Origin of the sequence: Enorma phocaeensis (assembly GCF_016901575.1) — a bacterium.
Classification (GTDB): domain Bacteria; phylum Actinomycetota; class Coriobacteriia; order Coriobacteriales; family Coriobacteriaceae; genus Limicola; species Limicola phocaeensis_A.
In genome coordinates, this window is record NZ_JACJKQ010000008.1 from 1 (window position 1) to 57,671 (window position 57,671).

Annotated in this window: 49 protein-coding genes, 2 tRNA genes and 1 riboswitch (1 of these 52 running past the window's edge); of the genes, 40 read left to right on the forward strand and 11 right to left on the reverse strand. The window is 65.2% G+C overall.

The genetic code is table 11. The features are described 5' to 3' along the window. Positions 1–197: 197 nt before the first annotated feature. The 7 genes from acpS (at position 198) to H6A15_RS05910 (ending at position 9,474) form a co-directional block, all read left to right on the forward strand. Positions 198–761, forward strand: coding sequence for a holo-ACP synthase (acpS, locus tag H6A15_RS05880; protein WP_204672828.1), 564 nt, complete (start codon positions 198–200; stop codon positions 759–761). Beyond that, positions 739–2,352, forward strand: a complete 1,614-nt coding sequence (locus tag H6A15_RS05885; protein ID WP_204672829.1) for an NAD(P)H-hydrate dehydratase — start codon at positions 739–741, stop codon at positions 2,350–2,352. The genes acpS and H6A15_RS05885 overlap by 23 nt, the downstream gene beginning before the upstream one ends. Before the next feature lie 4 nt (positions 2,353–2,356). Next, positions 2,357–3,511: an alanine racemase gene (gene alr / locus H6A15_RS05890; protein WP_204672830.1), complete on the forward strand. Its 1,155-nt coding sequence runs from the start codon at positions 2,357–2,359 to the stop codon at positions 3,509–3,511. A 9-nt stretch (positions 3,512–3,520) separates the two neighbouring features. Next, complete coding sequence (locus H6A15_RS05895; RefSeq protein ID WP_239462402.1) at positions 3,521–4,207, forward strand: uracil-DNA glycosylase; 687 nt, start codon at positions 3,521–3,523, stop codon at positions 4,205–4,207. 2 nt (positions 4,208–4,209) lie between these two features. After that, a complete protein-coding gene (gene tsaE, locus H6A15_RS05900; RefSeq protein WP_204672831.1) occupies positions 4,210–4,731 on the forward strand; it encodes a tRNA (adenosine(37)-N6)-threonylcarbamoyltransferase complex ATPase subunit type 1 TsaE in 522 nt (173 codons plus the stop codon). Positions 4,732–4,779: 48 nt separating this feature from the next. Then, positions 4,780–7,200, forward strand: a complete 2,421-nt coding sequence (gene tsaD, locus H6A15_RS05905; RefSeq protein ID WP_204672832.1) for a tRNA (adenosine(37)-N6)-threonylcarbamoyltransferase complex transferase subunit TsaD — start codon at positions 4,780–4,782, stop codon at positions 7,198–7,200. A gap of 426 nt (positions 7,201–7,626) precedes the next feature. Next, positions 7,627–9,474 carry a carbon starvation CstA family protein gene (locus tag H6A15_RS05910; protein WP_204672833.1) on the forward strand — a complete coding sequence of 616 codons (1,848 nt, stop codon included), beginning with the start codon at positions 7,627–7,629 and terminating at the stop codon, positions 9,472–9,474. 369 nt (positions 9,475–9,843) lie between these two features. On the opposite strand, the gene H6A15_RS05915 is transcribed toward H6A15_RS05910, so the two are convergent. Continuing rightward, positions 9,844–11,817 carry a BglG family transcription antiterminator gene (locus H6A15_RS05915; protein ID WP_204672834.1) on the reverse strand — a complete coding sequence of 658 codons (1,974 nt, stop codon included), beginning with the start codon at positions 11,815–11,817 and terminating at the stop codon, positions 9,844–9,846. Positions 11,818–12,147: 330 nt separating this feature from the next. On the opposite strand from H6A15_RS05915, the gene H6A15_RS05920 reads away from it, so the two are divergent. The 13 genes from H6A15_RS05920 (at position 12,148) to H6A15_RS05980 (ending at position 26,543) form a co-directional block, all read left to right on the forward strand. Continuing rightward, positions 12,148–12,600, forward strand: a complete 453-nt coding sequence (locus H6A15_RS05920; RefSeq protein WP_204672835.1) for a PTS sugar transporter subunit IIA — start codon at positions 12,148–12,150, stop codon at positions 12,598–12,600. Between the two features lie 53 nt (positions 12,601–12,653). Further along, on the forward strand, positions 12,654–12,962 hold the full coding sequence (locus tag H6A15_RS05925; RefSeq protein ID WP_204672836.1) for a PTS fructose transporter subunit IIB: 309 nt from the start codon (positions 12,654–12,656) through the stop codon (positions 12,960–12,962). 38 nt (positions 12,963–13,000) lie between these two features. Then, positions 13,001–14,047, forward strand: coding sequence for a fructose-specific PTS transporter subunit EIIC (locus tag H6A15_RS05930; protein ID WP_204672837.1), 1,047 nt, complete (start codon positions 13,001–13,003; stop codon positions 14,045–14,047). A gap of 78 nt (positions 14,048–14,125) precedes the next feature. After that, complete coding sequence (locus H6A15_RS05935; protein ID WP_204672838.1) at positions 14,126–16,735, forward strand: alpha-mannosidase; 2,610 nt, start codon at positions 14,126–14,128, stop codon at positions 16,733–16,735. 8 nt (positions 16,736–16,743) lie between these two features. Then, on the forward strand, positions 16,744–18,231 hold the full coding sequence (locus H6A15_RS05940) for a rhamnulokinase (protein WP_204672839.1): 1,488 nt from the start codon (positions 16,744–16,746) through the stop codon (positions 18,229–18,231). After that, positions 18,225–18,650 carry an RbsD/FucU family protein gene (locus H6A15_RS05945; RefSeq protein ID WP_204672840.1) on the forward strand — a complete coding sequence of 142 codons (426 nt, stop codon included), beginning with the start codon at positions 18,225–18,227 and terminating at the stop codon, positions 18,648–18,650. The genes H6A15_RS05940 and H6A15_RS05945 overlap by 7 nt, the downstream gene beginning before the upstream one ends. A gap of 36 nt (positions 18,651–18,686) precedes the next feature. Then, a complete protein-coding gene (locus tag H6A15_RS05950) occupies positions 18,687–20,474 on the forward strand; it encodes an L-fucose isomerase (protein ID WP_204672841.1) in 1,788 nt (595 codons plus the stop codon). A 68-nt stretch (positions 20,475–20,542) separates the two neighbouring features. Then, positions 20,543–21,187 (forward strand): L-fuculose-phosphate aldolase, encoded by a 645-nt coding sequence (locus H6A15_RS05955; RefSeq protein ID WP_204672842.1) that lies wholly within the window; start codon positions 20,543–20,545, stop codon positions 21,185–21,187. A gap of 215 nt (positions 21,188–21,402) precedes the next feature. Further along, positions 21,403–22,305 (forward strand): peptidoglycan-binding domain-containing protein, encoded by a 903-nt coding sequence (locus tag H6A15_RS05960; RefSeq protein WP_204672843.1) that lies wholly within the window; start codon positions 21,403–21,405, stop codon positions 22,303–22,305. A 54-nt stretch (positions 22,306–22,359) separates the two neighbouring features. Next, a tRNA-Gln gene (locus H6A15_RS05965) sits at positions 22,360–22,433 on the forward strand. A 575-nt stretch (positions 22,434–23,008) separates the two neighbouring features. Further along, positions 23,009–23,746: a response regulator transcription factor gene (locus H6A15_RS05970; RefSeq protein WP_239462403.1), complete on the forward strand. Its 738-nt coding sequence runs from the start codon at positions 23,009–23,011 to the stop codon at positions 23,744–23,746. 44 nt (positions 23,747–23,790) lie between these two features. Then, positions 23,791–25,416 (forward strand): sensor histidine kinase, encoded by a 1,626-nt coding sequence (locus H6A15_RS05975; protein ID WP_204672844.1) that lies wholly within the window; start codon positions 23,791–23,793, stop codon positions 25,414–25,416. Positions 25,417–25,778: 362 nt separating this feature from the next. Then, positions 25,779–26,543 carry a TVP38/TMEM64 family protein gene (locus H6A15_RS05980; RefSeq protein ID WP_239462404.1) on the forward strand — a complete coding sequence of 255 codons (765 nt, stop codon included), beginning with the start codon at positions 25,779–25,781 and terminating at the stop codon, positions 26,541–26,543. Positions 26,544–26,692: 149 nt separating this feature from the next. Here the strand turns inward: H6A15_RS05980 and H6A15_RS05985 are convergent, their stop codons facing one another. Both H6A15_RS05985 and galE read right to left on the reverse strand, forming a co-directional pair. Beyond that, positions 26,693–27,700 (reverse strand): polyprenyl synthetase family protein, encoded by a 1,008-nt coding sequence (locus tag H6A15_RS05985; protein WP_204672845.1) that lies wholly within the window; start codon positions 27,698–27,700, stop codon positions 26,693–26,695. Between the two features lie 164 nt (positions 27,701–27,864). Next, entirely contained in the window at positions 27,865–28,923 is a 1,059-nt protein-coding gene (gene galE / locus H6A15_RS05990) for a UDP-glucose 4-epimerase GalE (RefSeq protein ID WP_204672846.1), read from the reverse strand. Between the two features lie 267 nt (positions 28,924–29,190). On the opposite strand from galE, the gene H6A15_RS05995 reads away from it, so the two are divergent. Further along, on the forward strand, positions 29,191–30,474 hold the full coding sequence (locus H6A15_RS05995) for a PcsB-like coiled-coil domain-containing protein (RefSeq protein WP_204672847.1): 1,284 nt from the start codon (positions 29,191–29,193) through the stop codon (positions 30,472–30,474). A gap of 146 nt (positions 30,475–30,620) precedes the next feature. Here the strand turns inward: H6A15_RS05995 and H6A15_RS06000 are convergent, their stop codons facing one another. The 3 genes from H6A15_RS06000 to H6A15_RS06010 are packed head-to-tail and all read right to left on the reverse strand — an operon-like array spanning position 30,621 to position 33,913. Further along, complete coding sequence (locus tag H6A15_RS06000) at positions 30,621–31,427, reverse strand: energy-coupling factor transporter transmembrane component T family protein (RefSeq protein ID WP_204672848.1); 807 nt, start codon at positions 31,425–31,427, stop codon at positions 30,621–30,623. Beyond that, positions 31,411–33,366 carry an ABC transporter ATP-binding protein gene (locus H6A15_RS06005; protein WP_239462405.1) on the reverse strand — a complete coding sequence of 652 codons (1,956 nt, stop codon included), beginning with the start codon at positions 33,364–33,366 and terminating at the stop codon, positions 31,411–31,413. The genes H6A15_RS06000 and H6A15_RS06005 overlap by 17 nt, the downstream gene beginning before the upstream one ends. Before the next feature lie 4 nt (positions 33,367–33,370). After that, positions 33,371–33,913: an ECF transporter S component gene (locus H6A15_RS06010; protein WP_204672849.1), complete on the reverse strand. Its 543-nt coding sequence runs from the start codon at positions 33,911–33,913 to the stop codon at positions 33,371–33,373. Positions 33,914–33,922: 9 nt separating this feature from the next. Beyond that, a riboswitch (FMN riboswitch) is annotated at positions 33,923–34,103 on the reverse strand. A gap of 267 nt (positions 34,104–34,370) precedes the next feature. Here H6A15_RS06010 and murB point away from each other — a divergent pair. Continuing rightward, entirely contained in the window at positions 34,371–35,330 is a 960-nt protein-coding gene (gene murB / locus H6A15_RS06015) for a UDP-N-acetylmuramate dehydrogenase (RefSeq protein ID WP_204672850.1), read from the forward strand. Positions 35,331–35,789: 459 nt separating this feature from the next. On the opposite strand, the gene H6A15_RS06020 is transcribed toward murB, so the two are convergent. Both H6A15_RS06020 and H6A15_RS06025 read right to left on the reverse strand, forming a co-directional pair. Then, entirely contained in the window at positions 35,790–36,854 is a 1,065-nt protein-coding gene (locus tag H6A15_RS06020) for an FAD:protein FMN transferase (protein WP_342635823.1), read from the reverse strand. Further along, positions 36,847–37,377, reverse strand: a complete 531-nt coding sequence (locus H6A15_RS06025; protein WP_204672851.1) for a Gx transporter family protein — start codon at positions 37,375–37,377, stop codon at positions 36,847–36,849. The genes H6A15_RS06020 and H6A15_RS06025 overlap by 8 nt, the downstream gene beginning before the upstream one ends. Before the next feature lie 400 nt (positions 37,378–37,777). On the opposite strand from H6A15_RS06025, the gene hisG reads away from it, so the two are divergent. From hisG to H6A15_RS06080, 11 genes are all read left to right on the forward strand, one after another. Next, on the forward strand, positions 37,778–39,565 hold the full coding sequence (hisG, locus tag H6A15_RS06030; protein WP_204672852.1) for an ATP phosphoribosyltransferase: 1,788 nt from the start codon (positions 37,778–37,780) through the stop codon (positions 39,563–39,565). 227 nt (positions 39,566–39,792) lie between these two features. Next, positions 39,793–41,295: a histidinol dehydrogenase gene (hisD, locus tag H6A15_RS06035; RefSeq protein ID WP_204672853.1), complete on the forward strand. Its 1,503-nt coding sequence runs from the start codon at positions 39,793–39,795 to the stop codon at positions 41,293–41,295. Between the two features lies 1 nt (position 41,296). After that, a complete protein-coding gene (gene hisC, locus H6A15_RS06040) occupies positions 41,297–42,421 on the forward strand; it encodes a histidinol-phosphate transaminase (RefSeq protein WP_204672854.1) in 1,125 nt (374 codons plus the stop codon). Beyond that, entirely contained in the window at positions 42,418–43,080 is a 663-nt protein-coding gene (gene hisB / locus H6A15_RS06045; RefSeq protein WP_204672855.1) for an imidazoleglycerol-phosphate dehydratase HisB, read from the forward strand. Before hisC ends, hisB begins: the two co-directional genes overlap by 4 nt. A gap of 149 nt (positions 43,081–43,229) precedes the next feature. Continuing rightward, entirely contained in the window at positions 43,230–44,045 is an 816-nt protein-coding gene (locus H6A15_RS06050) for a glutamine amidotransferase-related protein (RefSeq protein ID WP_204672856.1), read from the forward strand. Further along, the gene (locus tag H6A15_RS06055; RefSeq protein ID WP_204672857.1) at positions 44,042–44,788 is read left to right on the forward strand and encodes a HisA/HisF-related TIM barrel protein; all 747 of its coding nucleotides are present in this window, start codon (positions 44,042–44,044) and stop codon (positions 44,786–44,788) included. The genes H6A15_RS06050 and H6A15_RS06055 overlap by 4 nt, the downstream gene beginning before the upstream one ends. A gap of 155 nt (positions 44,789–44,943) precedes the next feature. Continuing rightward, positions 44,944–45,726 carry an imidazole glycerol phosphate synthase subunit HisF gene (gene hisF, locus H6A15_RS06060; protein ID WP_204672858.1) on the forward strand — a complete coding sequence of 261 codons (783 nt, stop codon included), beginning with the start codon at positions 44,944–44,946 and terminating at the stop codon, positions 45,724–45,726. Positions 45,727–45,896: 170 nt separating this feature from the next. Then, entirely contained in the window at positions 45,897–46,214 is a 318-nt protein-coding gene (gene hisI / locus H6A15_RS06065) for a phosphoribosyl-AMP cyclohydrolase (protein ID WP_204672859.1), read from the forward strand. Between the two features lie 33 nt (positions 46,215–46,247). Continuing rightward, on the forward strand, positions 46,248–46,571 hold the full coding sequence (hisE, locus tag H6A15_RS06070; RefSeq protein ID WP_239462406.1) for a phosphoribosyl-ATP diphosphatase: 324 nt from the start codon (positions 46,248–46,250) through the stop codon (positions 46,569–46,571). Between the two features lie 181 nt (positions 46,572–46,752). Next, on the forward strand, positions 46,753–47,208 hold the full coding sequence (locus tag H6A15_RS06075) for a response regulator transcription factor (RefSeq protein ID WP_204672860.1): 456 nt from the start codon (positions 46,753–46,755) through the stop codon (positions 47,206–47,208). 168 nt (positions 47,209–47,376) lie between these two features. Then, complete coding sequence (locus H6A15_RS06080; RefSeq protein WP_204672861.1) at positions 47,377–47,748, forward strand: arsenate reductase family protein; 372 nt, start codon at positions 47,377–47,379, stop codon at positions 47,746–47,748. A gap of 129 nt (positions 47,749–47,877) precedes the next feature. On the opposite strand, the gene H6A15_RS06085 is transcribed toward H6A15_RS06080, so the two are convergent. Further along, the gene (locus tag H6A15_RS06085; protein ID WP_204672862.1) at positions 47,878–48,204 is read right to left on the reverse strand and encodes a hypothetical protein; all 327 of its coding nucleotides are present in this window, start codon (positions 48,202–48,204) and stop codon (positions 47,878–47,880) included. A gap of 170 nt (positions 48,205–48,374) precedes the next feature. On the opposite strand from H6A15_RS06085, the gene larB reads away from it, so the two are divergent. The 7 genes from larB to H6A15_RS06120 all read left to right on the forward strand — a co-directional run bounded on the left by larB (position 48,375) and on the right by H6A15_RS06120 (position 56,719). Next, positions 48,375–49,169: a nickel pincer cofactor biosynthesis protein LarB gene (gene larB, locus H6A15_RS06090; protein WP_204672863.1), complete on the forward strand. Its 795-nt coding sequence runs from the start codon at positions 48,375–48,377 to the stop codon at positions 49,167–49,169. 60 nt (positions 49,170–49,229) lie between these two features. After that, positions 49,230–50,690: a LarC family nickel insertion protein gene (locus H6A15_RS06095; protein WP_204672864.1), complete on the forward strand. Its 1,461-nt coding sequence runs from the start codon at positions 49,230–49,232 to the stop codon at positions 50,688–50,690. 227 nt (positions 50,691–50,917) lie between these two features. Continuing rightward, complete coding sequence (yfcE, locus tag H6A15_RS06100; protein ID WP_204672865.1) at positions 50,918–51,487, forward strand: phosphodiesterase; 570 nt, start codon at positions 50,918–50,920, stop codon at positions 51,485–51,487. A 5-nt stretch (positions 51,488–51,492) separates the two neighbouring features. Beyond that, positions 51,493–52,365 carry a nucleoside triphosphate pyrophosphohydrolase gene (gene mazG, locus H6A15_RS06105; protein ID WP_204672866.1) on the forward strand — a complete coding sequence of 291 codons (873 nt, stop codon included), beginning with the start codon at positions 51,493–51,495 and terminating at the stop codon, positions 52,363–52,365. Between the two features lie 539 nt (positions 52,366–52,904). Further along, on the forward strand, positions 52,905–54,194 hold the full coding sequence (gene eno, locus H6A15_RS06110) for a phosphopyruvate hydratase (protein ID WP_204672867.1): 1,290 nt from the start codon (positions 52,905–52,907) through the stop codon (positions 54,192–54,194). Between the two features lie 804 nt (positions 54,195–54,998). Further along, positions 54,999–55,676, forward strand: a complete 678-nt coding sequence (locus H6A15_RS06115; protein WP_204672868.1) for an FtsB family cell division protein — start codon at positions 54,999–55,001, stop codon at positions 55,674–55,676. Between the two features lie 32 nt (positions 55,677–55,708). Continuing rightward, positions 55,709–56,719 carry a hypothetical protein gene (locus H6A15_RS06120; RefSeq protein WP_239462407.1) on the forward strand — a complete coding sequence of 337 codons (1,011 nt, stop codon included), beginning with the start codon at positions 55,709–55,711 and terminating at the stop codon, positions 56,717–56,719. A 196-nt stretch (positions 56,720–56,915) separates the two neighbouring features. Here the strand turns inward: H6A15_RS06120 and H6A15_RS06125 are convergent. Both H6A15_RS06125 and H6A15_RS06130 read right to left on the reverse strand, forming a co-directional pair. Beyond that, positions 56,916–57,000: transfer RNA gene (locus H6A15_RS06125), tRNA-Leu, on the reverse strand. Positions 57,001–57,073: 73 nt separating this feature from the next. Beyond that, positions 57,074–57,671, reverse strand: partial view of a hypothetical protein gene (locus H6A15_RS06130; protein ID WP_204672869.1) — the 3' portion only. It continues 41 nt past the right edge of the window; 598 of the gene's 639 nt are visible here — the last part of the coding sequence; its start codon lies beyond the right edge, outside the window — the gene reads right to left on this strand; its stop codon occupies positions 57,074–57,076.

Consider the following 57,671-nt stretch of genomic DNA (forward strand, 5'->3'; position numbering starts at 1 on the left):
GGAGGGCAGGGCGCCGCTGGCCGGTGGGCGGCACCGGGCCGGGAGGCCCCCGAGGGGGCCGTCGGAGGGGCCCCGGGCCCCTTTTTTCATGCCGGGGCGGGGCGCCCCGGGGTTTTGAATGCTTTTATTCGTCTTGACGCTACAATAGATTTCGTTTGAGTCTCTTTCCCGTGCGTTAGACGTCTGGAGGTGTTCGTATGGCGCAGGCTGGCATCGGCGTTGATATCGTTGAAATTCCTCGCATGGAGGCCATTCTCGAGCGTACCCCTTCGTTTGCTTCTCGCATGTTCACCGAAGAGGAGCGTGCGTATTGTGATGCCTCATCTCGTCCTGCCGCTCATTATGCTGCCCGTTTTGCTGCCCGTGAGGCTGTGCTCAAGGCGCTTGGCATAGGGTTTGGACCAGGCGTTGGACGAAAAGATGTCTCTGTCACTCGTGATTCTCGTGGTCGTCCGCAAGCTGTCTTAGCTGGTGGCGCCCTTAAGGCGGCTCAGGAGGCAGGCATAGTCGAGGTCGCCCTTTCACTCTCTTTGACGAGTGGGCTCGCTGTTGCCAATGCAATGGCCATGACCAGCGACACGCGTCCAAAGCCAAAGGAGTCTCCGCTTGACGAGCGGGCTCGTATCGCCCTATCTTTTCGCGAGGCGCGCACGGTGCTCGATGAGCTTGAACGTGCCCAAGATAACGGTCTGGTTGCAGATGCGGCGTCGGATGATGGCCGCACAGTGAGGGGTGACGATGAAACCGGTTCTCAGCACTGATGAAGTCGTTCGGCTTGAGGACATCATCGAAAAAGAAGGTACCTCGAAAGCTGAGTTGATGGAGCTCGCCGGCGAGTTTGTCGCGCAAGAGGTCGAACGCCTCAAGCCGCGTCATGTCTTGATTCTCACCGGTTTTGGCAACAACGGCGGTGATGGCTGGGTGGCGGCCGACGTGCTCTCGCAGAAGGGCATTTCGGTTGATGTCGTCACTCCGGTCGAGCCTGACGAGATTCCTGCCGTTCTTGCGCGCCATGTGGCCCGCAGGACGGCGGCTCGTGACGTCAGCCTGTATGTGGGCCCCTCGCGCGATGAGCTTTCCGCCCTCCTGGAAAAGGCCGATGTCGTCGTCGACGCCATTTTGGGAACGGGGTTCCACGGCAGCTTGCGCTCCCCGTTCTCCATATGGATTCGCACTGTGAACGACGCCTCGCCTGTCGTAGTCTCGGTCGATGTGCCCTCGGGCCTGGATGCTCGGACGGGGCATGTAGAAGACGACTGCATTCGCGCGGATCGCACCGTGACCATGCTCGCACCGAAGATCGGCCTCTACAGCGGCGATGGCCCTGAGTATGTGGGAGAGCTCGTCTGTGGCGAGCTCTATGAGAAAATGGACGAGGTTATCGGCGACGTCGAGCATGCCGCTGAGATTGTCGAGCCTGCAGACATCGTTGATTATCTCCAGCACCTCCCGGCAAATGTGGACAAGTATTCCCGCGGTTCCGTATTGGTTGTGGCGGGCTCTACGCAGTATCCGGGCGCGGCCATCATGGCCGCCAAGTCGGCGGCGCGTGCCGGTGCGGGATATGTCTGCGTTGCGGCTCCCGAGCCTTGTGCCAACATCATTCGACTCGCACTCCCCTCAATTCCTGTTGTCGGCATCCCGTACGATTCGCGAGGGTCGTTCGGAGCTGCCGCGCGAAGTGCGGTGTGCGACCTTGCTAAGAAATATAGCTGCGTTCTCTGCGGTCCTGGCATGACGGTGTCCGCCGGCGGCATGGATGTCGCGCTCGGGCTGCTCGAGCTCGACGTGCCCCTCATCCTCGATGCCGATGCCCTGAACTGTTTGGCAAAGGCCTCGATCGGGGGAATCGACCAGACGCCCGAGATGTATCGTCGCGAGGCGCCCCTTATCATGACGCCGCACTATCGTGAGCTGTCTCGACTGGTGGGTGGCGACGAGGTGAGCGACCTGGTGTCCGCCATCGATGCCGCGCAGAAGATTGTCTGGGCCGCCGGTTCGGACAACCTCGTGGTCGTTGCAAAGGGCCCCACTACGGCCGTCGTGGGGGTGGAGAAAGTGCTTCTACCCATGTCTGGACCAGCGTCCCTTGCGACCGCCGGCTCGGGAGATGTGCTTGCTGGCATTCTGGCGGGGTCTATGGCCTTGTGGGCAGATCAGGTCGATATCTGGGAGCTGCTGGTCTCGTACGCCGTGGCGATTCATTCTTATACGGGTTTTGCCGCGGCCGAGGAATACGGCGAGAAGAGCGTCATCGCTACCGATCTCATCGACCTCATCGGTCCCGCGATGCACCTTGCTGGTGACGAGGCCCTGCGTAGCTTGGGCCTCCTTGATGGCGAGGGGGCGTGATCGCATGGCAGGAAGCAGCCGCCGGCCATTGACCAGGTGGGCATGGGTCGAGATTGATCGCGGCGCCCTGAGGCGAAATACCCGAGCGTTTAAGAACTTGCTCGGACCGCGGCAGAAGCTTTGCTGCGTGGTCAAAGCCGACGCCTACGGGCACGGTGCGATTGAGTGCGCAAAAGTTATGCAGTCCACGGGCGCCGACATGTTTGCCGTCGCCACGGTCGACGAGGGCGTGCATCTGCGCGAGGGCGGCATCAACGCGCCGATCCTGGTGCTATCCGAGCCCCCGCTCGAGACGATTCCCATGCTGCTTGAGCATCGCATCATGCCGTCTGTCTATACGTCCGATTTCGCGCTGGCGTATGGTGAATACGCCGTGCAGGCGGGTACGGTGGGCAGGTACCACCTTGCCATCGAAACGGGCATGAACCGCATCGGCGTCCACTATACCGAGGTGCTGGATTTTCGTCGCAGCATCGATTTTCATCGCGGAATTGTGTGCGACGGCGTGTTCACGCATTTCGCGACCGCCGACGACATCGACGGCTGGGACTATAAGCTTCAGCGTCGACGCTTTGACGAGGCCGTGGCGGCACTTCGAGATGCGGGGATGGAGTGCGGCGTGGTCCACTGCGACAACACGCCCGCATCGATCCTCGATCCGGAGTCGCATCACGACATGATTCGTGCAGGCATTGGCCTATATGGCTTGCAGCCCTGTGACGCGACGCGCTCGCGTCTTGCGCTCGAGCCGGTCATGAGTGTCAAGGCCCGCGTCACCCGCACGACGCATCCTGCCATGGGGGAGGGCGTGGGATATGGATTTACCTATCGTGTCCCGCGCACGACGGTGCAGATCTGCACCCTGCCCATCGGCTATGCCGACGGCCTTTCTCGTACGCTCTCGAACCGCATGGACGTGCTGTATCGTGGCGAGCGCATGCGGCAGGTGGGCAATATCTGCATGGATCAGTGCATGGTCGCCGTCCAGCAGACCCCCATCCATCAGATTCGCGAGGCCGAATACGGCGACGAGATGACGATCGTGGGCCGTGACGGCGATGAAGAGATCACCATGGACGAAATGGCACAGCTGCGCGGAACCATCAACTACGAAGTCGCCTGCGGGTTTGGCATGCGGCTTGAAAAGGTCTATCGATAAGGAGCCGCCATGGGTGTCATGCATATTCCGGGACATACGCATCAGGCCCCACGTGAGGTGAGCCTCGAGGAGATTCGTGCCGTATTGGGCGACTGCCGCCTATGCGAGCTCTGCCAGACGCGTACAAACATCGTATTCGGCGTCGGCAACCCCCATGCGCGGGTGATGTTTGTGGGCGAGGCACCCGGTAGAAACGAAGACCTGCAGGGAGAGCCGTTTGTGGGGCGCGCCGGAGAGAATTTGAACGGCGTGCTGTCTTTGGCGGGACTCACGCGGCAGGAGATCTATATCGCCAACGTACTGAAGTGTCGCCCGCCGGGAAATCGCGATCCAAAGGCGGACGAGGTGCTTGCCTGCGCCCCGTTCTTGCGCGAGCAGATTCGGAGCATCTGGCCCGACGTGATCGTCACGATGGGCAATCCTGCGACGCACTTCGTGCTCAAGACCGAGACGGGCATCACCAGGCTGCGCGGCAGGTTTCACCAGATGGGCCACTTCGTGGTCATGCCCACCTTCCATCCGGCGGCTGCGCTGCGCAATCCGGCGTGGCAGCAGCTGCTTGAAGAGGATTTCCGCATGCTGGGGGACTATCTGGCGCGTCATCCCGCCGCGGAGCCTGCGGGCGCGCTCGGCGTAACGGGGGCTCCCGCGGCATCGGCGGGGTCGTCAGAGGCGCTTCCCACCGTTGGTGAGTAGCCATGGCGCTGACGAGGGAAGGATGCTGCCGCTACCATAGCCAGGGACAGCAGGATACAGAATATCTGGGCGAAGTCATGTCGACGGCGCTCGTAGACGGAGACGTGCTCGTGCTCACCGGCGGGCTCGGGGTGGGGAAGACTCACCTTACCAAGGGCGTCGCGCGCGGACTTGGCGATGGGCATCCGGTGACGAGTCCCACCTTTGCTCTCATGGCGGTCCATGACGGAGGGCGAATCCCGCTGTTTCACTTCGACCTCTACCGTCTGGAGCATGCGTACGAGCTTGAAGATACCGGCATTTTTGATGTGCTGGGCTACGAAGGCGCCTGTCTGCTTGAATGGGGAGAGCAGTTCCAAGACGAGCTGACCGACGAATATCTGTCGGTGACGATATCGCGCATCGAGGGCGAGCCGGACGAGCGCGCAATCGAGCTCGTCGCACATGGCGCGCGCCCCGCAGAGCTTGCGCGGGCCATAGATGGCGCCGTGTGCGACGCGCTCGGCATCGCCTGCGAGGGCTGAGCCCGCACAATCGCATCAGACAGGCAGGGTAAGGGAGAGGAACAAGCGATGGCAGAACGGCGCGACAGCATGGTTGTTGTGGCGGTCGACACCTCGACGGATATGTTGGCGTGCGGCGTGGGCCGCGTGACGGGCGCTCCAGAGGGGGGTCTGGAGATGCTGTCGTCAGGAGACCATCTGTGTCGGCGCCATGCAAACGTTGAGCTTGTAAACACGGTCGATGCCGCGCTGAAAGGTGCAGCTCTCACGATCGATGACGTCGACGCCCTCTTGGTGGGGCGTGGGCCCGGGTCGTTCACGGGCGTTCGAATTGGCATTTCGACGGCAAAGGGCATGGCGCGAGGCGCAGACCTTCCGCTATTTGGCGTTTCAACCTTGGATGCCACGGCGTGGACGGCATGGCGCGCAGGGACGCGGGGTCTGCTCGGGGTGGCCGCAGATGCCATGCGCGGCGAGGTCTACCCGGCTGTCTATCGCCTGGACGATGCGGGGGCGCACCGCCTCTTCGACCGCGAGCGAGTTGTCAAGGCTGCCGTCGCCGTTGCTGGGTGGGGCGAGCGTCCCGACGCGGCAGAGCTGCAGCTGACCGGAGACGGGCTCGTGCGTCATGGAGCCCTCTTCGAGGGCGCCGGGCTCATGGGGCGGGCGCTCGACCGCGAGTTGTGGTGGCCGACGGGCGAGGGCTTGCTTCTAGCGTGGGCGGCGTCTCATGGGAGGACGGGCGGCGCGGGCGAAGACGGCGACCCGGCGCTCGTGCTCCCCATCTATACGCGCCTCTCTGATGCCGAGGAGAACGAGCGCAAGCGGCTTGGACTCGAGCAGAGCCCCGCGAGCGAAGTGACCGGCGTCGCCGACGAGCTCGCCGGGCGACACCTTCAGCTGCGTCCCATGGGGCCTGCCGATGCCGAGGCGGCGTCAGCGCTCGAGCAGACGTGCTTCGAAGGGTCCGGCCATACGGCATGGACGCCTTCGCAGTTCCTTTCAGAATTTGCCGCCGATGTCGCGGTGCCGCGCTCCTGGTGGGTCGCCCACGACGACGGCGAGCTTGTCGGCGTGGCGGGCGGCATGATGGTCGAGCACGACCTGCAGGTGCTCGACGTCGCGGTGGCGCCCTCGCGCCGTCGCGAGGGAATCGCGCGCAAGCTGCTCTCGCATGTGAGCTATGATGCGCAGATGCTGGGATGCACCACGGCTTCTCTTGAGGTCGAGGCTGAAAACGAGCCTGCGCGCCTGCTCTATGAGGCGCTTGGATTTGCCCGGGTGGGCGTGCGCCGCGGCTATTATGGCGCCGGTCGCGACGCCCTGATCATGTCGGCCCAGCTGCCCCTCGTCCTGCCCCTCGACGCCTCCTCGCCCGAGCCCACCGCCGCGTCGCGTCGCGCATGGCCTCTTCCTGCGCCTCGGCGTACGGATGAGGAGCGATCCGAGATCGCCTCCCGTAGGCTTGTGCTTGCCATCGAGAGCTCGTGCGATGAGACGGCGGTCGCCATCATCGATGCCGAGGGCAATCTGTTGGCGAACCAAGTGTCGACCCAGATCGATTTCCATGCGCGCTTTGGCGGCGTGGTTCCCGAAATCGCATCGCGCAAACATGTCGAGGTCATCGTGGGCGTGGTCGATGCCGCGCTTGAGGAGGCGACGTCGGCGTTGGGGCTCGGCGGTGGCGCGCTCGCGCCCGGAGAGCTCGCGGCGGTCGGCGTGACCCAGGGCCCCGGCTTGGTTGGCGCGCTCGTGGTGGGCGTCGCCTTTGCCAAGGGCCTGGCCTGGGCGGCTGGGGTCCCGCTTATCGCGGTCAACCATCTCGAGGGCCACCTCTATGCGAATCTGCTTACAACGCCCGACCTCAAGCCTCCGTTCATCTTTACGCTCGTGTCCGGCGGTCACACCATGCTCGTGCACGTGAAGGCCTGGGGCGCCTACGAGGTGCTGGGCGAGACGCTGGACGACGCGGTGGGCGAGGCGTTTGACAAGGTCGCGAAGGCGCTGGGGCTCGGCTATCCCGGCGGCCCGATTATCTCTCGCCTGGCAGAGACCGGAAACCCCCACGCCATCGAATTCCCCCGTGCGCTCAACCGCAAGGGTGACTACCGCTTCTCGCTGTCAGGTTTGAAGACGGCGGTGGTCACCTATATCGAGCAGGAGACTGCTGCCGGCAGAGCCATCCATCTTCCCGATCTTGCGGCGTCCTTTGAGGCGGCGGTGTTTGACGTGCAGTACAAGAAGGCGCGCAACGCCCTGCGAGAGACGGGTGCTCGCGAGTACTGCATCGGGGGCGGCGTGGCGGCAAATCCCCACCTGCGAGCGATGATGGTCAAGAAGCTCGGGCGCCAGGGCATTCGGGTGACAGTTCCTCCTCAAAATGCGTGTACCGACAACGCCGCCATGATTGCCGAGGTCGCGCGCCGCAAGCTCGCCGAAGGCGACTTTGCCCGCTTCGACATCGACGCCGATCCCAATATGACGCTGTAGGAGCCGCTCCGTCTCGGACACGGACAAGTATTGAGGGGCGAGCCGTATGCATATGGGTGGCCTCCGAGCATGGGGGCGGCCCATACCGCATCGCAGGTTTGCGGGCATCTTGCTGAAGCCTGGCAACAGAGACGTAACAAAGTTGACTCCACTACGATAAAGTCGCACAATGCCCCTTGGCCTTACAGGGGATGCGGCGCGTCCGCATCGCAACGTGAATGACAGAGGAGCCAACACATGAGCCTGCTATCGATTATCGCGATTGAGATTATTACCAAGCGCGGGTAGCGGGAGCGCCGCCCGCGCTGATGGCGGGCGGCCCATGACGTTGCTTTTGTAGAGGGCCGTCGACGGTGAGCGACGGTCCTCGTTTTATATCTGGCCGTCTCGCCTGGCCTGCTCCCTGTGGTTCGGAAAGGGATGAGTATGAACGGAATGGTGATCGTTGTAGTCGCGGCGGCGGTGCTCGCCGTCGGCTACGTGGCGTACGGTCGGTGGCTCGCCAAGACATGGGGCATCGATCGCGAGGCGCTCACGCCTGCAAAGCGCATGATGGACGGGAAGAACTTCTCGCCTGCATCCTGCTTCACGGCGTTTTCGCATCAGTTCTCTTCCATCTGCGGCGCTGGCCCCGTGACGGGCACCATCGCCGCGATGATGTTCGGCTGGCTGCCGGTGCTGCTGTGGGTGCTCGTGGGCGGCATCTTCTTCGGCGCCGTGCACGACTTCGGGGCGCTGTATGCAAGCGTGAAGAACAACGGCAAGTCGCTCGCCCAGCTCATCGAGAAGTACATCGGGCGCACCGGCCGCAGGCTGTTCCTGCTCTTTAGCTGGCTTTTCACCATCATCGTGATCGCGGCCTTCGTGGACATGGTGGCAGGGACGTTCCGCGTGATTCCCGACGCGGCGGGCGCGGCCGACTACGCCGCCTCCTATGCCGGCGGCACGGCGGGAACCATCTCGATCCTCTTCACCTTCGTCGCCATCGCATTCGGCTGGATCTGCCGCCGCTTCAAGCTTTCGGGCGTGCGCGAGCTGGCGCTTGCAGTGGTGCTGTTCGTGCTCATGTTCGCCGTCGGCATGCAGTTCCCGGTATACCTGGATAAGAACGGCTGGTTTGCCGTCATCGTGGTCTACCTCCTGTTTGCGGCCGCCATGCCCATCCAGACGCTCAAGCAGCCGCGCGACTATCTGACGAGCATCATGATGATCGTCATGATCGTGTGCGCCGTCGTGGGAATCTTCGTGCTCGGCACCGCCGGCGAGGCCCAGATGACCGCTCCCATGGTTGCCGACATCTCCGCGCTTGCGGAGGGCGGAAGCTATCTGTTCCCGCTCCTGTTTGTGTCGGTCGCGTGCGGCGCCCTTTCTGGATTCCATAGCCTTGTGTCCACCAACACCTCGTCCAAGCAGGTCGAGAAGGAGCAGGACATGCTTCCGGTGGGCTACGGAGCCATGGTGCTCGAGTCCTTTGTGGGCGTGCTTGCCATCGTTGTCGCGGCAATCATGTTCTCGGACCTCAACACCGCCGGCACGGGAGCCTTGAACAACGGCGTCGCGGCGACCCCGTTCTCCATCTTCTCGCAGGGCGTCGCACGCGGCATGACCGCCTTCGGAGTCGATTCCACGCTTGCCACGGTATTCATGACCATGTGTGTGTCGGCTCTGGCGCTCACCTCGGTAGACGCCGTTGCGCGCATCGGCCGCCTGTCCTTCCAGGAGTTCTTTGCCACCACGAACGACGCCGCTGAGGAGGCCGGTGCCGGTGCGACCGGTGCGGTCAAGGTGCTTTCCAATACCTGGGTCGCCACGGTGCTCACCCTGGCCCTTGGCCTGGCGCTTGCCTTTGGCGGGTACAACAATATCTGGCCGCTCTTTGGAGCCTCAAACCAGCTGCTCGGCGGCATGACGATGATCACGCTCGCCGTGTTCTGCAAGTGCACTGGTCGCCGCGGCTTTATGCTGTACGTTCCGGTCGTGTTCCTGCTGGTGTGCACGTTTACCTCGCTCGTTCAAAGCACGTTGGGATGCATCGCGGCCCTTCAGGCATCTGGCGCCGCGGTTATCGCCACCTCGGGCCTGCAGCTCGTCTTTGCCATCCTGCTCATGGTGCTCGGCGTGATCGTGGCCTATAGCTGCCTGAAGGAGTTCTTTACCAAAGAGTCCGGCTCGCTTCCTGACGAAGAGCCCGAGTGGTCGCAGGAGGGTCGTGCCCGCTACGGGCACGGAGACCCCGTCGAGGCCCCTTCTGATGGTGTGAAGGTTCGCGGGTAAGCTTCCGTCTTTCCGATTCATGCGTCGGGCTGCAAGGAGGTGCCGAAGGCGGCCGCGCCGCAGCCGACTTCGGCACCTCGCGGCAAGGGGCATGCGTCTCTTATGGGTTTGGCCGCCCCGGCCGGCAGCACGCCGGTCGGGGCGGCAGCCATATCTGGGCATCGGGCGGCCGACGTGCCCGCAACATCGGGGCGCGCTCTTCACTCATTTCGGTTTTATGCAGATTGTTTCTAACATTCCGAGTAGACTCCGTATTTAGGCTCTTGCGACCTGCGGTTTTATTCTCAAAAAAGCGGGTCTACTCACGGGGTCCGGAAAAATCTGCATAAAACCGAAGCGAATGGATTTCGGGCCCGTGACAGGCGTCTCCTAGCGGTATGTGGCGGCGTTCAGCGAGGCGTTGTCGAGCGCGGCGAGGAGCTCCTCAAAGGTGCGGCAGCGAACGATTTCGTGCTGCAGGTCCTCGTTGTTGGCGATCTTGACGATGAGGTCGTAGAGAAGCTCGATCTGGTCGGACATCTGCGGCTTCATGGAAAGCAGGAAGACGATCCTCACGTCCTCATCGGAATCCCCTTCCGGCCCCTCGCCGCTCCAGGTGATGCCCTGGCCAAGGACCGCCACGGCGACATGGGTCTCCGTGGAGCAGAGGCGGATGGGGTGGGGGATGGCGACGCACTTGCCGATGGCGGTGGTGGAGAGCGCCTCGCGCTCCAGCACCAGGTCGAAGAGGTGCTCGTCGACCGTGTGAGTGGCCACGATAGACGAGCACATGCGTCGAAGCAGCTCGTCGCGCGAGACGGGCTGCTTTTCAAAGAAAAACATCTCCTTGTCGAAGATGCCTTCCAAGCGACGGGAGATGCCGACCGCCTTCTCCTCGAGCCAGTGGGTGATGAGTTTCACATCGTCCTCGAGCAGGCGGAAGTCGACGGTGATCGACGGGATGCGGGAATCCTTGATCGATGAGGTGGTGAGGATGAGGTCGGTGCCGTCGAGGGCGCTGTCCTCAAGCAGGATGAGCTCCTGGCGGGAGAGGCAGCGCTTGACGCTCAGCTTGTTGTTGAAGAGCAGCTCGACGCGGGTCTGCATGACCTGCTGGGCGGCCTTGCCGGCATCGCAGCAGATGAGCACGTTGAGACGGGTGTCGTAGGCGGACTTGCGGCGCTCGATGGCCGCTCCGATGTGCAGCGCGATATAGCTGATGTCGTCTTCGTTGAGCGCATAGATCGGGTCGCACAGGACCTCGTTGCATACCGACAGCGCCACCTCAAAGGCCAGCGGGAAGCTCTCCTTGACGGTCTTGAGCAGGGGATTGTTCTGACCGGGCTGGTTGCCGCTGCGCGACTCATAGATGGACTTCAGGTGCTCATAGATGCCGTGGCGCAACACGTTGTCGTAGGAGAGGTCAAAGCCGTAGCCGCGGCGGATAGCCTCGATGATGCCGTCGGTGAGCGCCTGCAGGCGCTTGGGATCCACCGAGCGGGTGGCGATGTTGGAGTATGAGATGAGCAGCGGGTGCAGCCAGCATTTCTCGGCGGCGGGCACCGTGACGCCGAGCAGGCTCTGGATGCCCGAGATGATGGCGTCCGCGGTCTCGCAGATCTCTGCGGGCGGCTCGGCGAGCACGCTCGCCTCGATGATGTTGCCGCTCTTCACGCGCTTCGCCATGAGCAGCACGTTGAGCAGCAGCGAAGTGAAGCCGTAGTCGCTCGCGGTGACGCCGGAGCTCGAGAGGGCCTCGGCGAGCATCTTTTCGACCGGCTTGACGTCGATGCCGGCGAAGATCCGCAGCGCGTCGCGCCCGATGCGCCGTCCCCGCTCCTCCTGCGATTTCATGATGATCTCGTTCATGTAGCACAGGCGCTTGTCGTGCTCGGAGCCAAAGACGCGGACGCCCTTCATGCGGTTGGTGACGCACTCGAGTCCATAGCGCTCGAAGACGATGCGCACGTCGCGGATGTAGCCCTGGGCGGTGCTCTCGCTCACGAGGGCGGCGTTGGCGATGTCGGTCGAGGAGACGTGGCCGTTGGCGTCAAGCAGGATGGACATGACGGCGCGCAGGCGGTCGGTCGAGGACGACAGGTCGTAGGTCTCTCGGCTGCTCTCGCTCTTGTTGGAGACAAAGGCCTGGTAGGCGTCCTCGTCGAGGACCTCCACGTGGTAGCCCACGCCGCGCTTCAGCAGCACGCGGGCGCCGTGGCGCTCGAGGACGGCATTGATGGACGAGATGTCGTTGCGGATGGTGCGGTCGGTTACGCCAAAGGTCGTGGCGAGCTTGCTCACGGGCGTGTACGGGACGTTCCTGATCAGCGAAAACTCCCGGTCCAGCCTGTCAAACCCAAACATGTCCGCCCCTTTATCCGCCTGCGGCCGCGCGGCGCAAGCGCCGATGTGTCCATAATAAGTATTTCAGCATAGTAACGTAGATTTCCCTATCGCTCCGATTTTCTTTTAGAAGCGGAAAACCTTGCGTCATGGGTTTCCGGCATTTCCGGATAAAGCGGAAGCGCGCCGGCGCCGCATCTTCTGCCGCTTCCGATTCAAATCGGAAGTGCGGTTTCCGGAAGCCGTCCGGATTTCTTTTCCAACCGGAAGACGCCCCCGGCGGGTTTGCCCGCGGCCGCCCGTAGAATCTTTGGGCGAACAGGAGGCGAACCCACGAGGGGAGGAAGAAACATGGAAAACCTGCTCACCAACGACCAGATCATGCTCAACACCGTGTGCTCCACGAAAGATGAGCTGTTCGACATCGTTTCCCAGCGAGCGTTCGAGCTTGGGATCTGCGATTCTGCCGACGGCGTGAAGGCCGACCTGCTGGCTCGCGAGAGCGAGATGGCGACGGGCATCAACTGCGGCTTCGCGATTCCTCACACCAAAAGCGCGCACGTGCAGCATCCTGCGGTCATGTTCGTCCGCACGACTGCTCCGCTGGAATGGGAGACCCTGGACGGCAGCGAGGTCACGCGCGTCATCGCGCTGCTCGTGCCCGAGAGCGGTCAGAACACCCACCTGAGGATGATCGCGCATCTCGCATCGAGCCTCATGGACCCTGAGTTTATCGAGTTCCTCTCCGCGGAGGAGGACGTCGACGCCCTGAGAGAGAAGATCTCCGAGCGTCTTTCCGAGTAACGACAGGCTAGAGCGGCGCCCGCGGGGCGCCAGGAGACAAAGGAGCAAGAAAGATGAAGGTTGTTGCTGTAACCGCTTGCATCTCGGGCATCGCCCACACCTACATGGCCAAGTCCGGCATCGAGAACGCCTGCAAGGCCATCGGCGCTTCCTGCCACGTTGAGACCCAGGGCGCCATGGGCATCGAGGACCGCATCCCGCAGGACGAGATCGATGCTGCCGACGTGGTCATCTTCGCCGTCGACACCACCGTCACCGAGCGCGACCGCTTCGAGGGCAAGAAGGTCCTCGAGGTCGGCACGAGCGAATGCGTGAAGGACGCTGCCGGCGTCGTCGCGCGCGCCATCGAGCTCGTCGGCTAATTCTGCCTTTTGTTAGCTGCAAGGAAAGGAGAAACGCAGTGAATGCCAAGCAGCTAGGAAAGGACATCATGAGGCACTTCAGCACTGGTGTGTCCTACATGGTTCCTGTTGTCGTTGCGGGAGGTATCATCACCTCCGTGGCCACCATCATCGGCGGCCAGGGCGTCTGGACGGAGACCGAGACGTTCTGGGGCGTCATGCGCATGATTGGTCAGACGGGCCTGAACTTCGTCGTCCCGATGATTTCCGCGTACGTCGCCTACTCCATTGCCGACCGTCCCGGCCTCGCGCCCGGATTCATCACCGGCCTCATCGCCTTCACGATGGGCACCGGCTTCCTCGGCGGCATGGTGACCGGTCTGTGCTCCGGCTACCTCGCCAAGGCCCTCAAGGGAATCAACCTGCCTGCGCGCGTGCAGTCCCTCAAGGTCATGTTCATTATCCCCATTGTGACCACGCTTTGCATCGGTTTGTTGCTGTGGTATGTCGTCGGCACTCCGATCGCCTGGCTCACCACCTCCCTTGATGCCTGGCTGAACAGCCTCCAGGGTGCCGCTGCCGGCGCCATGGGCGCGATCCTCGGCGCCATGATGGCCTTCGACATGGGCGGCCCGGTCAACAAGATCGCCAACACCTTCGGCAACGCCGCGTTCGTCGAGGGCGCCTATCAGTCCTCCACCCTGGTGCTAATGGCCATCTCCATCCCGCCCACCATCGTGTTCCTCGCCACCCTGCTCGACCGCAAGAAGAAGCTCTACTCTGACGCCGAGCGCGAGACCAGCGTGACCGCCATGATCATGGGCCTGTGCGGCATCACCGAGGGCACCATCCCGTTCGCCCTGGGCGACCCCCTGCGCGTCATTCCCTCCATCGTTGTGGGTACGTCGCTGTCCTGCGCCCTTGCCGGCATCTTCGGCATCGTCTACCCGGTCCTGCTGACCACCTACATGGCTATCCCCTTCGCAAACAACATCCCTGTGTACCTGGTTTGCGTCGCGGTTGGTAGCTTGGTCGGCGCCTTGATGCTCAATGCCCTCAGAACCCTCAAGCTCAAGAAGCAAGAGGCTGCCGAGGCCACTGAGTAACATCGGCAAGCTCGAAGGGCGTCTGCACCGCATGCAGGCGCCCTTCATTTTTAAGAAATGCGACGCGAAAGGCTAAAGATGGCTAACACGCATTTGGTTCAGAACACGCACTGGGACCACGAGTGGTACTTCACGGCCGAGGATGCCCGCCTGCTGAGCGACCAGGTGTTCACCGAGGCGATCGAGGAGCTGAAGCGCAACCCGCGCGCCCACTTCTGCCTCGATGGCCAGTCCTCAATCGTGGACGAGTATGTGGAGCTCAACCCCGAGCGCGCCCAGGACATCAAAGACCTCATGGCTGCGGGCCGACTCGACGTGGGCCCCTGGTACACTCAGACCGACGCGCTCCTGGTGGGCCCGGAGTCCATCATGCGCAACATGATGGTGGGCGTGCACGACATCCGCACGAAGTACGGCGAGCCCATGATGCTGGGATACCTGCCCGACACCTTCGGCTTCAACGCCCAGATTCCCTCGATTCTGAACGCCTGCGGCATCGACACCTTCATCGGCTGGCGCGGCATCGACTACGAGAACCAGGCCGGCGCCCCCTACTTCGTGTGGAAGTCCCTGGGGGACCATGCCGTGTATGCCGCCAACATGCCCCATGGCTACTCCATGGGCGTCATGCCCGTCGACGCGCTCGAGCGCATCGACGAGTACGTGAAGGTCAAGCTCGATCCCGAGGTCGCCTTCGTCCATGACGTCGCCGGCGACGAGGAGATCCTCATGCCCTCCGGCATGGACCAGAAGAACATGATCATCGACTACGACAAGGTCGTGGACGAGTACAACCGCACGAGCGAGAACACCTGCATTCACTCCACCTTCGGCACCTTCATGGACGTCCTGCGCAAGCGCGGGGGCCTGCCGGAGTACCGCGGCGAGATGCGCGAGCCCGTCTACGCGCGCGTGCACCGCACCATCGGCTCGGTCCGCACCCAGATGAAGCAGGCTGACACCGCCCTCGAGCAGAAGCTGCTCCGCCGCGTGGAGCCCCTCATGGTGCTCGCCGAGTCCTGCGGCATCCGCATCTCCAACGGCGCCCTGCTGCGCGCGTGGAAGAAGCTGCTGGAGAACCAGGCGCACGACTCGATGGGCGGCTGCGTGTCCGACAACGTCGCCGAGGACATCTTCCACCGCCTGAAGGAGGCCAACGAGATCGTCGAGGGCATCGAGAACCTGGTGGTCAAGCGCCTAGCCGACGATATGGGGCTTGCTCCCAACGAGGTGCTGCTCATCAACACCGACCCCAAGCCGTTCTCCGGCGAGAAGACGGTGCACGTCGTCGCCGCGAGCAAGAACCTCACCTTTGAGGGCAGCGACCACGCGGTGCTCGAGTCCGAGCGCTACTACCCGGCCCGCCAGAACGTCATGATGTGGGGGCCGATGGGCCTGGAGTGCACCGAGGAGCCGCCCTACTTCGAGCTCGACGTCCGCCTGCATGTCGAGATTCCCGCCTTCGGCTATCGCGTGATCTCCTTCACCGAGGGCGAAGGCGCCCTCGAGGAGTACGTCGAGGAGAGCTCCGCGAGCATCTCCAACGACGCCTACACCGTCTCCTTCGAGGAGGGGCATGTGAAGCTCACCTGCGCCGGCGGCCGCGTGATCGAGGACTTCTTGGCGCTGACCGACATGGGCAACGACGGAGACACCTACGATTTCTCGCCCATCGCCGGCGAGCCCGAGCGCGTGCTCTCCTTTGACTCCGCCATGGTGCGTCGAGCCACCGGCCGCTCCGAGCTGGTGCTTTCCGGCTCCGCTGAGCTGCCGTGCGACCTTGCCGACCGCATGGTCGAGGACGGCAAGACCGCCGAGGTGGCCTACACCGTGGCCCTGTCGCTCGGCGAGAGCGAGACCATCGAGGGGCAAATCTGGATCGACAACACCGTGCTCTCCCACCGCATGCGCCTGAAGGTGCGCACCGGCGTGGATAGCGACGCGTCGATCGCCCAGATCCAGGGCGGCTTTTTGGCCCACACCCGCGTGGTGGCGCCTGAGACGTGGGCCGACCGCTATGTCGAGAAGCCCTCGCCGCTCGAGATCTTCGACAAGAGCGCGTCCGCCGAGACGACCGACGGCTACCTGACGGTTTTCGCCGACGGCATCAAGGAGTACGAGAAGGACGGCGACGCCCTCCTCATCACCCTCATGGGCACCACGGGCCAGCTCGGCAAGCCCGACCTGGCTTGGCGCCCGGGTCGCGCGTCGGGCGACACGACCTTCGCCGGCCACATCATGATGGAGACGCCGCTTGCCCAGGAGGTCGGCGAGCATGTCGTCACCTTCGGCATCGCGATCGCAGGCGGTGCGTTTGACGAGGAACGCGTGGCCAAGCTCGCCGAGGAGCGCCTCGTCCCCACCGTGAGCTACCAGCGCCAGAACCTGAACCTGTTCATCAACCGTCTGGACAACAAGATCTGGCCCCAGCAGTTCCCGGTCGAGCGCCCGCGCGAGCTCTCGCTGCTCGACCTCGGCGAGGACTGCATCGTGTCGGCCATCATGCCCTCGCTCTACGACAAGCGCAGCTTCGTGGTCCGCTTGGTGAACCCCACCGCCAAGGAGGCGACGGTTCCCGCCTACCTCCTCGAGCACGCCGAACGCGTGAACGCCCTTGAGGACGCCGTCGAGGCCGGCGAGACCATCGAGGCCTACGGGTTTGCCACCTTCAAGCTTCCCATCGCGTAGGTGAGATGATGAGCGTGAACGAGAACACCGGCGCCATCCATGTTGCCGCCGTCGACCTCGGTGCCTCGGGTGGCCGCGTCATCGTGGGCACCTATCGCGAGGGCCAGCCGCTCGCGCTCGATGTGATCTATCGCTTTGACAACGGCCCGGCGGATGCGCCGGGCCCCCTGCGGTGGGACATCGACCGGCTGGTACGCGAGGTGCGCCGCGGCCTCGATCTGGCGGCGGAGCGCTATGAGCTCACGAGCGTGGGCATCGATACCTGGGGCGTCGACTATGGAATGCTGGACGCCGAGGGCGAGCTGCTCGAGGCGCCCGTGCACTACCGCGACGCGCGCACCCAGGGCATGGCCGACGAGCTCGCCCAGCAGGGCGGCCTCTACGACCTGTTTGCCGCCACCGGCACCCAGATGATGGACATCAACACGGCCTTCCAGCTCAAGGCGGCACTCCGAGACGACCCCGAGCTCGAAGGCAGGGTGGACTCCATCCTGCTCATGCCCGGCCTGATCGCCTACCTGCTGGGCGCCGATCGCGGGTGCGAGCCGTCCGAAGCCTCGACGACGCAGCTCGTGGATGCCGCCTCCGGCACCTGGTCCGACGCCGTGTGCGACCAGTTTGGCATCCCCGTGCGCTGGCTGCCCAAGATCGCCTCAGAAGGCGCGCATGCCGGCTCGGTGGAGCTTTCTGACGGCGCGCACGTACCCTTCGTGCGCGTCTGCGGGCACGACACGGCGAGCGCGGTGGCGAGCATCTCGCTTGCCGGTACCGACGCGTTCGTGTCGTGCGGTACCTGGTCACTCGTGGGCGTGCAGCCCGCCTCGCCGGTGCTTGGCGCCGACGCCTGCGACCTCGGGGTATCGAACGAGCGCGGCGCCGAAGGGTCGGTGCTGCTCCTGCAGAACTGCACGGGGCTCTGGATCGCCCAGGAGCTCAGGCGAGAGCTCAACGCGGCGGGGGCCGACCTTAGCTGGGATGCGATTGTCGACCTCGCCGAGGCGGCGCCTGCTGAGGGGGCTCTGATCGACACCGAGTCGCCCGAGTTCGGCGTGCCCGGCTCCATGAGCGAGCGCATCCGCGCCTTCGCCGAGGCCCACGGCGAGCAGCCACCCGCAGGAGCGGGCGAGCTGTTCCGCTGCGTGTACGAGAGCCTCGCCGCCCGCTATCACCTGGCGATCGAGGAGCTCGCCCGCGCGACGGACAGGCGCATCGAGCGAGTTCGCATCATCGGCGGAGGCTCCCAGAACCGCGTCATCTGCCAGCTGGTGGCCGACACCTGCGGGATCGAGGTCATCGCGGGCCCCGTGGAGGCGACCGCCATCGGAAACATCTTCGTGCAGCTCAAGGCGGCAGGCGTGGGCGAGTCCCTGGCAGAGGTCCAGGGGCGCGTCGAGCTTGCCGAGCAGATGCACGTCTACACGCCCGCGGCGGCGCCCTCGAGGGAGCGCCTCGCGTGGTACCGCAGCGCAATCTGTCATAAGGAGGCAGCATGCTAAAGGGAGTCCCCGCAGTCATCTCGCCGGAGCTGCTCAAGATCTTGGCCGAGATGGGCCATGGCGATGAGATCGTGATCGCCGACGCCAACTATCCGGCGGCCTCGACCGCCAAGCATCTCGTGCGCGCCGACGGCATCTCGGCGCCCCAGATCCTCGATGCCGTCTTGACCCTCATGCCGCTCGATACCTATGTGGAGGCGCCCGTCGCCCTCATGGCCACGGTGGGCGACGACCCTCGCCCGGAGATCTGGGACACCTACCGCGTGATCATCGACGAGAAGGCTGGTGCAGACAAGGCCATCGAGCACGTGAGCCGCTTTGACTTCTACGACCGCGGCGCCAATGCCTATGCCGTCATCGCCACCGGCGAGCATGCGCTGTACGCGAACCTCATCCTCAAGAAGGGCGTCATCAACTAATCCGAACCTGAAGTTTGATACGAAAGAAGGATAACCATGGTCAACTATCCCAAGATCGGCATCCGTCCGGCAATCGACGGCCGCCAGGGCGGCGTCCGCGAGTCGCTGGAGGAGCAGACGATGGGCATGGCGCTTGCCGCCAAGGAGCTCATCGAGGCCAACGTCCGCTATGCCGACGGCACCCCTGCCCAGTGCGTGATCGCGCCCGGCACCATCGGCGGCCGCGCCGACGCCGATGGTGCCCGCCAGGCGTTTCTGGGCGAGAACGTGGTGGCCACGCTGACCGTGAGCCCCTGCTGGTGCTACGGTACTGAGACCCTCGATTTGGACCCCACCACCATCAAGGCCATCTGGGGCTTCAACGGCACCGAGCGCCCCGGCGCGGTGTATCTGGCCGCCGCCATGGCCGCCCACGCCCAGTGCGGCCTTCCGGCGTTCAAGATCTACGGCCACGACGTGCAGGACGCCGACGACAAGACCGTGCCCGCGGACGTGCGTGAGAAGATCATCGACTTCGCCCAGTGCGCGCTGGCCGTGGGCCAGATGAAGGGCAAGGCCTGGGTCAACCTGGGCGCCTCCGCCATGGGCATCGCCGGCTCGCAGGTCTCGGTCGAGTTCTTCCAGAAGTATCTGGGCATGTCCGTCGAGTTTGTCGACATGACCGAGCTCCTGCGCCGCATGACGCTGGGCATCTACGACGAGGAGGAGTACGAGTGTTGCCTGGCGTGGATCCGCGCCAACTGCAAGGAGGGCCTCGACATCAACGCGGGCAAGGACCTGCCCGAGATCATCACCAAGTCCAAGGTCGTTCCGGCCGACAAGGACTGGGAGTTCATCGCCAAGCAGGCCGTGATCGTGCGCGACATCCTCTTTGGCAACGAGAGGCTCGCCGAGATAGGCTGGCTGGAGGAGGCACGCGGCCGCAACGCCATCGCCGCCGGCTTCCAGGGCCAGCGCCAGTGGACCGACTGGCTGCCCAACGGCGACTTCGTCGAGGCGATCATGGCCTCCACCTTCGACTGGAACGGCGCCCGCCAACCCACCGCCTTTGCAACCGAGAACGATACGCTGAACGGCGCCGCCATGTTGCTCGGCACGCTGGTGACCAACACCGCGCCGGTCTTCTCCGACGTCCGCACCTACTGGAGCCCCGAGGCTGTCAAGCGCGTCACCGGCTATGAGCTCGAGGGCAGCGCCGCCAACGGCATCATCCACCTCATCAACTCGGGCGCGACCGCCCTCGACGCCACCGGCGCCGCCCGCGACGAGCAGGGCAAGCCGGTCATGAAGCCCTTCTGGGAGATGACCGAGGCCGATATCGACGCCTGCCTGGAGGCGACCGACTGGTGCCGCGCCAACTTCGAGTACTTCCGCGGCGGCGGCTTCTCGTCCCACTTCAAGACCGCGGCCGAGATGCCCGTCACGATGATCCGCGTGAACATGGTCGCCGGCGTGGGCCCCATGCTCCAGATCGCCGAGGGCACGACCTGCGTGCTGCCCGACGAGGTGCACCGCACCCTGGACGAGCGCACCGACCGCACCTGGCCCACCACCTGGTTCGCCCCGCGCCTGGGTGCCAAGGGCTTCGAGACGGTCTACGACGTCATGAACCACTGGGGAGCCAATCACGGCGCGACCGTGTACGGCCATGTGGGCGACAAGCTCATCACCCTCGCCAGCATGCTGCGCATCCCCGTCGCCCTGCACAACGTCGAGGACGAGCGTATCTTCCGCCCGGCCATGGTCGACGGCTTCGGCACCAAGGATCTCGAGGCGGCCGACGCCGCGTTCTGCCGTGCCTTCGGCCCGCTCTATAAGGCCTAATTGAATCCATCGCGGGCCCGTCCGGGCGGGCCCGCCCGTTTTGTGCGACCACGCACCGAGGAGACAACATGTTCGACAAGAAAGCACTCGTCGAGTACGGCAAGAAGCTCGTGAACGCCGGCCTGACCAAGGGCACCGGCGGCAACCTGAGCCTGTTCGACCACGAGCAGGGACTCATGGCGATCACTCCCTCCGGCATCGACTTCTTCGAGATCCAGGAGGATGATATCGTCATCATGGACAAGGAGGGCAAGGTCGTCGAGGGCACGCGCACGCCGTCGTCCGAGTGGGAGATGCACCTGCGCACCTACCTGGCCCGTCCCGAGATGAATGCGGTCATCCACGCCCATACCATGTACGCCACCGTGCTCGCCTGCCTGCGCCAGCCGCTGCCCGCGACCCACTACATGGTCGCCGTGGCGGGCAAAGACGTCCAGGTCGCCGACTACGCGACCTACGGCACCCATGAGCTCGCGGTGAACGCCGTCCGCGCCATGGAGGGTCGCAAGGCGGTCCTGCTCGCCAACCATGGCATCCTTGCCGGCGCGAACGACCTGTTGAATGCCTTCAACATCATCGAGGAGGTCGAGTACTGCTCCAAGGTCTACTGCATCGCCAAGGCCATGGGCGAGCCCGTGGTGCTCGACGACGCCGAGATGACCGGCATGCTCGAGCGCTTCAAGACCTATGGCCAGCGCACCGCCCGCGACTAGATCTGCCACGCCGCGGCCTCCCTTCCGGCAACGACGCCCAAGGGAGGCCGCGGCTGCCTTTTGGGCCGCGAACGTGGAATCTTTCTTGTTGTGGCTGCGCCGCGCCCTGCGGCACGGACGGATGCCGGGCGTCTTGGTAGACTATAGACGTATATGGACGCAACGAGCGCGCTTACCCGCTTGGGCGAGGGCGTATCGATAGGGAAGGATTCCGCATGGAGCCAATCGTCGCAGGCATGCGAGGCCCCGCCGTAGAGGACGTGCAGGCGCGCCTGACAACCCTGGGGTACCAGATCTCCCAAGATGAGGTCGCCTCGCAGCACTTCGGCCCCTCCACGGGCACAGCGGTGCGCGCCTTCCGCGTGGACAGCGGCCTTGCGGGAGACGACACGGTGGACATGACGTGCTGGAGCAAGCTCGTAGACGCCTCGTATCGTTTGGGTGACCGAACGCTCTACCTGCGTCTTCCCAACTTTCATGGGGCGGACGTCCTCGAGCTGCAGCATGCGCTCAATGCGCTGGGCTTCTCGTGCGGTGAGGCCGATGGCTATTTTGGCCCGCATACCGAGGCGGCGCTGCAGCAGTTTCAGGAGAACGTCGGCCTCTTTGCCGACGGCATGGCCTTTAGCGACACCTTCAGCTACATCGACCGGCTGCGCCATGTGTGGGAAGGCAAGCCGTCGGTGAGCGAGGCGGAGCTTCGTACTGGTTTTGCTCGCGCGGCGAGCGTGCTCGAGCGCTATCAGATCGCCGTGGTCGGCGAGGACCCCATTGCGCGCAATGTGGCGTCGCGCATGTGGAATATCGCTTCTGCCACCACCGAGACGAGCGGCATGCAGCTCTGCGACAACGAGGCTCCCGACAATGTGGACCTGGTGCTCGAGATTGCAAGCGAAGGCCTGCCCGACGACGCCGCCCCGCGAGCCACCATTGTTCTGGTGGAGTGTGTGAATGTGTCGCAGCGTATCCGAACCGCCCTCGCCGCCGCCGCGTCGCGTCCGGCCCGCCTGCGCATCGAGCTCACCGGCATGACGCAATACGGCTCGTTCACCTCGAGCGATGCCCAAGGACTTGCCGTGATGCTGCTCGATGGCGTTTGCGATGCGCTGAGCGATTAGGTACACTCTGTAGAGTTGCGACGCGGATTGAGTTAGTTGCGTCTGCGAACCATTTGGGGCATCGTCCAGCGGCAGGACCCCGGTTTTTGGTGCCGGTTACGGGGGTTCGAATCCCTCTGCCCCAGCCAAGAAAAACAGCAGGTCAGACACGGTAAACGGTCTGGCCTGCTTTCTTTTTGTCCATTGGTGGGCCAAAACATGGGCCAAATGTGGGCCAAACATGCCGTGAGATAGCGAATAATCGTGTTCGTAGCGTCTTTAGCACCCTCGGCGTCCAGCCATGTGAGGGCCACGCACGCCGCTGTCCTCGCGCCGGAATTGGACATGCCCATGGCCTCCGCCACCTCGTCCCACCTCATGAGGGCTAGACAGTGGAGCCTCGGCGCCTCGGGCCCGCGTGCTGCCGTGCGGCATGCGGCCGGAGATCTTCTGGTGCAGAATGGACGGCTCGGACAAGCCTCTGATGCAGAACGGCCGCTAAGGCCCCGTAATCGGCCTCTTAGCGGCCGTTCTGCAAAAGAAGCCCGCGATGGGCGTCCATTCTGCAACAGAAGTTTGTCTGCCGGCCGCCGGCATGGCGCTCTTGAACCGTCGTAAAGGTAGGAATAATGTCGACAAAGCTCTGCCATGATAAGGGCAGGATGACGCCGACGCATGAGCCAGGCAGCGGGCCTGGCGAACGGCGGCGGTGCGGCCCCGTGGGATGGGAGTGACGATGCAGGGCTCAAAGCGGCTGCTGATCGTGGACGATGAGTCCGCGATCGTGCATATGTTGGACGATTACTTTCGCATGGAGGGCTACGAGACCGTATGCGCCCTCAACGCAGGCGCAGCCCTGCAGGCGGTAGAGGCGGCGCTTGCGGGAGGGCGGGGCATCGACCTTGCCCTGCTCGATGTCAACATGCCTGGGATGGATGGGTTTGAGCTGTGCCGCCGTGTCCGGGAGAGCCTCGAATGCCCCATCATCTTTTTGACCGCACGCATAGAAGATGCCGACCAGCTCGACGGCTTTGCCGCGGGGGCCGACGACTACGTGCTCAAGCCGTTCTCGCTGCAGGTGCTGGGCAGCCGCGTGAAGGCGCACCTGGCGCGCGAAGATAGGCGCGACTCCTCACGCGATGCGGGCGTGCTGAGGTTTGGCGACGTCGCCATCGACTACGCTGCACGCGTCGCTACGGTCAATACGTCTTCGGGCGTCGTGGCGCTCGACCTGACGCGCACCGAGTTCGACATCATCGCGCTGTTGAGCAAGCATGCGGGCAGGGTCTACGACCGCTCGCAGATCTACGAAGAGGTGTGGGGCTGGGATGCCACGGGCGACCCATCCATCGTGCGCGAACACGTGAGAAGAATCCGCAAGAAATGCCAAGATGCCGGAGGCCCCGTGGACCTCATCGAGACGGTGTGGGGCGTGGGCTATCGCTGGGCGGCAAGGTCATGAGGGCGCAAGGCGGCGGGTCGCCGCACGCAACGGGGCGGGGCAAGATGGCCGGACGCTTGCGCGCATGGTGGCGCGGGCTTCCTCTCATGCGCGCCTTTTTCTGCTATGCGGTCATATGGTTTGTGGCGTCAGCTTCCATCTCGCTGGTTGTCATGGAGCTGCTGATGCATGCCTTCGACGCCGAGGTCTATGCAGCGGGCGAGCATACCGCGCAGGTGGACTCTGGACCGTATGTCTACGATGCGGGCACGGGCGAGCTCGTGCCCGCGGTTTCAATCGAGATGGGCGCCAGCCATGATCACATCGCCTTTTTGGGCATGCGGAGCGGCACCGGCAGGGCAACCGAGGCGGGCGACGGCTATTCGCAGGAAACGTATGACGCGTCGACCGGTCAGCGCGTGGTGTATGCAACCATGGACCTGCTGCTCAGCGACACCTCGTTGCAGGTGATGGATTGGGGAGGAAACTATGCCGAGGCGGACTATATTGCCGCGGGTGGCAACCCATACAATCCCGAGCCGATAAGCCCCGCATCGCTTGCCGACTATGATGCGCAGGAGCGCGCGGAGCGCGTTCCGGTGGACGGGGAGATCGCGCGCGTCGATGACGGCGACGAGGAGTTCGTGATTTCAAACGTGGGCTACTACGTGTCACAAGACTCCGACCCAACCATGACGGGGGCTGCCGTCGCCTATCGAACGCTCGCGGTGGCGACGCCTTTCGTGGCGTGCGGCATCCTGGCCGTGGTGCTGTTTCGCAAGTTCTATCTCAGGCGCCTGTCCGGCCCCCTCGCGACCCTTCATGAGGCTGCGGATAATATCGCGGCGCAGAATCTCGACTTTTCGGTCGGAGAGGTGCCGGGCCGTGAGTTCGGACGCCTTGCCGAGGCGTTTGAGCACATGAGGGTCTCGCTCGTCCATGCCCACGCCGACCTGTGGCGCACCGCCGAGGACCGCCGCCGGCTCAATGCGGCATTCGCCCACGATCTTCGGACTCCGGTGACCGTGCTCAAGGGCACGCTCGAGATGGCGTCCCTGCGGTGCGATGAGGGGATGTCCCCAGATGAGATCGAGGCGCTTTCTGCGCAGGTCAAGCGTCTTGAAGACTACGCCAACTCTATGAGTGAGGTCACCAAGCTCGAGGATCGCCCCGTGCGTCTCCAGCCGACCGATCTGTCCGAGCTGGCTTCAGACCTTGCGCGCCAGGCGCGCGATATGGCGGCCGCCAGCGGCCGCGAGGTCACCGCCGAGGTCGTGTGCGGCGACGGCTTCAGGGGAAATGAGCCCGATGCCGAGTTCTCGGTGGCACTTGACCGGCAGCTGGTCGAAGAGGTGGCGGGAAACCTGGTGGGCAACGCCTGCGCGCACGCGGACCGCTCGGTTGTGGTTGAGGCGTGCCTGTTGCCGGCAGAGCGTGAGTCCGGTGCGGATGCATCTTGGACGCTGCGCCTGGTGGTGATGGACGACGGCCCGGGCTTCTCGCCTGAGGCGCTCCACCATGGATGCGACCCGTTCTTCAGCGAGGCGAAGTCGGCGGAGCACTTTGGCCTGGGGCTCAACATCGCACGCACCCTTGCGCGCCTGCATGGCGGCGACATACAGCTGGCGAACGACCCCGACGGAGGGGCGCGCGTCACCGCCACCTTCGCCGCGGGGGCATCGATGGCATAGCGGGGCCCGTTCTCGGACGCCGGCGGCGCGTCCCGTCGTGCGCCGACAACCATCTGCCAGAAGGGGCCGCTTGCGATGTCGCTCTGGCAGATGGTTCGCATGCGCGGCGGCGTTTTGGGACGCCCGGTCCGCTCCTGCGCAGGGCATGAGGGCTGCCGGCGCCGGCCGAGAAGTCTAAGCAAACCTTAATCGTCCCTTTAGCACCGGTTAACGAGCTTTTCTCTACACTGTGGTCCGGCAGTTGATGCTGTCGGGAACCGTATGGCAGCTCGTCGGTGCCGCGCGGCGTTGACAAAACGTAGAGATTTGCCTTCTAGCATGAGGCATGACGATAGATTCTGGGGAATTTGGAGGGGCCGGACATGTTGAGCGACGAGACGATGGAGCGTGCGCCGCTGGGCGCCGTGCCGAGCGCTTCGCTGCAAAAGGACGCCCCTCGGGATGTTTCCCGTTCGCTCGCGGTGCGTCGTGCGGCGGTTATCGGCATCACTGTCGGCTTGCTGGCGATTGTGGGCATCTGCTGCTGGCAATACCTTCCGGGTCTCTATGCGTGGCTCATCGATGCCGAGGCGGTCCACGCCTTTGTGGACGAGCATGCCGTGCTCAGCCGTCTCGCCATGGTGGGCATCAACATGCTTCAGATCTTTCTGGCCTTTCTCCCCGGCGAGCCGGTCGAGCTCGCCAGCGGCTATGCTTTTGGATTCTGGGAGGGCACCGCGCTGTGCCTGGTTGCCAGCGCAATCGGATCGAGCATCATCTATGCCGTGGTGAGGCGTTGGGGCTGGAATGTCGTGGGGCTCTTCTTTGACCGGTCCCATCTCGAGCGGTTTTCCTGGCTGCAGCACACGCGCCGCGTGGAGCTCGTCATGCTCATCGTCTTTTTGATCCCGGGCACGCCGAAGGATTTTCTTACCTACTTCGCCGGCTTGGTGGGCGTGCGTTTTCCGGCGATGCTCGCCATAGCGACCATTGGGCGCGTGCCGTCCATTATCACCTCGACCATCGCGGCGAGCGCCTTTGGCTCGGGCGACTACACGGTGGCGATCATCGCCGTCATAGCTGCGGGCCTTTTGATTGTGGGCGGCACGGTTGCCTACAAGCAGGTCGAGGCGCGTTGCAAGCGCTAGGCGGCGCGCAAGGCGAGCCGCGGCACGGGGCCGAGGTCGCCGTGATAGAAAGCGCTCCGTCGCGGACGGCGGGTCCGCATGCAAGACGCCCCGGCATCGTCGTGCCGGGGCGTCTGCCGTTGGGCCTCGCGATGGGGGCGTGACGGTTTCTAGCTCAGGCGTTCTACAAAGAAGTCCGCCATGGCGAACAAGAGGGCCTTTGCTTCAGGCTCGAGCTCCGCTGCGGCGAGCGTGCTCTTTGCCCGTGCGGTGAGCTCCAGGGCGTGGTCGCGCGCAAAGTCGATGGAGCCGCCGGCACGGAAGATCTCGACCGCGCGCTGCAGGGCGGCGCGGTCGCGCGTGCCGGCCGAAAGGATGGCGACGACCTCGTCATGCGAGTCGGGGTCGGAGAGGGCGTGCACCGCTACGAGCGTGCGCTTCCCCTCGGTGATGTCGGTGAGATGGTCCTTGTCGGAGGCGTCTCCCACCAGGTTGAGCAGGTCGTCCTGAATCTGGAAGGCGAGGCCCGTGTCCAGGCCGAAGGAGCGAAGCGCGTCGATCTGTTCCTTGGTTCCGCCTCCAGCGATGGCGCCGACGGCAAGGGGGACCGCCCCAGAATAGTGGGCGGTCTTGAGGGTTGCCATGGCAAGATAATCGTCGACCGTCAGGTCGAAGCGGCCGTCGCGGACCCAGCCCAGGTCGAGCGCCTGGCCTTCGACGGTTCGCTGCATCATGGCTGCCAGCTCGCGCAAGATGCGCAGCTTGCGCCCGTCATCGAGCACGGGGTCGTCCGCCACCGCGGAAGTGACAAGCGTGAGAGCATAGTCGCCGCAGTTTATCGCAGGTCCCGTGCCCTCGGTGAGGTGCAGGCACGGCTTGCCGCGGCGGAGCTGCCCGTTGTCGGCGATGTCATCATGGATAAGCGCGGCGGTCTGGAAGTGCTCGATCGCCGCGGCGCCGGAGCGGGCCTCCTGGGGGTTGCCGCCCACCGCTGCGGCGGCAAGCAGGCAAATGAGCGGTCGGTGGCGCTTGCCGCCGTTTTCGGAGAACGCCCGGAGCGGGCCATAGAGGTAGCGCTCGAGGTCTGCCCGATCGGTCTTCTCGCGAAAGAACGACTCCAGGTAGTCTTCGAGGTCTCCGTGATGCTTGTCGAGAAACTGGGCAAAGGCATTTGCCATGAGGGGCCTTTCCAAATCGTCTCAAGGGTGCCAAAAGAGCAGGCCGCGTCGGACGGCGGACGCAGGCCGGCGCGTCGTCTTCTTCGGGCGATCCGCGGAATATAAGAGGACGGGGCCATCTTGCCCGTCAAGGGTCAAGACGGTCCCGTCACCACCAGGTCCGCTTATGCCGTGGCGAAGCCGTCGGGGTTCTGGGACTGCCAGCGCCAGGAGTCGCGGCACATGTCGTCGATGTCGAACTTGGCCTTCCAGCCCATTTCCTGCTCAGCGCGCGTGGCGTCGCACCAGTTGGCAGCGATGTCGCCGTCGCGGCGCGGGCAGATCTTGTAGGGAAGCTCGTGGCCGCATGCCTTTTCGAACGCGTGGATGACGTCGAGTACCGAGGAGCCGGTGCCCGTCCCCAGGTTGAAGATGCCCACCTCGGAGCGGCCGTTCATCCATTCAAGGGCCGACACGTGCCCGCAGGCAAGGTCGACGACGTGGATGTAGTCGCGCACGCCGGTGCCGTCGGGTGTGGGATAGTCGTCGCCAAAGACCTGGACGAAGGGGCGCTTTCCCACGGCGACCTGCGCCACGTAGGGCACCAGGTTGTTGGGGATGCCCTTCGGGTCCTCGCCGATGAGGCCCGAGGGGTGCGCGCCGATGGGGTTGAAGTAGCGCAGCAGCACGACGTTCCACTCGGGGTCTGCCGTGTGCAGGTCCATCAAGATCTGCTCGATCATCCACTTGGTCCAGCCGTAGGGGTTGGTGGCGGGCTTCTTGGGGTCCTCTTCGGTTACGGGCGGGTTGTCGGGGTCGCCGTAGACGGTCGAGGAGCTCGAGAAGATGATGTCTTTGCAGCCGTGCTCGCGCATGACGTCGCAAAGGGTGAGCGTGCTGCCGATGTTGTTGCTGTAGTACTCGAGGGGCTTGTGGACGCTCTCGCCCACTGCCTTGAACCCGGCGAAATGGATCACGCGGCTGGGATGGTGTGTGTCGAAGATGCTGCTCAGGGCATCGCGGTCGAGAATGTTTGCCTCATAGAATGTGAGGTTGGCGGCCGCGTCGTCTCCCACGATCTGCTTGATGCGGTCGATGGCGACGGGGCTCGAGTTGGAGAGGTCGTCGACAACGACGACCTGATAGCCGCGTTCAAGCAGTTCGACGACGGTGTGAGATCCGATGAATCCCGCGCCGCCGGTGACGAGCACGCATGTGTCGGCGGGGGCAAGTGTTTGGGACATGGGGCAGCTCCTTTCGGGAGAGTTTTACCGCGTCAAGTATAGCGCACGGGTATATGGCGCCCGTGTGGCCGGCCGGGCGGCTCCCTCATGGGGGCGGACGGTTTTATCTGGCGGGTGCGCCCGCTGGGCGCCTGGGCGGATGGGACCCATAAGCCGCCTGTCACCGACAGGACATGTGGAGAATGGGCCGAGCGGCGCGATGTGCGGTATCCTTATACACACGACAGTCGGGCGACGACATATACACACACATCAAACGGAGCACGTATGTCTAACAACACCACACCCAAGCGGTCCTCCGATCAGGAAACCTCGAGGCTCAACAGCATACTTGCCGGCGCCTATCAGGCGGAACTTACGCGTCGCGACGCCCTGAAGGGGCTTTTCGCGGCGGTTGGTGCTGCGGTGCTTTTGGGCAATCCCGTGCGCGCGCTGGCGGAGCCCCAGGCGACCCAGGAGACGCTCAACGCGCTCTCCGACGCGCAGGAGAAGTACGACCAGACCAAGCAGCAGCTGGACGATATCGCCTCGCAGTACGAGGAGCTCAGCAAACAGCAGAGCGAGACGCTCTCTCAGATCGAGGACGTCCAAGACCAAATCGACGCCACCCAGACGCAGATCGACGACACCCAGGAGCAGATCGACGAAAAGCAGGCGGAGCTCGAGCAGAAGCAGTCCCAGCTTGCCGACCGCGTGGCGTCAAACTATAAGAACGGCGGCAACACCGCGCTCGCGCTGCTGCTTTCGTCCACCTCGTTCGACCAGCTCATCTCCAACGCCTACTATCTGGACAAGATCAACGAGAGCGACCAGCGCGCCATCGATGAGGTCCAGACGATCCAGGCCGAGCTCACCGCCCAGCGCGAAGAGCTCGAGCAGCAGAAATCCAGCCTGGAGAGCCAGAAGTCAGAACTCGAGACGCTTCAGCAGCAGCAGGCTCAGCAGCTTTCGGACATGCAGGACAAGCAGGCCGAGGTCCAGCAGGTCTTGAACGACCTCGATGACGACGTCAAGGAGCTCATGGCCCAGCGCGACGCCGAGATTCTCGCCGCGGCCGAGGCGGAGGCCGAGGAAGAGCGCCGCCGCCAGCAGCAGCAGGCAAGCAGCGGCGGGGGAGCCACCAACATTCCCGAGGCGGGAAGCGGCCAGGACTACGAGGCGGCAAGTTCGGCCCAGAAGCGCGTGGTGAACTCCTGCTACTACACCCCATCCCCGGGCGCGAACTACTGCGCCGCGTGGGTGTCGCGCGTGTTCCAAAACGCCGGCTTCGGCTATCCAGGCGGAAATGCGAACGACATGTACAACCGTTGGTGCACAAGTTCCAAGAAGGCGGACCTTCAGGTCGGCATGATCGTCGCCGTATCCACGTACAGCAAGAACTATGCCGGCCGCATCTGGGGCCATGTGGGCATCTATATCGGCGACAACAAGATCATGGAGAACATCGGCTACATCAACACGAACAACCTCGATAGCTGGATCTCCTATTACGGCGACACCGTGAGCCCGCGCTGGGGCTGGGCTCGCGGCATCGACCTGTCGGCACAGTAGCGCGGCCAGACGGTTACGGCTGGCCGAGAGGCGCCATCGATGCAACAGGGCGCGCCCGCATCGCCACAAGGCGAGCGGGCGCGCCCTGTGCTACCGCGGACGGGCTCGACGTCTGCGAGGCACGAGCGCCCCCAGGGGCGCCCATGTTACAGCGCGATATTGATGGCGGCGAGGGCCGCCAGATAGAGGGCCATAAGCGCGACCGCAAGCCCGTCGTGACGGGGATCCAGGCGCATCACATGATAGTGGGTGCGCCCGGCGCCTCCCGTGTAGCAGCGGGCGTCCATGGCCCTGCCCAGGTTTTCGGCGTGTCGAAGCGCGCTGGCAAAAAGCGGCACCAAAAGCGGGACGCAGGCGCGCGCATAGGCGATCGCTCCCTTGTTTTCGAGGCTCGCTCCCCGGGCGGTCTGGGCGGCAACGATGTTGCGCGCTTCCTGCGAGAGGGTGGGCACAAAGCGCAGGGCGATCGACAGGACGAGCGTTACCTGGCTCACGGGCGCCCCCACGCGCTCGAGAGGGGCCAAAAGCTTCTCGGCTGCGTCGGTGAGCGCTACAGGCTGCGTGGTAAGCATGAGGAGCGATCCGGCAAGCAGGAGCAGGAAAAACCTCAAGGTATAGAGCAGCGCCGCCTCCATGCCCCCGGAAAACACGCGAATGGGCCCGAGCTCGACAAGGAGGTCGCCCGTTTGGACAAAGAACAGGTTGATGACCGAGGTCACCACCAAGAAGAGGACGATGGGACGAATCTGGGCGAGCAGCCTGCCGAGCGGCACGTGCGCCAAGCCGACGGCGAGGGCGACGAATGCCGCCGCAAGAACGAGCGCGGGCAGGTTTGAGACGAAAAAGCAGCTCACCATGAACACGACGGTGGCAACGAGCTTCACGCGCGGGTCAAGTGCGTGGATGGGAGAGGTGGCAGAGTAATACTGACCGATGCTAACGCGCAGCGCCATGGTGCCTCACCTCCGGCAGACGGGCAAGAAGGGCCTGACAGAGCTCGGCCAGCGTGAGGGGCTCGCAGTCGAGAGGCACCCCATTGCGGGCGAGCTCGCGGGCAAAGGCGAGAGGGGCGGGAAGCCCCGGAGCGGGGCAGGGGCTTTGCCCAAAGACGTGGCGGGGCGAGCCCTGCGCCACGACGGAACCGCGGTCGAGCACGACGACGTGGTCGGCAAGCTCGGCGACGTCGTCCATGGCATGGGTCACCATGAGCATGGTGACGCCTTCGGAGCGAAGGCGCTGCACGAGGGAGCGCATGCGGTCCCTGCCGGCGGGGTCGAGCCCTGCCATGGGCTCGTCGAGTACGAGGATCGGCGTGCGCATGGCCAGCACGCCGGCGATGGCGACGGCGCGCTGCTGTCCGCCCGAGAGGGCGAAAGGCGAGCGCCCCATCAGCCCGTCGCTGGGGTCGAGGCCCACGGCGTGCAGGGCCTCGGTGCAGCGTCGCTCGACCTCATCGTCAGAGAGATGCAGGTTGCGGGGGCCGAAGGCGACGTCGTCACGCACCGTCTCGGCAAAGAGCTGGCGCTCGGGAAGCTGCGAGACGTAGCCGATCTGCGCGCGAAGCTCTTGGCGACGTGCGAGGTCGACGGTGTCGATGCCGCCGACGAAGACGCTTCCCGAGCGAGGCAGCTTGAGGGCGCACGCAAGCTCGACGCTCGTGGACTTGCCCGATCCGGTGCATCCGACGAGGGCGGTGAGCGAGCCGCGGGGCACGCAAAAGCTCGCGTCGGCGAGGGCGAGCGGGGCGGGGCGCGTCGAGTGCCTCCTGCTGCGCTTGCGTCGCGGGCTTGCCTCGTCGGCGTAGGAGAACGAAACATGGTCAAAAACGATGGCGTCGCCGGGAGCCTGCGCAGAGGGAGCCTCGTGAGCCGGCGCGGCTGCGAGCGTCGGGACGTCGCGCCCTGTTGCGCGGAGGTCGTCGGCGCCCTCGGATATGCGATGTGCGACGTCGTGCGCGAGCAGGCCCGCGTCGCCCGTTACGGGCAGGTCGGGCACGGCGTGCGCGAGCTGCTCGGCAAGACGCATGGCAAACGGAGGCTCAAGCCCCATGATCCGGAGGACGTCGCGTTGCGCAAAGACCTCCTCCGGCGTGCCCTCAAGGGCGATCGCCCCCTCTCGGAGCACTACGACGCGATCCGCCAAGAGCGCATCGTCCATGAAATGGGTTACATGAACGATGCCGATGCCGCGGTCGTTGAGGCGTTGCACGATGCGTTGCACGGACGCATGGCCCTGCGCATCGAGCATGGCGGACGGCTCGTCGAGCAGCAGCACCTGGGGTTGCATGGCAAGGGCTCCGGCGATGGCGACGCGCTGGCGCTGGCCGCCCGAGAGGTCGGCCGGATCTGCCTGCGCGAGCTCCGACATCCCGACGGCTTCGAGCGCCGCGTCAACCCTTTGGACGATCTCGGGCTGCGGAACGCCGAGGTTCTCGGGGCCAAAGGCGACATCGTCGGCGACGATGCTCGTGACCATCTGGTCATCGGGATGCTGAAACACCATGGCGGCGCGCCGACGGATCTCAAGCGCTCCCTCCATCGTGGTCGCGTCGAAGCCGAATGCCTCGACCGTTCCTGAAGTGGGGACCAAAAGCGCGTTCATGAGTTGCACGAGCGTGGACTTGCCCGAGCCGTTGCCCCCCAGGATGCATAGGTGTTCGCCAGGGCGAACGGACAGGCTGATTCCCGCAAGCGCCTCGGTCCGGGGCGGCTCGCCTTCCGGTCCGTCTGCCAGGCCGTCTGCGGCGAGCGCTGCGGGATAGGAGAAGTGCACGTTCTCAAGGCGAATGAGAGGCGCGTCCGCACCGCGGGCAGGACCCTCGGTGCGGACGCGGTTCATGCCGCTTGGAGCGATGCGGCCAGTTGTATCGACGGGAAGCGAGCTCGATGCCATTGCCCTATGCGTCGCCTCGCTCCACCTTGAGCGCATTCATGCAGGGCGCAAGCAGAACTTGTCCGGCGACGGTGTTGATGACCATCTTGAGCACGTTGAACGGGATGAGGATGGGCACGATCATGGCGACCACGTCCATCATGCTCACCGCGGTGTACAGCGGCGTCACAAACAGGTTGAGCACGCATGCGACCGCCACCGAGACGACGGCACCCGTCACCATGCCGGTGACCGACGCGGCGCGCGAACGATGCCCGCGGATATAGATGAGTGCGGCGGGAATTACAAACGCGCAGGTGGAAGCCATTCCCATAGGAGCCCCGAAGGGGTCGAGAAAGACGCGCGGAAGCCAGGAGATGATGGCGACCGCAGCGCCCAGCTTGGGGCCGAAAGCAAGCGCGGCGATGAGACAGACGATGCCCGAGGGGTCATACATAAGCCAGGGAGCTGCCGGGAAGATGGGAATCTGGATGAAGCTCAGCAGCAACGATGCCGCGGTGAAGAGGGCCGCCAGCGCGATGTTCTTGGTGTTGATGGATGTGTTCATGTGAAGAAGCCTCCGTTTCTTCCATCCGGACTGTACCGTCGGCCCCGGATTCTCACCGGATCAACCGCTTGATGCGGGTCGCGGGCTTCTGGCTGCGCGGCGCTGCGTGGAGCCGCCGCGTGAGGCCGGTCGTCATGCCGGCCCGCCAGTTACCGCCGGTAGGGAATTTCACCCAACCCTGAAACTGTGCGAGGTCACTATAGCGCTTTTGCGCACTGGTGAACAGCGACGATTCGAAGGTTCACGTTGCCAGGGCCTTCTCCTTTTGTCATGTCGATATTCCAAGTGGGAAAGACGGCCGAGGCGACACGTCTGCCCGCGGGCCCGGGCGCGCCGTTTGCGCGGCGGGGCATCGGGTATAGTCTTGGGGAATGTTTGCCGCGAAGACGAGCCTGACGGGTGCGCCCGGGCGGGTTGACGCTTCGCTTTCGCTATAGAGGTATGTGAGGCGGTTTTCATGCACGAGTACGACAGCTTTAACGAGGACGTCATCTGCACGCTGGCTGCCGCGGTGGGTGAGGACGAGGTCGCGATGGTCGAGCCCATGAGCGCCCATACCACCTTCAAAATCGGCGGCCCCGCGGACGTGCTCGTGACGCCCCGCACAGAGGAGGCCGCGGCCCGCGCGCTCGACGTATGCGCGATCGCCGGCGTTCCGGTGACGGTGGTGGGCAACGGCAGCGACCTGCTTGTGGGCGATCGCGGCATTCGCGGCGTCGTCGTGCTTATGCGCGACAACCTGAGCAAGGCTCGTGTCGAGGGGACGCGCGTTATCGCGCAGGCCGGGGCCCTGCTCAAAGACGTCGCCATCGCCGCGGCCGACGCGGGGCTCTCGGGCATGGAGCCCCTGTGGGGCATTCCTGCCACGGTGGGCGGGGCCTGCTTCATGAACGCGGGGGCATACGACGGATGCACGGGCGATGTGCTCGAATCGGTCTGCGCGTACGTGCCCGGTGGCCCCGACGGCGACCATGCGCGCTTGAAGGGCACGGTCCGCACCTTCTCCCGTGACGAGCTGGGGCTTGGATACAGGAAGAGCCGCGTGGCGTCGGATGGCCTCGTTGTGCTCTCGGCGACGTTTGCGCTTGCACCGGGCAACTCTGCCCAGATTCGCGCCGCCATGGATGACTACGCCCGCCGGCGCGAAGAGAAGCAGCCGCTCGATATGCCCTCTGCCGGGTCTACCTTCAAGCGTCCCGAGGGCTACTTCGCCGGCAAGCTCATCATGGATGCCGGGCTGCGCGGCGCCTCGGTGGGCGGCGCGCAGGTATCGACCAAACATTGCGGCTTCGTGGTCAACACGGGCGGCGCCACCGCGGCGGACGTGCGCGAGCTCATCAAGCATGTGCAGGACGAGGTTCGCGACCAGTTTGGCGTGGAGCTCGAGCCCGAGGTCCGCATGGTCGGAGAGTTCTAAGGGCCTCGCGAGACGCTATGCCCAGCGTGGCGGCATCATGTGGCGTTCAATCGTAACTGCATATTATTGCCCGTTAGATGTATCAAAACGGGCAAGCTCGGCATCTCCGACCGATTGCTTTCAAGACGAGTGGTCAAAAAGGTGCTCGATATAGCAATTTTCCGTCGATTGCGCCTGGTTTTTGGAACCCGGGGCAGCTATTTGGCTTGCCCTGGGAGGCGGGAGGGCTGTCCGGCGTGCCGATTTGAGCCCAATAGAGTGTTAATAATATATACAGCACCGCGTCTGAAGCGTCGAATTGCTACATCAGCGGCTATTTTGACCACACGTAGGTTTTCGCGCCGCGAGACAGCATGGCTTCTCTGTAAAGGGCTGCCCGTGGCATGTCGGGAGCCTCGGCGCGGGCGTCCATGCCCGCCTCGATGCGCTGCGGTGCCGCCATCACGCCGTGTGGGGCCGCTATGCCGCGGCGAAGTCGGTAAGGTCCTGCCAGCGCGAGCTCTCCGCGGTGGAGTCGTCGCGCAGCACGAAGTAGGCTGCCGTATCGTCGTAGGCGTCGACAAGTTGCGAGGCCCGGGCGCTGCCTGCCACAAAGAGCGTGGTCGAAAGCGCGTCCGCCTGGGTGGACGAGGGGCAGCACACGGTGACGCTCGCAATGTCGGTTTCTACCGGCATGCCCGTACGCGGATCCAAGATGTGCCAATAGGTCGCACCGTCCAAGGTGAAGGTGCGCTCATACAGCCCGCTCGTTACGAGCGAGCCGCCGCTGGTGCTCGCGGTCCCCACCAAGGTGGACCCGCCGGGGTCGTTGGGGTCGCGAATGCCTGTTTCCCATGGCGAGCCGTCGGGCTTTGATCCAAAATAGGCGATGTTGCCGCCCAGCGAGAGCGCGGCGGCTGTGGCGGAGGTCTCTTCTCCCAGGGTGCGACAGAGCCGGTCGGCGATGTATCCCTTGGCGATGCCCCCCAGGTCGAGTTTCGCCAAGGGGTCCGCCAGCGTGATGGTGGGATGTTCGGGGTCGGTGTCGTCGACCGCGACGCCACGCCACCCCACATGTGTCAGGGCTTCTGCAATCGCGTCGTCGTCGGGGCGGATGCCCTCCTCGAAGTCCCAAAGGGTGGAGACGGCGCCGATGGTTATGTCAAAAAGCCCGTCCGCCTGCTCACACCAGGCGAGCGCCTGACGCACAATGTCGGCCGTGTCGGGGTCAACCTCTGTCGGCGCCCCGCCGGCGGCGTTGACGCGGGCGATGTCGCTCTCGTCGCTATATAAGTCGAAGAGTCCGTCGTACCGTGCGCATTCGCGGGCAAGCAGGGCGGGGGCCGTCGCGTCGGCATAGACCGTAAAGGTGCAGTAGGTGTCGAAGGCGAAGGTCGAGCTCGTTGCGGGCTCTTGTCCCGAGTCCCCGCCTGTTGCATCCTGGGACGAGCATCCAGCGGCGAGCGCCGCCATGACAAGGCCCGCTCCTCCTGCAAGAAGACCGCGGCGCGAGAGCATGGGAGTGCGGGACGTCTGTCTAGGCACGTGGTCCTCCCTGTGGAACGGCGGCGACGAGGCTGCGTACGGCAACGCCGATGGCGGCGCCGCAGATGACTCCCGAGAGGGCAAGCACCGGCGCGTTTACCAGGGCAACCTGGGGCGACAGCAGCAGCGCGACCATGATGAGCTGACCGGCGTTGTGGGCGATGCCGCCGAGGACGGATGTGGCGATCGTTGAGAATAGCCCGCTTTTATGGGCAAGTGCCATGACCGCCCACGAAAGGGCGCCGCCGGCGAGGCTGAACACAAACGTCTGGGGGTTGGCGAACAGGATGGTCGAGCAGGTAACCTTGGCGAGCATGAGAAACGCCGCCGGTCGAGCGCCGAGGCGCTCGAGCGCGAAGAGCACGACGACGTTGCCGAGGCCCAGCTTCACCCCGGGCACGGTGACGGGTAGCGGCACGAGCATCTCGAGGTAGCCGGCAACGAGCGCCAGCGCCGTGAGCGCCCCGTACAGGGCGGCGCGCCGCGCCGGAGACGTCGAGGATGTCGGCCGGGTGTCGTTCATGCGCTCCAGTATAGACGAGACCCCAGGCAGCGGCCACCTTCGAAATGAGGCGCCCCGGCGTTCGCCGTGGGCGGCGCGCACGCGATTCGCGTGAGGCACGCGTGTCTGCCGAGAACGTTACACCTTGGAATATGCACGCGCTCGAGACGCTTGGGTACTCTAGTATGATAAAGTGCTAACGCCGATGCTGCCGATGCCGTGGCCTCGACGTGCCGCCTCGCGCGGAGACGACGGCGTGTCGCGCACGTGCGTTCGAACGCTTGCCGGGCGCATTCGTTTTTGCGCAAGGCGCCAGGTTCGACGGATATCGGCGACGAATGACTTCACCCGCCGCGGGACGGCCCTGCCGCCTCGCGGCGCGCTACGATAGGGCCATGGAGCGGGCCCGAGGGAGGATGCTATGAAGGCAACGCCATGGGGGTTTCGCGACATCATGCCCGAAGAGGCGGCTGCGCGCGAGGCAATCGCCGACACCGTGAAGTCCTGTTTCAAGGAGGGTGGCTACCTGCCGGTCGAGACGCCGCTTTTGGAGGACAAGGCCGAGCTCGAGGGTGCCGGGCGCGTTGCCGACACCCCGTTCAAGCTGTTTGACGACGATGGCCGCCTCCTGGTGGTTCGCCCGGACAACACGCTGTCCATTGTTCGGATGGTGACGTCGCGCATGCGCTCGACGCCCCTTCCCATTCGCCTGCGCTATGAGGCCCCCGTCGTGCGCCACCAGGCGCGCTTCGCGGGCGTGGCGAGGCAGTTCACCCAGCTGGGCTTCGAGCTTATCGGAGAGGGCGGAGCGGAGGGCGATATCGAGATGGTCTCGCTCGTGGCGCAGGTCATGCAGCGGCTCGGGTTGCCCGGCTGGCGCGTCGTGTGCGGCAGTGCCCGTCCCTTCATGGAGCTGCTGGGGCGCTGCGGGGATGCCGCCCTGGCGCGCGATGCCCTGGCGCTCATCCATGCAAACGACCTCGTGGGGCTCGACGTCCGCATTTCCCAGAGCGATGTCGATGCGAGCGTGGCGCGCGCGATCAGCGCGCTTCCTCGCCTGCACGGCGGCATCGAGGTGCTGGAGCACCTTGATGCCCTTCTGACCGAGGCCGGCGTCGACGTGAGGGCCACCGACGAGCTTCGCGCCCTGGCGCGCGGGCTCGAGCAGGCGGGCGGCAACGTGTGCGACGCGCTCTCCTTCGACTTCTCCATCATGAACTCGTTTGACTACTACACCGGGCTGGTGTTCAAGGCCTATGCGCAGGGCCTTGCCGACCCCGTTGGGTCGGGCGGGCGCTACGATGCCATTTTCGACGGCGCGTTCGCCGGGGTGCCCCATGTGCCTGCGGCGGGATTCGCCTTTTCGCTCGAGCGCCTGGAGGCTGCGCTGCAGGGGGCGGATGAGGCCGCGCCCGGCATCGTCTCGGGCGCATCGGCCGAGGCTCCCGACGCCGAGGGGGCTTCTGCGGGAAAGGAGGCCGGCTGCCTTGCGTGCGCACGCTTTGACGGGAAGGCCGGGCAGACGCCGCTTCGCATCGCCGTTCCCAAAGGGTCGCTCAACGAGGGGACCATCGACGTGCTCGAGCGCGCGGGGCTCGATGTCTCGGGCCTGCGCAATCCCGGAAGACGCCTTATCGTTGCGGCGCAGGACACGCGCGAGGGGGCGGGCTCGATTGGCCAGGTCGAGTATGTGATCGTGCGCGCCACCGACGCCCCGGCCTTTGTGGCGTGCGGCGGCGCCGACTGCGGCTTCTGCGGCAGGGACTCGCTCATCGAGGCAGATCTCGACCTGTTGCAGCTGGTCGACCTGGGCTACGGGGCATGCCGCTTCATCGAGGCGGAGCCCGCGGGGCAAGGGGACGCGACCGAGCGCGCCTACGCACGGCGCGGCGTGCTGCGCGTGGCGACCAAGTATCCCCGCATCGCGGCCGATTGGTATGCGAGGCGTGGCATCGCCGCCGACATCGTGTCGCTCCATGGCAACATCGAGCTTGGACCCATAGTGGGCATGACCGACCGCATCGTCGACATCACTGCCACCGGGACCACGCTGCGCGAGAACAACCTCGTCATAACCGGCGAGATCATGGAGTGCACCGCCCGCTTCTTTGTGAATCCCGGCGCTTCGCGCTTGGATCCGCGCGTACGCGAGCTCGGAGACCGCCTGGCGGCGCTCGTAGAGGAGCGAGCCGTACCCCGGAGCTCGTAGCGCTAGACGGCGCCGCAGCGCCGCCTCGTTTGCGTCTGTAACATGCCGGACACATGGCCCGCCGGCGAGGCCCGCTCGGTTGAGCGCAAGACTTTAGCATGATAAAGTTCCCTCTGTGGACAGATGGGCGCGCGGTGTCATGGCCGCGCGCCCTTTCGTGCTATAACGAACATATCGGGCCCGGCTCCGTCCTGTGCGCCCGCGGCCTCTCATAAGGGGGAACTGCCATGAAGACCATCACCCTTGCTCCCGGCGAACGACTGCAGGCGCCTCAGCTCACCCGTAAGGGGGTGCTGCCGGCAGAGATCGTCGAGGCGGCTCGCGGCATCGTCGAGGCGGTTCGCGAGCAGGGGGATGCCGAGGTGCGTCGATGCTGCCGCGAGTTCGACGGGGTCGATGTCCAGGCATTCCGGCTTCCCGCCTCCGCGCTCGAGGGCGCGCTCGACCACGTGGACGACGCGTTTCGTGCGGCGCTCGAGAAGGCTGCCGCCCAGATTCGCGATTTTCACGAGCGCGAGGTCCAGCAGAGCTGGTTCACCACGCGCGCGGACGGCACGATGCTCGGGGTGAAGGTGACGCCGGTCGCCGCGGCGGGCATCTATGTGCCGGGAGGCCGCGCGCAGTACCCTTCGACCGTGCTCATGAACGCCATTCCCGCCAAGGTCGCGGGCGTGCCGCGCATCGTCATGGTCACCCCGCCCCAAAAGGACGCCGATCCGGTGACGGGCGGCATCTCGCCCTATACGCTCGCCGCCGCCAAGGTCGCCGGGGTGGACGAGGTGTATACGGTGGGCGGCGCCCAGGCGGTGGCGGCGCTCGCCTATGGAACGGAGTCCATTCCCAAGGTCGACACGATCACAGGCCCGGGCAACGCATTCGTCGCCGCTGCGAAGCAGATCGTTTCGGGAGATGTGGGCATCGATATGGTCGCCGGCCCCAGCGAGGTCTGCGTGCTTGCCGATGCCACGGCAAACCCCATGGTGGTCGCGGCCGACCTCATGGCGCAAGCCGAGCACGACCCGCTTGCCGCGTGTTATCTGGTGACGTGCGACACCGCGTTTGCCTCCCAGGTGGAGCGGGGTATCGACCTGTTGGTGGCGCAGAGCCCGCGGGCCGACATCACGCGCGCGTCGCTCGACAACGAGGGCGTGATCGTGGTCGCCTCCGACCTTGCGGCCGCGGTGGCCGCGGTGAACACCATCGCGCCCGAGCATCTGGAGCTGCACTGCGAGGACGCGCTGGGGCTTCTCGGGTCCATACGCAACGCGGGCGCCATCTTCGTGGGCGCGTGGAGCTCCGAGCCGTTGGGCGACTACGTCGCGGGACCCAACCACACGCTTCCCACGGGCGGCACGGCGGTGTTCTCGAGCCCGCTGTCGGTGGACGATTTCGTCAAGAAGTCGTCGGTGATATGCTATACGCCGACCGGCCTTCTGCGCGATGCGCCGGCGACCCAGACGCTCGCCCAGGGCGAGGGGCTGTGGGCGCATGCGCTTTCTGCGGCGCTCCGTCGCCGGTCGCTCGAGAAGGGCGAGACCTCGGTGAGCTATGACGCGCTTGCCCGGGCGGACCTCACCGAGATTGCCTGGCCGCACGATGACGTCCAGACGGTGAGCCGCGGCGTCGATGCCGCGGCGCGTGCGGGCTCATCGGACGGCGTCGCTTCTGCAGGCGGTCTCGGCGGCGCGTCCGCCTCCGCGTGCCGGAAGCCCCTGCACGGGGAGGCGTGACATGGCGCAGCTTTCCGATCGTATGCGTGCGCTCGTGCAGCCTCATCTTGCGCAGATCGAGCCGTACGACCCCGCCTTCTCTCAGACGCGCATCAATCTTTCGGCAAACGAAAACACCTATCCGCCTCCGCCGGCCGTGCGCGCCGCGGTCGATGACGCGCTTGCCGCGACGCCGCTCAACCGCTATCCCGACCCCATGTCCAACCGCCTGCGCGACCTCATCGCGGCTCGTGGGGGCCACAGCCGTCGGCAGATCTGCGTGGGCAACGGGGGCGACGAGCTGCTCTTCAACTTCATCATGGCGTTTGGCGGGCGGGGGCGCACGCTGCTCAACTGCCCGCCCGCATTCAGCGAGTACGAGTTTTTCGCGTCGGTGAACCAGACGCAGGTGAAGCGCGTGTGGCGCGATCCCGAGACCTTCGAGCTCGACATGCCGCGCACGCTCGAGGCGGCCTCGCGATCGGATATGGTGATACTCACCTCTCCCAACAACCCCACGGGCAATCTTGTGGGCGCCCACGAGGTCGAGCAGGTTTGCGAGGCGTGCCCAGGCATGGTGATGGTCGATGAGGCATATATCGAGTTTGCCGACCCGGGATCGTCGGTCGAGTGCCTGCTGCCCTCGCACCCCAACCTGGTGGTGCTTCACACGCTTTCGAAGGCGTTCGGCGAGGCCGGCGTGCGCTGCGGCTATGTGGTGGCGGCGCCCGATGTGATCGATGTGTTTGCGGCGATCCGCCAGATCTACTCGGTCAACGTGCTCACCCAGGCGGCCGCCGAGGCGGCACTTCGCATGGACGTGATGTTCGATCCCGTGGTGCGGCAGATCCGCGCGGAGCGGGAGCGCATGGTCGCGGCGCTGCGCACGTTGCTCGCCGACGTCGACGCCCCCTCGGGAGACCTGGCGCCTGCAGTGTGGCCCAGCCAAGGCAACTTTGTGCTGGCGCGCGTTCCAGACGCCGCGCGCGTGCGCGAGCGCCTGCGTGACGAATATTCCATCTTGGTGCGCGACTTCTCATCGGCTCCGGGGCTTGCCGGGTGTCTGCGCATCACGGTGGGAACGCCTGAAGAGAACGACGAGGTGCTTCGTGCCTTGTCCCAGCTCATAAAGGAGGATCGCTCATGACGATCTACAAGAAGTCGAGCGCCGTGAAAGCCGCCGAAGAGGCCGTCTCGGCTGCGGCCGAGGCGGGCGTCGAGCCGCGCGTGGTGACGGTTCAGCGCACTACGGGCGAGACCGACATCACGCTTACTGTGAACATCGACGGCGTGGGCGCCTGCGACATCACCACCGGCGTGCCGTTTTTTGATCACATGCTGAGTGCGTTCGCGCGCCATGGCCTGTTTGACCTGCACGTGGAGGCGCTGGGCGACACCGACGTCGACGCCCACCATACCGTCGAGGACACGGGCATCGTCTTGGGCCAGGCGTTTGCGCAGGCGTTGGGCGAGAAGCGGGGCGTGACGCGCTTTGCCGACTGCGCGGTGCCGCTCGATGAGGCGCTCGTGCAGGCGGTGGTGGACCTTTCGGGACGCGGCCAGGCCTATTGCGACCTGCCGCTGCCCACCCCGCGCGTGGGCGACTTCGACACCGAGCTCGCGGTGGAGTTCTTCTACGCGTTCGCGCGCGACGCCCGTCTGACCTTGCACGTGCGCGAGCTCGCTGGAGCCAACAGCCACCACATCATCGAGGCGGCGTTCAAGGCCGTGGGGCGCGCCATGCGGCGCGCCTGCGAGCTGGACCCGCGCGTTGTAGGGGTGCCGTCTACCAAGGGAAGCCTCTAGACGACCTGGCGCGCGGCGCGCTCGCCTGCCCGCGAGACGCCGCGGCGCGGCATGCCCGGCTGCGCCTGCGTGCTGTCGGCTCGCCGTCTTCGCACGGGGCGCTTCGCGCGAATCGCCGCCCGTTGCCGTTTGACCGAGAAAGGAAGGCCATGGCATCTTCGCCACACATCGTGGTCATCGACTACCACAAGGGAAACCTTTCGAGCGTGGTGCGAGGGCTTGCTCGTGCCGGCGCCGATGCCGCGTCATCCGACGATCCCGCGGCCATTCGCGGCGCGGACGGACTCGTCTTGCCCGGAGTCGGCTCGTTCTATGACGCCATCACCTTCATGCACGAATGCGGGCAGGATGGCGCCGTGCTCGACGCCATCGCCGCGGGTGCTCCCTTCTTGGGCATCTGCCTGGGGCAGCAGCTGCTGTTTAGCCGAGGCGACGAGGGGGTGCCCGCCGACGCCCCTGCCGTCCTCGCCGCCGACCCCTATGGCGCCGAGCTGAGCCCAGGGACCGTGTTCGAGGCCGATGGGCGCCGTTGGGTTCGCGGCCTCGGCGTGCTCGAGGGGTCGTGCACCCTGCTGCCGTCGCGTCGCCTCAAGATACCCCACGTCGGCTGGGACCAGGTGTATCCCAACATGGATGGCCCTGCCTGCCCGCTGCTTGCCGGATTCGACGAGGGGGCAAACGTCTACTTCACCCACTCCTTTGCACTTGACGGCGACGTCGAGGCGTCGTGCGTGGCCGCGAGGACGCACTATGCGAGAAACTTCGCTTCGGTGACATGGCGCGACAACGTCTTTGGCTGCCAGTTCCATCCCGAGAAGTCTTCGCGACACGGGCTCAAGATTCTGGAGAACTTTGTGGGGATCGTCGCCCGGAGCACGGGCGGAGGGCCTGCGGCAGGCGTGCCCGCCGGGGCCGCCGCTGCCTCAGGCGGCGTCCCTGTCGCGTCAGGGGAGGTGGAAGCATGATCGTGTTTCCCGCCATCGACCTGGTTGCCGGCAAGGTGGTTCGTCTGGAGCGCGGCGACAGGTCCCGGTGCAAGGTGTACTCCGATGACCCCGTCGCGCAGGCGCGGTCCTTTGCCGAGCAGGGCGCCGCATGGCTGCACGTGGTCGATCTCTCGGCTGCCCTTGAGGAAGACGAGGACGCCCGCAAGGCAAACTCCGATGCCATCAAGGCAATATGTCAGGTTGATGGGCTGTCGATCGACGTGGGCGGCGGCGTGCGGTCGCTCGCGCGTATCGACGAGCTCGCCGGGTATGGCGCAAGGCGCATCGCCCTCGGCACGGTGCTCGTGACCGAGCCAGGATTTGCCGAGGTCGCGGCACGGGGGTTTGGCGACCTGCTCGTGGCGGACGTCGCCGCCCGTGACGGTGAGGTGAAGGTGAACGGCTGGCGCGACGATGTGGCGCGTAGCGCTGAAGACGTGGTGAGCGAGCTTGCCAGCTTGGGATTCCGCCATCTGGTGTTTACCGACATCGCGCGCGACGGCATGCAGACGGGCATCGATGTCGACGCCTATCGTCGCGTGGCGTCGTGGGCGGGCTTTCCCGTGGTGGCGTCGGGCGGCGTGTCGTCCCTCGACGACATCCGCGCGCTTGCCGCTGCGGGCGACGATGCGATCGAGGGCTGCATCGTGGGCCGCGCCCTCTACGAGGGCAACTTCGGCCTTGCGGACGCCCTGTCCCTCGCCGCCGCGCCCGTCGAGTAGGGCATGCGCGCGTCTGGCCTCGCCGAGCGTCGCCTGAGCGACCAGGGGCCGTCGCGCACGCCCTTTGATGGGCTTGCAACGAGATTCGTTCCGCAGGACCAGGTAGCGTGTCGGGGCGCCTGGCTGGCGGACGGGCCATACAGGAAGGAGCCGCCGTGCTCACCAAGAGAATCATTCCGTGCCTGGACGTGAAAGACGGGCGCGTCGTCAAGGGCGTGAACTTCGTGTCGCTGCGCGACGCCGGAGACCCCATTGAACTTGCCGCCGCCTATGACCGCGAGGGGGCCGATGAGGTGGTGTTCCTCGACATCACGGCGACGAGCGATGACCGGGCGACGACCATCGACATGGCGGCGCGCGCCGCAGAGGAGCTTTCGATTCCCTATACCGTGGGGGGCGGATTTCGCGATCTGGCGGGCATGCGGCAGATGGTGGCGGCCGGTGCCGACAAGGTGTCTGTCAACTCTGCCGCGGTGCGCGACCCGTCGCTCATCTCGCAGGCCGCCGCCGCGTTTGGCAGCCAGGCGGTCGTGGCTGCGATCGACGCGAAGCGCGTGGGCGCCCCCGGTGCTCCCGGCGCGGATAAGTGGGAGGTATATCTGGCGGGAGGGCGCACGCCGACGGGCATCGATGCCGTGGCGTGGGCGGAGGAGGCGGCGCGCCGCGGCGCGGGCGAGATCCTTCTGACCAGCATGGACCGCGACGGAACCAAGGAGGGCTTCGACCTGGCGCTCACCCGTGCGGTCGCACGGGCCGTGCCCATCCCCGTCATCGCGTCGGGCGGCGTCGGGGAGCTCGAGCACTTCGCCGAGGGGATCATCGAGGGCGAGGCGGATGCGGTGCTCGCGGCGAGCGTGTTCCATTTCGGCACGTTCAGCATCCGCGAGGTGAAAGAGTACATGGCTGCCCAGGGGATTCCCGTGCGGCTTGACTTCTAGGCCGCGGGCATCCCAGGCGTCCGACCCGTCCCTCTGCCTGCCGGGCGCGGCGTGCGAGGCATGCTCGCTTCTCGCCCGAGGCAATCGCAGGCATCCGGAACACCTGCGCGGCTCGTAGCGCACGCGCGCTCGAGCATGTTCGGCGTGCACTCGTTGAATAGGAGCTCAACATGACCATAGACGATGTGAAATACGACGACCGGGGACTCATTCCCGCAGTGGTCCAGCAGTGGGACACCGGCGAGGTGCTCATGGTGGCGTGGATGAACGCGGAGTCGCTGCGCCTTACGCTTGAGACGGGGACAACCTGGTTCTGGAGTCGCAGCCGCAAGGAGCTGTGGAACAAAGGCGCCACGAGCGGCAACATGCAGCAGGTGAAGGCGGTCTATGCCGACTGTGACGCCGACACGCTGCTGGTGAAGGTCGACTCGCCCGGACCGGCGTGCCACACCGGCAACCGCAGCTGCTTTTTCAACGCGCTTGCATAGCGCAGACATCGGTTGGACTCGTCATTTGGGGGCATGACCATGGGAGAACGTACGGCAAATGTGCACGACGGCGACATCGGCCGGACCATCAAGGGGCTCGCGGAGGTGATTCGCGGGCGTCGCGGGGCGTCGCCGGAGGAGAGCTATACCGCGCGCCTGCTCGCCGGTCCTGAGGACAAGCTGCTCAAGAAGGTCGCCGAGGAGGCGACCGAGGTGGTGATGGCGTGCAAGGACGACGACCATGACCACATCCGCTACGAGTCGGCGGACCTCGTCTACCATCTGCTCGTGACGCTCGAGCGCTACGGGGTGACGATCGAGGAGCTTGCCGGCGAGCTTGATGCGCGCCATCGCTAGCCCCGCGCTCTGAGAAGGCGCCTGTCGTGCATGTAGACATTTTTGCACGACATGATTGACCTGCGGAAATGAGTGCAAAAATCAAGCAGATGAACGACAAGGCCATATCGGCGAGTGGGGGATACTCACGATAGGCAGGGCGATGAAGGGGCTCGGGCCTCGCGCGGGAAAGGAGCTTGCCATGATGCCAACAGGATTTGAATGGGTCGTCATCTGGTTCACGTTGTTCATCAACGTCATCCTGCCCGTGGCGGCGATGATAGCGGTCATCGTGCTGGTGGTCCATCTGGTTCGGAAGGGGCGCAAGGGAGGCTCCTCGGCTGGCGCCTCGCCTGCGGTGCCCGTCGGTTCGCAGGCCGCAGGTGCGCCGCCCGCCTCGGCAGCGCCTGGGAGGCTATCTAAGGAGGCCGCTGCCAAGATCGATCGGATGCTTGCCTCGCACAACCTCACCGACCGCGAGCGCGACATCTTGATGGGCGTGTATGCGGGCAGGACGCAGGCCCAGATTGCCGAGGAGCTGTTCTTGTCGCGCTCGACGGTGGGCACCTACTGCACGCGCGCCTATGAAAAGCTTGGCGTCGAGACCAAGGACGAGGCGTTGGCCCTGCTCGACCGCGCCGCCGCAGACGAGGCGTAGGCTCGCGTCGGCGGTCCGCCTGGGTCCTACATGCGACATCTGCGTCCCCGTGCGCCCCTTCGCCACACATGAGGGCGATCGGCGCCGTCGTCTGGCCCACCCCGGTACGCGTCGGCAGGAAATCTGCCACAATGGTCGTAGCGTAAGACCGCGTACAAAGGAGCAAGCATGGCTGCCGAGCAACCCGTTCTGTTTGTTGAATATCCCAAGTGCACCACCTGCAAGCGGGCAAAGAAGTGGCTGGACGACCACGGCGTCGCCTATACAGACCGCCATATCGTCGAGGACAATCCCACCGCCGACGAGCTCGCCGACTGGCACGGGCGCTCGGAGCTGCCCGTGCGCCGCTTCTTCAACACGAGCGGCATGAAGTATCGCGAGCTGGGCGTGAAGGCTCAGCTCGATGCAGGTATGAGCGATGCCGAGGCCTTCGAGCTGCTGGCGACTGACGGCATGCTGGTGAAGCGCCCCATCATCGTGGCGGGAGACACCGTGCTCGTGGGATTCAGGGAGAGCGAGTGGGAGGCCGCGCTGCTGTAGGCGCCGGGCTGTCGGACGGCGTCGGGCGCAAAGCAAGCACCGCCGCACGATGTGCGGCGGCCTCTTGCCCCGATGGTTTTGGTAGTTCGTCGCCGGCCTTGCCGCCAAGCCGTTGCCCGTGGCGGCGCGCTACTGCATGAGCAGCGTGAACTGATGGAAGTTATACGCGATCATGGCGACGAGCGCCACGTACACGGCGATGTTCAAGACGCCGAGCGCCATGCCCGCGATGGCGAGCGGCCGCTGCTGCGCACGCTGGCGAATGGCGACGGCGCCGAGCGCGATCGCGGCCACGCCCGCGACGATCGCCAGCAGCCAATGGACGCGCAGGCCCGCCGGGATGGCGAGGGTGCCCATCGCGAGCGCGGCGATGGAAAGCGCGGGGCCTGTTTGCTGCGGGGGCCTGGCGTGATGTCCGCCACGGTTGCCCGCTGCTCCGTTGGTGTATGACGCCATATTCGCCGCCCCTTCTGTGTCCGGAACCTGCTTGGGATTTGTAGGTACGAGAACGAAGGATAGCAGGCCCGTGTGCCGATGGTGCGCAGCCGTTGTGGATTCCGCATCTCGTAACGTGACTTGGAGTGCACTTCATGTGGTAGCGTCTGGTGCGGTTGAAAGGGGATCGAATGGATGCTGCCGACTTGAAGGCCCTGGCGGACGCGGTCGTTGCGGGGAAGCTCAGCCCGCAGGAGCTGGTCGATCGTGTGCATATGGATGCGGTGACGGACCTCGGCTTCGCCCAGGTGGACACGGGGCGCGGCCTGAGGACAGGCGTCTCCGAGGTGATCTACGGGGCGGGGAAGACCGCCGAGCAGATTGCGGGCATCGTGCGCGCGATGGAGGCCGCCGGGCAGCGGCGGATTCTCATCACCCGTCTGGACCAGCGGAAAGCAGACGCCCTCGTCGAGGCCGGATGCGACATGTCGTACGATGTCGATGCGCGCGCCGGCGTGGTGGGGGAGCTTCCCGAGCCCGACGGCAACGGTGACATCTTGGTGCTTACGGCAGGTACGAGCGATTACGCCGTGGCGGCCGAGGCCGTGCTCACGGCTCGCTTTATGGGCAACCGCGTGAGACTGGTGAGCGACGCGGGCGTGGCGGGAATCCATCGGTTGCTGCGCCATGCGGAGGACATCGCCCGCGCGCAGGTGATCATCGCGGTAGCGGGCATGGAGGGGGCCCTGCCGAGCGTTGTCGGCGGCCTGGCGAGCTGCCCGGTGATCGCCGTTCCCACGAGCGTCGGCTACGGGGCAAATCTGGGCGGGCTCACCACGCTGCTCGCCATGGTGAACAGCTGCGCGAGCGGCGTTTCGGTGGTAAACATCGACAACGGTTTCGGCGCGGCGTACCAGGCCTCCCTCATCAACCACTTGCCGGGGCGCCGTGATGCGCCGAGTGAGGGGCCGGCGCGCGAAGAGTGATCCTCGGGGGCGCGGTGCGAGCCGCCTCCGCCTCCCCATGATTAGACGCAAGGAGACGCTATGGGCAAAACGCTCTATTTGGATTGCACAAACGGCATCAGTGGCGACATGGCCGTTGCCGCGCTGATTGATGCGGGCGCCAACGAGGCCCGGCTGCGCGACGCGCTCGCGACCCTGCCTGTCGGCGGCTATGAGGTGCGAGTGGGGCGCGTGTCCAAGGCGGGGCTTGATTGCTGCGACTTCGATGTGGTTCTTGACGCGGAGCATGAGAACCACGATCACGACATGGCGTATCTCCACGGTGGCGGCTCGAGCCATGTGGGGGAGCATGCTCACGAGCACGAGCACGAGCACGAGCACGAGCACGGGCACGGGCACGGGCACGGATGCCATGACGAGGCTGGGCACCATCATCACGGATCCGCTCACCATGGTGACGGGTATGGCCATGCGCACGGCCACGATCACCACCATGAGCATCGCGCCCCCGGCGACCTCGACCGCATGATCGATGCCTGCCAGCTTGCCCCGCGCGCCCGCGACCTTGCTCACCGCATGGTCGACATCCTGGCACATGCCGAAGCCAAGGCGCACGGCGTCGCGCTTGACGAGGTGCACTTTCACGAGGTGGGTGCCGTCGACTCCATCGTCGATATCGTATCCGTCGCGGTATGCCTCGACGACTTGGACGTGACCCGGGTAATCGTGCCGCGGCTCGTGGACGGCCGGGGCACCATCCGTTGCCAGCACGGCATCATTCCGGTGCCGGTGCCGGCGACGCTCAACATCGTCGAGGCGCATGGGCTGTCGCTGTCCATCTGCGACGTGGAGGGGGAGCTGGTGACCCCTACGGGCGCCGCCATCGTCGCCGCCGTCAATGCGGAGCGCGAGCTGCCTGCGCGCTTTTGCGTCAAGCGCGTGGGTTTGGGCGCGGGCAAGCGCGCCTACGAGCGGCCGAGCATCCTGCGCGCCATGGTCATCGAAGAGCTCCCGGCAGACGGGCGCGCCGTTCCGGAGGGGGACGTGTCCTGCTGTCCTTCGCGCTTTTCGGGGGATCCGGCGGCTGGGCCGACCATAGGCGCAGACGCGCCGGAGCGCATCGTGCGCCTGGAGTGCGACATCGACGACGCGACGGGAGAGCAGCTCGCCTATGCGGCGGAGCGCGTCCGCGAGGCAGGGGCGCGCGAGGTGCATTGGGTTCCCGTGTTTACCAAGAAAGAGCGTCCCGCCTGGCAGCTTCAGGTGGTGGCGGCCGCAGCAGATGTCGACGCCGTCGAGCGGGCGATACTGCTCGAGACGACCACCATCGGTGTGCGCCGCTGGGCCTGTGAGCGAACGGTTCTTGCGCGTGAGGCCTGCGAGCTCGAGACTCCGTGGGGGGTCGTTCGCGCCAAGCGCGTCGAGCTTCCCGATGGAACCTCGCGGGTGAAGCCCGAGTTTGCCGACTGCGCAGCCATCGCCCGGCGCGAGGGGATCCCGCTCCAGCGCGTCGTGAGCGAAGCCGGCCGGGCCGCGCGGTAGCCTCCGGCGCGCCGTGCCTGCGCCGTAGCCGGGGCGGGGCGCCCAAAAAGATGGCTCAGAAAACCTGCCGGGTATAATGGGCGTAGCCGCTCGCCGGCAGCGCGGGCGCGATGCCGCGGGACAAGCGGTGCACGTCGAGACCGCTGCATCGGCAGCCCTGTCCCATATGCCCGTCATGCGCGGCGATGGAAAAGCCTTACGACCAGCGCATGTTGAAAGGAACCATCATGAAGGTGCTCATTGCTTCGGACATTCACGGCTCGGCCTATTGGGCCGGCCGCCTCATGGAGGCCATCGATGTCGAGCAGCCCGATCGCGTCGTGCTTTTGGGCGACCTGCTCTATCACGGGCCGCGCAACGACCTGCCGCGCGACTACGCCCCCAAGCGCGTTATCCCCCTGCTCAACGACCTTGCCTCCTCCGGCAGGCTCGTCGCCGTGCGCGGCAACTGCGAGGCGGAGGTCGACCAGATGGTGCTCGGCTTCCCCTGCATGGCCGACTACTCCGTGCTGGTCGACGAGGCGGGGCGCGAGCTGTTTTTGACGCACGGGCACGTGTTCGGCGCCGGTTTCCACAACAGCGTGGACCATCTGCCCGCCCTGCCTGCGGGCTCGGCCATCGTCTACGGGCACACGCACGTGAAGGTGAACGAGCCCGTTCCCGGCGCCATGGAGGTCTGGGCATTCAATCCTGGCAGCGTCTCCATCCCTAAGGACGGGTCGCACAGCTACGGCATCTACGAAAGCGGCCGGTCGATTGCCGAGGCGTTTCGCCACGTGGTGCTCGAGGAGGCGTAGTGCGCATGGAAGCAAATCTGTCCCACGCTGAGCCATCGCAACAAGAGGCGGCTCGCGACCGCTCGACCCGCTCCGACGCGCGTGACTCCTTGGATGCGCTCGTCGAGACCATCTGGCGTCTGCGCCAGCCCGACGGATGCCCTTGGGACCGCAAGCAGACGCATGCGTCCATTGCGAAGAACATGGTCGAGGAGGCCTATGAGGCCGTCGACTGCATAGAGGCAAACGACGCCGAGCACCTATGCGAAGAGCTGGGAGACGTGCTCATGCAGGTGCTGCTGCACGCTCAGATCGCGGCCGACGCCGGCGAGTTCACCATCGATGACGTGGCTCGGGGCCTCAACGAGAAGCTCATCCGGCGCCATCCGCATGTGTTCGGCGAGCACAATGCCGCATCGGACGCCGACGAGGTGCTGGGGATCTGGGATGCGGTAAAGCTTGCCGAGAAGGCGGGACGCGACGCTCAGGCGGCGCAGGCAAACGAGCGCCCGGCGGGACTTTTGGACGGCGTCCCGCGCGCGTTGCCGGCCCTTATGGAGGCCCAGAAAGTCTCGCGCAAGGCTGCCGCCGTGGGCTTCGAGTGGGATACGGTGGACGACGTCTGGGACCAGGTGGCGTCGGAGCGAGAAGAGTTCGAGCGCGAGGCCCCTGGTTCCGACGAGCGTGAGCTTGAGTTCGGCGATATGCTGTTCGCCATGGTAAACGTGGCGCGCAAGGAAGGAATCGACGCCGAGAGCGCCCTGCGTGCGAGCACGGCGAAGTTCCGCCGCCGCTGGGAGGCGGTCGAGAACCTCGCGCAGGAGGGTGGCTCCTCGGTAGAGGACCTCTCTACCGAGGAACTCAACCGCCTGTGGAATCAGGTGAAGACGAGCGAGTAGGCCTGCGCCTTCGCGGCCTGGGCCATTCGCGCGCGGCTTCGGATGGTCAAAGTGGTCGCTGCCTGGGCAGGCTCCGCGCGCACATCGGTGGCGCTTGGTCAAAAGGTTGCCTGCCTGGGCAAGGGGGCGCGGCGGGTGCGTGTCCGTGGTCAAACGGGGCTTCCTCTGGGCAGAATGCTGCCTGCGCGAGCGCGTGCGGGTACGGTTCCCTGCCCAGGGCGACATGCTTTTGACCAGGGTGCTCTGCCGGGGCACGCCCCATATGCCCAGCGCAGCTGGCATATGACCATCGCTGGTTCTCGGCACCGTCTCATCTGCCCAGCGTGGCACATTTTTGACCACGGCGCCAGGCCAAGAGATCGCGCCGGCGGCCGCGTCCGGCGCCACATCGGCCGCTTCCAGCGCCTCCGACTCCCAGATGCCCGGATGAAAATCTTCGGGCTCTCGCGTTATCGTGCCGTCAATTCGGGCATACTTAAAAAAGTTTGCTCAGGGTAACCTATGCCTGGGCATGGAGCTCTAAGAGAGAGGACTCGGTAATGAGCGAGATTCTAGATGTCTATGGCCGCGAGGTGCTCGATTCGCGCGGCAACCCCACCGTTGAGGTCGAGGTTGTGCTCGATGACGGGTCGTTTGGCCGCGCCATGGTCCCCTCCGGCGCGTCTACGGGAGCGTTTGAGGCCGTCGAGCTTCGCGACGGCGACAAGGATCGTTATCTGGGCAAGGGCGTGACGCGTGCCGTTGACCATGTGAATAAGGAGTGCGCCGACGCCGTCATCGGCATGGATGCCTTCGACCAGCGCGCCATCGATGCGGCGCTTATGGCAGCCGATGGCACCGACAACAAAGGCAATCTCGGCGCAAACGCCATCTTGGGCGTCTCGCTTGCTGTGGCGCGCGCTGCTGCGCAGTCTGCGGGCCTTGAGCTGTTCAGCTACCTGGGAGGCGTGAACGGCCACCTGCTGCCCACGCCGATGATGAACATCCTGAACGGCGGCGTGCACGCCGACAACAACGTGGACTTCCAGGAGTTCATGATCATGCCGGTCGGCGCGCCCACGTTTGCCGAGGGGCTTCGCTGGTGCGCCGAGGTGTACCACACGCTGAAGAGCGTGCTCAAAGATTCCGGCCATGCCACGGGCGTGGGCGACGAGGGCGGCTTTGCTCCCGACCTTGCCAACAACGAGGAGCCGCTGCGCTACATCGTGAAGGCGATCGAGGCCGCGGGATACAAGCCGGGCGACGACTTTAAGATTGCCATGGACCCCGCCACCACCGAGCTCTACGACGCGGAGCGCGGTGTGTATGCGCTCAAGGGCGAGGGGCGCGAGCTGACCACCGACGAGATGATCGACTACTGGGCGGCGCTCGTCGAGAAGTACCCCATCATCTCCATCGAGGACGGCCTTGCCGAAGAGGATTGGGACGGCTGGGTGAAGCTGACCGAGCGTCTGGGCAAGAAGGTCCAGCTTGTTGGCGACGACCTGTTCGTCACCAACACCGAGCGCCTTAAGAAGGGCATCGAGCTGGGCGCTGCCAACGCGATCTTGGTGAAGGTGAACCAGATCGGCACGCTCACCGAGTCGCTCGAGGCTATCGAGATGGCAAAGAAGGCCGGCTATGCGTGCATCGTGAGCCATCGCTCCGGCGAGACCGAGGACACCACCATCGCCGACATCGCCGTGGCGGTGAACGCTGGCCAGATCAAGACCGGCGCCCCGTGCCGCTCCGATCGCATCGCCAAGTACAACCAGCTTATTCGCATCGAAGACGGGCTGTACACCTCGGCAGAGTATGCCGGCGCGAACGCGTTCTACAACCTGAGGTAGCAGATGGGTGGGCGCGGGCGAGCGCAGTGCTCGGCCCGCCACCTCCCATGAACTTTCCTGTCGTGATGTCAGCCAAGGGGGCTCGGGGCCGGCGGCGCAAGCAGAAGGCTTGCCCGCCGGCCCCGACTTCTTGCGTTTGTGATGGATGCGGGCGGCACCGTGTAACTTGTGCAAAGCCTGCACAACTGTCGTTGGCGCGCATGGTATAACTGTAGGACAAACGCACACACACCCTAAATGCACAAGGCGTCCATGAACGATCTTCGCAACAGCTCATATCGCGCAGCCTCCCCACGGGGCGGCTGGGGCATGCCGGCAGACGCCGCTGCTACGGGCGACCTCTCGGCCGCTCGTCAGGCGCTGTCGCCTTGGCGCGTGGCGGAGCAGTCTGCCGGGGGCAGCGGCTTTCGTGGCGAGGGCTATCGAGGCTCCTCCCGCGGCGGTCGGGGCGCGGCTCGCGCTCAGGGCCCAGGGCGATCTGGCGGCGCGTTCTCGCGTTCGAATGGCCGCGCTTCGCGAGGCTCTTCTGGACGGGGCGTGCGCGGCGGCGATCGTGCCGGTGCGGATGCTCGTCGGGCGGCTGCCCCTTGGACGGTGCGCGGAGGCGACGATGGGGCTTCATCGCGGAGGGCCTCGCGAGGCGTAGCCGAGACAGAAGGCTTCGGGTCTTTTGCCCGAAGCTCGCGCGCCGCGCGCCGCACAGGCGGTGCTTCGTACGGCGAGCGCGGGGCGTCACGTCGAGATCCGGCAGAAACGGCGGAGGAGGCCGCGTCGGCGCGCTCGGAGTCGCGGCGAAGCGGCTTCATGCGGTACGCATCGGACAACAAGGTGGTTCAGGCGCTATACGGCATCACCACCGGCCCCTATAAGTACCTGCTGATATTGCTTGTCATCGTCGCTGCGGGCGTAAGCCTGTATTTCCCAATTCGCGACTACTACGTTGCGTATCGCACCAACGACATCCTTACGCGCCAGCTTCAGCTGCGCGAGGCGTACAACGAGAGTCTGCAGTCCGACGTCGATCAGCTGCTCTCCACCGAGGGCATCGAAAACGCGGCGCGCGAGAACCTTGGCCTCGTCATGCCGGGGGAGAAGCGCATCGACGTCGTCGGCTCCGTAGGGGATGGCGCAGATTCCTCCGACGCATCGACGGGCGAGGATTCTGGCGACGCTTCGGACGCCGAGGGTTCCAGCGGCACGCAAGACGGCGGCGCCGACGCATCGGGAGGCGATGCCTCGCAGGACGACTCGTCATCCGGCTCGACGGACGCAGGGACCAGCGGGGATTCGGACGGCGACGCGACATCCGATGACTCCGGCTCTGACGTTTCTTTGACACAAAAGGTGCCGACCACCTCTGCGGAGCTTCGCGAGGCGGAGGCGGCAATCGCCGAGGAGGCGCCGTGGTATATCAAGGCGCTTGACACGCTGTTCTTCTATCAGGGCGTCGATGGACAGAAGGTTTCCTCGACCGGAGAATAGACGGCGGAAAGCTGACCGATGGGGGTTGGGACATGATGAAGCAGACGATGGATGGCAGCGGGCGAATTCGCGTTGCCGCGATTGACCTGGGAACGGTTTCCTCACGCCTGTCGCTTGCCGAAATCGAGGCGGGCGCGCCGGTGGGCGCGCGCAAGCACACGCTGATCACCGACCTCGGCGAGGGCGTTGACGCAACCGGGCGTTTTTGTGACGAGGCGGTTGGGCGCGTCGTCAATGCTTGCCGCACCTTTGTCGAGGAGGCGCGCGCCTTTGGCGCCACGTGCATCTGCACGACTTTGACAAGCGCCGCGCGCGATGCAGACAATGCGCAGGTGCTGCTCGACCAGCTCTCTGGGCTGGGCCTTGTCCCGCAAGTCATTCCGGGCGAGGTCGAGGCTCGTCTCACGTTTTACGGCGTCGCTCGCGATTTTCCCGGCGAGCGCATCGCCGTCGCAGACTCAGGCGGCGGATCGACCGAGATCGCCGTCGGCGCCCTCTCCTCTGGGGGCGAGGTCGGCCTCGAGCGCGTGCAGTCGCTCAACATCGGGTGCCGACGCGTCACGGACCGATTCTTCCACGGAAACCCCCCGTCGTGCGTGGATGTGCAGGAGGCGGCGAGGTGGTCTGCCGACCAATTTGCAGCGTATTGGGCAGGCCTCGATGACCGTCCCGAGCGTCTGGTGGCGGTGGGCGGCACGGTGACCACGCTCGTCGCGATAACTCATGAGCTTGAGCGCTACGATCCGGCGTTCGTCCATCTTCACGAGCTCTCTGTTGCAGAGATCGAGGGCTGCATCGATCGCATGAGGCCGCTGACGGTCGCGCAGATCGCACAGCTCAAGGGGATTCAGCCCAAGCGCGCGCACGTCATGCTCGCCGGCGCCGTCGTGATGCGCGAGCTCATGCGTGCTGGCGGCTACGATGTGCTCACCGTGAGCGAAAACAGTCTGCTTGCCGGCATGGCTGCGACCATAGGAGAGACCCTTGTGAAGGGGAAGACCGCCATCGGGTGGGTCCCGGAGCTGTCATATCTGGCGCACTGACGGCCAGGGGCGGTGGGACGCTGCGCGCCTTGCGGCGCGCAGCCGCTGCGGGCGCCGACTCGTTCCGCGGCGAACGCTCGCACGCTCGCTGAGCAAACGCCCGCGCGTTTGCTCAGTCTCGCGACCCCAATGGGTTCGAGTCCATGTTCTGGGCACGGACGCGGGCGTTTCACTCGCTTGATTCTTTTTCAACAGATGGTAGGGGCGGTGGGACTCGAACCCACAATCCTTTCGGCCGAAGATTTTAAGTCTCCTGCGTATGCCAATTCCGCCACGCCCCCTTGGGCTCGAAGCAAGTCTAGCAGAGACGGGCGTCTGCGTGGTTTGAAGTTCTGAGGGGCTGGCTGAGCGGGATCAGGCATTCGGCGTGTCGGTGGCGTCCGGGGTCTTCTCGAGTCCGCCGTCGCGCTTGGCACGTGAAAGGTACTCGTCGCGCTTCGCATAATTGCCCGCGTGCTCATACTGCACGGCGAGCAGATATTCGAGCTTGCCCCGCTGGAAGGTGTCGACGCTGTCAAGCTGGGATTCCATTTCGTCAATATGGTTAGACTTGCCGGCAACGAGCACGTCATAGAGCTGGCGGCACTCATATTTAATGGGGTCGTACTGTTGGCCCCAGCTTTCGATTTCTGCCAAAAGCTCGCGCGAGCGCTTGGCCTCGTCGGTGCCTACATAAAAGTTGAAGGCTTTGAGCACGAGGTCCATTCGCTGGCGTCGGCCGAGCTTGCGGCGCAGCATGCGGTCGAGAAGAACCTCGGTCTGCTTGTCATCGCCCTGCAGCATGAGCGCATCGAGATTCATGCTGGCGAGGGTGTTGCCGGGGTAGAGGAGGCGCGTGGTTGTGGCACCGAGCAGGCGGTAGAACTCGGCAAACTGTCCTGTGGCGAGCAGTCGCTGGAGCGTATTGGTGCGGGCCCGACGTGCGATTACGGTTGCAACCCAGATGATAAAC

Coding starts and splice junctions, on each gene's coding strand:
- H6A15_RS05975 (WP_204672844.1), top strand. CDS start 23,791: ATGGCCGGACGCTTGCGCGCATGGTGGCGCGGGCTTCCTCTCATGCGC.
- H6A15_RS05985 (WP_204672845.1), bottom strand. CDS start 27,700: ATGGCAAATGCCTTTGCCCAGTTTCTCGACAAGCATCACGGAGACCTC.
- H6A15_RS06095 (WP_204672864.1), top strand. CDS start 49,230: ATGGGCAAAACGCTCTATTTGGATTGCACAAACGGCATCAGTGGCGAC.
- hisG (WP_204672852.1), top strand. CDS start 37,778: ATGAAGGCAACGCCATGGGGGTTTCGCGACATCATGCCCGAAGAGGCG.
- H6A15_RS05960 (WP_204672843.1), top strand. CDS start 21,403: ATGGAGCCAATCGTCGCAGGCATGCGAGGCCCCGCCGTAGAGGACGTG.
- H6A15_RS06025 (WP_204672851.1), bottom strand. CDS start 37,377: ATGAACGACACCCGGCCGACATCCTCGACGTCTCCGGCGCGGCGCGCC.
- hisD (WP_204672853.1), top strand. CDS start 39,793: ATGAAGACCATCACCCTTGCTCCCGGCGAACGACTGCAGGCGCCTCAG.
- H6A15_RS06120 (WP_239462407.1), top strand. CDS start 55,709: ATGATGAAGCAGACGATGGATGGCAGCGGGCGAATTCGCGTTGCCGCG.
- H6A15_RS06080 (WP_204672861.1), top strand. CDS start 47,377: ATGGCTGCCGAGCAACCCGTTCTGTTTGTTGAATATCCCAAGTGCACC.
- murB (WP_204672850.1), top strand. CDS start 34,371: ATGCACGAGTACGACAGCTTTAACGAGGACGTCATCTGCACGCTGGCT.
- tsaD (WP_204672832.1), top strand. CDS start 4,780: ATGGCAGAACGGCGCGACAGCATGGTTGTTGTGGCGGTCGACACCTCG.
- H6A15_RS05910 (WP_204672833.1), top strand. CDS start 7,627: ATGAACGGAATGGTGATCGTTGTAGTCGCGGCGGCGGTGCTCGCCGTC.
- yfcE (WP_204672865.1), top strand. CDS start 50,918: ATGAAGGTGCTCATTGCTTCGGACATTCACGGCTCGGCCTATTGGGCC.
- H6A15_RS05980 (WP_239462404.1), top strand. CDS start 25,779: ATGTTGAGCGACGAGACGATGGAGCGTGCGCCGCTGGGCGCCGTGCCG.
- larB (WP_204672863.1), top strand. CDS start 48,375: ATGGATGCTGCCGACTTGAAGGCCCTGGCGGACGCGGTCGTTGCGGGG.
- acpS (WP_204672828.1), top strand. CDS start 198: ATGGCGCAGGCTGGCATCGGCGTTGATATCGTTGAAATTCCTCGCATG.
- H6A15_RS05895 (WP_239462402.1), top strand. CDS start 3,521: ATGGGTGTCATGCATATTCCGGGACATACGCATCAGGCCCCACGTGAG.
- alr (WP_204672830.1), top strand. CDS start 2,357: ATGGCAGGAAGCAGCCGCCGGCCATTGACCAGGTGGGCATGGGTCGAG.
- H6A15_RS06000 (WP_204672848.1), bottom strand. CDS start 31,427: ATGGCGCTGCGCGTTAGCATCGGTCAGTATTACTCTGCCACCTCTCCC.
- H6A15_RS05920 (WP_204672835.1), top strand. CDS start 12,148: ATGGAAAACCTGCTCACCAACGACCAGATCATGCTCAACACCGTGTGC.
- H6A15_RS05995 (WP_204672847.1), top strand. CDS start 29,191: ATGTCTAACAACACCACACCCAAGCGGTCCTCCGATCAGGAAACCTCG.
- hisC (WP_204672854.1), top strand. CDS start 41,297: ATGGCGCAGCTTTCCGATCGTATGCGTGCGCTCGTGCAGCCTCATCTT.
- H6A15_RS06010 (WP_204672849.1), bottom strand. CDS start 33,913: ATGAACACATCCATCAACACCAAGAACATCGCGCTGGCGGCCCTCTTC.
- H6A15_RS05940 (WP_204672839.1), top strand. CDS start 16,744: ATGAGCGTGAACGAGAACACCGGCGCCATCCATGTTGCCGCCGTCGAC.
- H6A15_RS05935 (WP_204672838.1), top strand. CDS start 14,126: ATGGCTAACACGCATTTGGTTCAGAACACGCACTGGGACCACGAGTGG.
- hisE (WP_239462406.1), top strand. CDS start 46,248: ATGACCATGGGAGAACGTACGGCAAATGTGCACGACGGCGACATCGGC.
- eno (WP_204672867.1), top strand. CDS start 52,905: ATGAGCGAGATTCTAGATGTCTATGGCCGCGAGGTGCTCGATTCGCGC.
- mazG (WP_204672866.1), top strand. CDS start 51,493: ATGGAAGCAAATCTGTCCCACGCTGAGCCATCGCAACAAGAGGCGGCT.
- hisB (WP_204672855.1), top strand. CDS start 42,418: ATGACGATCTACAAGAAGTCGAGCGCCGTGAAAGCCGCCGAAGAGGCC.
- H6A15_RS05925 (WP_204672836.1), top strand. CDS start 12,654: ATGAAGGTTGTTGCTGTAACCGCTTGCATCTCGGGCATCGCCCACACC.
- tsaE (WP_204672831.1), top strand. CDS start 4,210: ATGGCGCTGACGAGGGAAGGATGCTGCCGCTACCATAGCCAGGGACAG.
- H6A15_RS05970 (WP_239462403.1), top strand. CDS start 23,009: ATGGGAGTGACGATGCAGGGCTCAAAGCGGCTGCTGATCGTGGACGAT.
- H6A15_RS05955 (WP_204672842.1), top strand. CDS start 20,543: ATGTTCGACAAGAAAGCACTCGTCGAGTACGGCAAGAAGCTCGTGAAC.
- H6A15_RS06085 (WP_204672862.1), bottom strand. CDS start 48,204: ATGGCGTCATACACCAACGGAGCAGCGGGCAACCGTGGCGGACATCAC.
- H6A15_RS06055 (WP_204672857.1), top strand. CDS start 44,042: ATGATCGTGTTTCCCGCCATCGACCTGGTTGCCGGCAAGGTGGTTCGT.
- H6A15_RS06050 (WP_204672856.1), top strand. CDS start 43,230: ATGGCATCTTCGCCACACATCGTGGTCATCGACTACCACAAGGGAAAC.
- H6A15_RS05945 (WP_204672840.1), top strand. CDS start 18,225: ATGCTAAAGGGAGTCCCCGCAGTCATCTCGCCGGAGCTGCTCAAGATC.
- H6A15_RS05915 (WP_204672834.1), bottom strand. CDS start 11,817: ATGTTTGGGTTTGACAGGCTGGACCGGGAGTTTTCGCTGATCAGGAAC.
- galE (WP_204672846.1), bottom strand. CDS start 28,923: ATGTCCCAAACACTTGCCCCCGCCGACACATGCGTGCTCGTCACCGGC.
- hisI (WP_204672859.1), top strand. CDS start 45,897: ATGACCATAGACGATGTGAAATACGACGACCGGGGACTCATTCCCGCA.
- H6A15_RS06005 (WP_239462405.1), bottom strand. CDS start 33,366: ATGGCATCGAGCTCGCTTCCCGTCGATACAACTGGCCGCATCGCTCCA.
- H6A15_RS06115 (WP_204672868.1), top strand. CDS start 54,999: ATGCGGTACGCATCGGACAACAAGGTGGTTCAGGCGCTATACGGCATC.
- H6A15_RS06075 (WP_204672860.1), top strand. CDS start 46,753: ATGATGCCAACAGGATTTGAATGGGTCGTCATCTGGTTCACGTTGTTC.
- H6A15_RS05885 (WP_204672829.1), top strand. CDS start 739: ATGAAACCGGTTCTCAGCACTGATGAAGTCGTTCGGCTTGAGGACATC.
- H6A15_RS05950 (WP_204672841.1), top strand. CDS start 18,687: ATGGTCAACTATCCCAAGATCGGCATCCGTCCGGCAATCGACGGCCGC.